The sequence below is a fragment of the Pantoea sp. GABEPS69 genome (assembly GCF_045780835.1).
Classification (GTDB): Bacteria; Pseudomonadota; Gammaproteobacteria; order Enterobacterales; family Enterobacteriaceae; genus Pantoea; species Pantoea septica.
The window spans coordinates 339564-395328 of sequence record NZ_CP118618.1 but is presented as its reverse complement, the minus strand read 5'-3'; the positions used below and the strand labels follow the sequence as shown (position 1 = coordinate 395328).

At 57.2% G+C, this 55765-nt stretch carries 59 protein-coding genes, 2 tRNA genes and 4 rRNA genes (2 of these 65 only partly in view); 24 read left to right on the top strand and 41 right to left on the bottom strand.

Annotated elements, in window-relative coordinates; genetic code table 11:
* The 3 genes from yhcN (PVE98_RS01925) to yhcN (PVE98_RS01915) form a co-directional block, all read left to right on the top strand.
* Positions 1-180, top strand: the 3' portion of a protein-coding gene (yhcN, locus tag PVE98_RS01925; protein ID WP_096072126.1) for a peroxide/acid stress response protein YhcN. It extends 84 nt beyond the left edge of the window; the window shows 180 of its 264 coding nt (coding positions 85-264); its start codon lies beyond the left edge, outside the window; its stop codon occupies positions 178-180.
* A 92-nt stretch (positions 181-272) separates the two neighbouring features.
* Positions 273-539: a YdgH/BhsA/McbA-like domain containing protein gene (locus PVE98_RS01920; protein WP_033754810.1), complete on the top strand. Its 267-nt coding sequence runs from the start codon at positions 273-275 to the stop codon at positions 537-539.
* Positions 540-633: 94 nt separating this feature from the next.
* Complete coding sequence (gene yhcN, locus PVE98_RS01915) at positions 634-897, top strand: peroxide/acid stress response protein YhcN (protein ID WP_033754807.1); 264 nt, start codon at positions 634-636, stop codon at positions 895-897.
* Between the two features lie 61 nt (positions 898-958).
* On the opposite strand, the gene PVE98_RS01910 is transcribed toward yhcN (PVE98_RS01915), so the two are convergent.
* The 5 genes from PVE98_RS01910 to aaeX all read right to left on the bottom strand — a co-directional run bounded on the left by PVE98_RS01910 (position 959) and on the right by aaeX (position 5962).
* Positions 959-1228, bottom strand: a complete 270-nt coding sequence (locus PVE98_RS01910) for a barstar family protein (protein WP_033754805.1) — start codon at positions 1226-1228, stop codon at positions 959-961.
* A gap of 50 nt (positions 1229-1278) precedes the next feature.
* Entirely contained in the window at positions 1279-2739 is a 1461-nt protein-coding gene (locus tag PVE98_RS01905) for an NAD-dependent succinate-semialdehyde dehydrogenase (RefSeq protein WP_096072128.1), read from the bottom strand.
* A 112-nt stretch (positions 2740-2851) separates the two neighbouring features.
* A complete protein-coding gene (aaeB, locus tag PVE98_RS01900; RefSeq protein ID WP_096072129.1) occupies positions 2852-4807 on the bottom strand; it encodes a p-hydroxybenzoic acid efflux pump subunit AaeB in 1956 nt (651 codons plus the stop codon).
* An 11-nt stretch (positions 4808-4818) separates the two neighbouring features.
* Entirely contained in the window at positions 4819-5751 is a 933-nt protein-coding gene (gene aaeA, locus PVE98_RS01895) for a p-hydroxybenzoic acid efflux pump subunit AaeA (RefSeq protein ID WP_096072130.1), read from the bottom strand.
* Between the two features lie 7 nt (positions 5752-5758).
* Positions 5759-5962, bottom strand: a complete 204-nt coding sequence (gene aaeX / locus PVE98_RS01890; protein ID WP_033754795.1) for a p-hydroxybenzoic acid efflux pump operon protein AaeX — start codon at positions 5960-5962, stop codon at positions 5759-5761.
* 272 nt (positions 5963-6234) lie between these two features.
* On the opposite strand from aaeX, the gene aaeR reads away from it, so the two are divergent.
* Positions 6235-7152 carry an HTH-type transcriptional activator AaeR gene (aaeR, locus tag PVE98_RS01885; protein WP_033754793.1) on the top strand — a complete coding sequence of 306 codons (918 nt, stop codon included), beginning with the start codon at positions 6235-6237 and terminating at the stop codon, positions 7150-7152.
* A gap of 82 nt (positions 7153-7234) precedes the next feature.
* On the opposite strand, the gene tldD is transcribed toward aaeR, so the two are convergent.
* From tldD to csrD, 8 genes are all read right to left on the bottom strand, one after another.
* Positions 7235-8680 carry a metalloprotease TldD gene (gene tldD, locus PVE98_RS01880; RefSeq protein WP_033754790.1) on the bottom strand — a complete coding sequence of 482 codons (1446 nt, stop codon included), beginning with the start codon at positions 8678-8680 and terminating at the stop codon, positions 7235-7237.
* A 126-nt stretch (positions 8681-8806) separates the two neighbouring features.
* Entirely contained in the window at positions 8807-12631 is a 3825-nt protein-coding gene (yhdP, locus tag PVE98_RS01875) for an AsmA2 domain-containing protein YhdP (protein WP_096072131.1), read from the bottom strand.
* A gap of 146 nt (positions 12632-12777) precedes the next feature.
* The gene (rng, locus tag PVE98_RS01870) at positions 12778-14247 is read right to left on the bottom strand and encodes a ribonuclease G (protein ID WP_033754786.1); all 1470 of its coding nucleotides are present in this window, start codon (positions 14245-14247) and stop codon (positions 12778-12780) included.
* Position 14248: 1 nt separating this feature from the next.
* Entirely contained in the window at positions 14249-14830 is a 582-nt protein-coding gene (locus tag PVE98_RS01865; RefSeq protein ID WP_096072132.1) for a nucleoside triphosphate pyrophosphatase, read from the bottom strand.
* Positions 14831-14838: 8 nt separating this feature from the next.
* Positions 14839-15327, bottom strand: coding sequence for a rod shape-determining protein MreD (gene mreD / locus PVE98_RS01860; RefSeq protein ID WP_033754780.1), 489 nt, complete (start codon positions 15325-15327; stop codon positions 14839-14841).
* Entirely contained in the window at positions 15324-16343 is a 1020-nt protein-coding gene (gene mreC / locus PVE98_RS01855; protein WP_033754778.1) for a rod shape-determining protein MreC, read from the bottom strand. The genes mreD and mreC overlap by 4 nt, the downstream gene beginning before the upstream one ends.
* 147 nt (positions 16344-16490) lie before the next feature.
* Positions 16491-17534 (bottom strand): rod shape-determining protein MreB, encoded by a 1044-nt coding sequence (mreB, locus tag PVE98_RS01850; RefSeq protein WP_003855260.1) that lies wholly within the window; start codon positions 17532-17534, stop codon positions 16491-16493.
* A 311-nt stretch (positions 17535-17845) separates the two neighbouring features.
* On the bottom strand, positions 17846-19795 hold the full coding sequence (gene csrD / locus PVE98_RS01845; protein WP_096072133.1) for an RNase E specificity factor CsrD: 1950 nt from the start codon (positions 19793-19795) through the stop codon (positions 17846-17848).
* 282 nt (positions 19796-20077) lie between these two features.
* On the opposite strand from csrD, the gene msrP reads away from it, so the two are divergent.
* From msrP to fis, 10 genes are all read left to right on the top strand, one after another.
* Entirely contained in the window at positions 20078-21082 is a 1005-nt protein-coding gene (msrP, locus tag PVE98_RS01840) for a protein-methionine-sulfoxide reductase catalytic subunit MsrP (RefSeq protein WP_096072134.1), read from the top strand.
* A complete protein-coding gene (msrQ, locus tag PVE98_RS01835) occupies positions 21083-21685 on the top strand; it encodes a protein-methionine-sulfoxide reductase heme-binding subunit MsrQ (RefSeq protein ID WP_033754766.1) in 603 nt (200 codons plus the stop codon). It abuts the gene before it with no gap.
* A gap of 222 nt (positions 21686-21907) precedes the next feature.
* On the top strand, positions 21908-22360 hold the full coding sequence (gene aroQ / locus PVE98_RS01830) for a type II 3-dehydroquinate dehydratase (protein ID WP_033755287.1): 453 nt from the start codon (positions 21908-21910) through the stop codon (positions 22358-22360).
* Positions 22361-22381: 21 nt separating this feature from the next.
* Entirely contained in the window at positions 22382-22849 is a 468-nt protein-coding gene (accB, locus tag PVE98_RS01825) for an acetyl-CoA carboxylase biotin carboxyl carrier protein (RefSeq protein WP_033754763.1), read from the top strand.
* 11 nt (positions 22850-22860) lie between these two features.
* Positions 22861-24210, top strand: coding sequence for an acetyl-CoA carboxylase biotin carboxylase subunit (gene accC, locus PVE98_RS01820; RefSeq protein WP_033754760.1), 1350 nt, complete (start codon positions 22861-22863; stop codon positions 24208-24210).
* A 126-nt stretch (positions 24211-24336) separates the two neighbouring features.
* The gene (locus PVE98_RS01815) at positions 24337-24579 is read left to right on the top strand and encodes a YhdT family protein (RefSeq protein ID WP_033754757.1); all 243 of its coding nucleotides are present in this window, start codon (positions 24337-24339) and stop codon (positions 24577-24579) included.
* Entirely contained in the window at positions 24569-26005 is a 1437-nt protein-coding gene (gene panF / locus PVE98_RS01810) for a sodium/pantothenate symporter (protein WP_096072135.1), read from the top strand. Before PVE98_RS01815 ends, panF begins: the two co-directional genes overlap by 11 nt.
* Positions 26006-26016: 11 nt before the next feature.
* Positions 26017-26898, top strand: coding sequence for a 50S ribosomal protein L11 methyltransferase (gene prmA, locus PVE98_RS01805; RefSeq protein ID WP_048785022.1), 882 nt, complete (start codon positions 26017-26019; stop codon positions 26896-26898).
* A gap of 375 nt (positions 26899-27273) precedes the next feature.
* Positions 27274-28239: a tRNA dihydrouridine synthase DusB gene (gene dusB, locus PVE98_RS01800; protein ID WP_096072136.1), complete on the top strand. Its 966-nt coding sequence runs from the start codon at positions 27274-27276 to the stop codon at positions 28237-28239.
* Between the two features lie 24 nt (positions 28240-28263).
* Positions 28264-28560, top strand: coding sequence for a DNA-binding transcriptional regulator Fis (gene fis / locus PVE98_RS01795; protein WP_000462905.1), 297 nt, complete (start codon positions 28264-28266; stop codon positions 28558-28560).
* Positions 28561-28622: 62 nt separating this feature from the next.
* On the opposite strand, the gene PVE98_RS01790 is transcribed toward fis, so the two are convergent.
* Positions 28623-28829 (bottom strand): hypothetical protein, encoded by a 207-nt coding sequence (locus PVE98_RS01790; RefSeq protein ID WP_096072137.1) that lies wholly within the window; start codon positions 28827-28829, stop codon positions 28623-28625.
* A 278-nt stretch (positions 28830-29107) separates the two neighbouring features.
* On the opposite strand from PVE98_RS01790, the gene PVE98_RS01785 reads away from it, so the two are divergent.
* The 4 genes from PVE98_RS01785 (at position 29108) to PVE98_RS01770 (ending at position 33262) form a co-directional block, all read left to right on the top strand.
* A complete protein-coding gene (locus tag PVE98_RS01785) occupies positions 29108-30133 on the top strand; it encodes an amino acid ABC transporter substrate-binding protein (protein WP_096072138.1) in 1026 nt (341 codons plus the stop codon).
* Between the two features lie 67 nt (positions 30134-30200).
* Entirely contained in the window at positions 30201-31379 is a 1179-nt protein-coding gene (locus tag PVE98_RS01780; RefSeq protein WP_033754735.1) for an amino acid ABC transporter permease, read from the top strand.
* 15 nt (positions 31380-31394) lie between these two features.
* Positions 31395-32495, top strand: a complete 1101-nt coding sequence (locus tag PVE98_RS01775; protein ID WP_033754732.1) for an amino acid ABC transporter permease — start codon at positions 31395-31397, stop codon at positions 32493-32495.
* An 8-nt stretch (positions 32496-32503) separates the two neighbouring features.
* Positions 32504-33262, top strand: a complete 759-nt coding sequence (locus PVE98_RS01770; protein WP_048785028.1) for an amino acid ABC transporter ATP-binding protein — start codon at positions 32504-32506, stop codon at positions 33260-33262.
* Positions 33263-33379: 117 nt separating this feature from the next.
* Here PVE98_RS01770 and rrf (PVE98_RS01765) read toward each other — a convergent pair.
* From rrf (PVE98_RS01765) to PVE98_RS01740, 6 genes are all read right to left on the bottom strand, one after another.
* Positions 33380-33495: ribosomal RNA gene (gene rrf / locus PVE98_RS01765) — 5S ribosomal RNA — on the bottom strand.
* 32 nt (positions 33496-33527) lie between these two features.
* Positions 33528-33603 (bottom strand) — tRNA-Thr (locus PVE98_RS01760).
* A 15-nt stretch (positions 33604-33618) separates the two neighbouring features.
* Positions 33619-33734: ribosomal RNA gene (gene rrf, locus PVE98_RS01755) — 5S ribosomal RNA — on the bottom strand.
* Positions 33735-33827: 93 nt separating this feature from the next.
* Positions 33828-36734, bottom strand: a 23S ribosomal RNA gene (locus PVE98_RS01750).
* Positions 36735-36946: 212 nt separating this feature from the next.
* Positions 36947-37021, bottom strand: a tRNA-Glu gene (locus tag PVE98_RS01745).
* Positions 37022-37114: 93 nt separating this feature from the next.
* Positions 37115-38656, bottom strand: a 16S ribosomal RNA gene (locus tag PVE98_RS01740).
* The 16S, 23S and 5S rRNA genes sit together here with 2 tRNA genes alongside, the layout of an rRNA operon.
* Before the next feature lie 490 nt (positions 38657-39146).
* Between PVE98_RS01740 and PVE98_RS01735 the strand changes: the two genes are divergently transcribed.
* On the top strand, positions 39147-39698 hold the full coding sequence (locus PVE98_RS01735) for a gamma carbonic anhydrase family protein (RefSeq protein ID WP_033752909.1): 552 nt from the start codon (positions 39147-39149) through the stop codon (positions 39696-39698).
* Here PVE98_RS01735 and PVE98_RS01730 read toward each other — a convergent pair.
* The 6 genes from PVE98_RS01730 to dprA are packed head-to-tail and all read right to left on the bottom strand — an operon-like array spanning position 39665 to position 43461.
* On the bottom strand, positions 39665-39922 hold the full coding sequence (locus PVE98_RS01730; protein ID WP_096072139.1) for a DUF1488 domain-containing protein: 258 nt from the start codon (positions 39920-39922) through the stop codon (positions 39665-39667). The two genes, PVE98_RS01735 and PVE98_RS01730, sit on opposite strands and share 34 nt — an antisense overlap.
* The gene (gene aroE / locus PVE98_RS01725) at positions 39919-40737 is read right to left on the bottom strand and encodes a shikimate dehydrogenase (protein ID WP_096072140.1); all 819 of its coding nucleotides are present in this window, start codon (positions 40735-40737) and stop codon (positions 39919-39921) included. The genes PVE98_RS01730 and aroE overlap by 4 nt, the downstream gene beginning before the upstream one ends.
* A gap of 3 nt (positions 40738-40740) precedes the next feature.
* Positions 40741-41313, bottom strand: coding sequence for an L-threonylcarbamoyladenylate synthase type 1 TsaC (gene tsaC / locus PVE98_RS01720; RefSeq protein ID WP_096072141.1), 573 nt, complete (start codon positions 41311-41313; stop codon positions 40741-40743).
* A gap of 9 nt (positions 41314-41322) precedes the next feature.
* Positions 41323-41868 (bottom strand): type I DNA topoisomerase, encoded by a 546-nt coding sequence (locus tag PVE98_RS01715; RefSeq protein WP_033752917.1) that lies wholly within the window; start codon positions 41866-41868, stop codon positions 41323-41325.
* Between the two features lie 23 nt (positions 41869-41891).
* Positions 41892-42365, bottom strand: coding sequence for a DUF494 family protein Smg (gene smg / locus PVE98_RS01710; RefSeq protein WP_033752918.1), 474 nt, complete (start codon positions 42363-42365; stop codon positions 41892-41894).
* Positions 42337-43461 (bottom strand): DNA-protecting protein DprA, encoded by a 1125-nt coding sequence (dprA, locus tag PVE98_RS01705; protein ID WP_333620646.1) that lies wholly within the window; start codon positions 43459-43461, stop codon positions 42337-42339. Before dprA ends, smg begins: the two co-directional genes overlap by 29 nt.
* A gap of 116 nt (positions 43462-43577) precedes the next feature.
* Here dprA and def point away from each other — a divergent pair, with 116 nt between their 5' ends.
* The 5 genes from def (at position 43578) to mscL (ending at position 48301) form a co-directional block, all read left to right on the top strand.
* Positions 43578-44090, top strand: coding sequence for a peptide deformylase (def, locus tag PVE98_RS01700; RefSeq protein ID WP_033752920.1), 513 nt, complete (start codon positions 43578-43580; stop codon positions 44088-44090).
* Between the two features lie 20 nt (positions 44091-44110).
* A complete protein-coding gene (gene fmt, locus PVE98_RS01695) occupies positions 44111-45055 on the top strand; it encodes a methionyl-tRNA formyltransferase (protein WP_096073848.1) in 945 nt (314 codons plus the stop codon).
* Positions 45056-45102: 47 nt separating this feature from the next.
* Positions 45103-46395 carry a 16S rRNA (cytosine(967)-C(5))-methyltransferase RsmB gene (rsmB, locus tag PVE98_RS01690; RefSeq protein WP_313621171.1) on the top strand — a complete coding sequence of 431 codons (1293 nt, stop codon included), beginning with the start codon at positions 45103-45105 and terminating at the stop codon, positions 46393-46395.
* 19 nt (positions 46396-46414) lie between these two features.
* Complete coding sequence (trkA, locus tag PVE98_RS01685) at positions 46415-47791, top strand: Trk system potassium transporter TrkA (RefSeq protein ID WP_033752924.1); 1377 nt, start codon at positions 46415-46417, stop codon at positions 47789-47791.
* Positions 47792-47890: 99 nt separating this feature from the next.
* Positions 47891-48301, top strand: coding sequence for a large-conductance mechanosensitive channel protein MscL (gene mscL / locus PVE98_RS01680; RefSeq protein ID WP_033752926.1), 411 nt, complete (start codon positions 47891-47893; stop codon positions 48299-48301).
* Positions 48302-48334: 33 nt separating this feature from the next.
* Here mscL and PVE98_RS01675 read toward each other — a convergent pair whose 3' ends face one another.
* From PVE98_RS01675 to rplF, 15 genes are all read right to left on the bottom strand, one after another.
* Positions 48335-48535 carry an alternative ribosome-rescue factor A gene (locus PVE98_RS01675; protein ID WP_096072144.1) on the bottom strand — a complete coding sequence of 67 codons (201 nt, stop codon included), beginning with the start codon at positions 48533-48535 and terminating at the stop codon, positions 48335-48337.
* Positions 48536-48585: 50 nt separating this feature from the next.
* Positions 48586-49023, bottom strand: a complete 438-nt coding sequence (zntR, locus tag PVE98_RS01670) for a Zn(2+)-responsive transcriptional regulator (protein ID WP_096072145.1) — start codon at positions 49021-49023, stop codon at positions 48586-48588.
* The gene (locus PVE98_RS01665) at positions 49023-49394 is read right to left on the bottom strand and encodes a DUF1992 domain-containing protein (protein WP_033752930.1); all 372 of its coding nucleotides are present in this window, start codon (positions 49392-49394) and stop codon (positions 49023-49025) included. The genes zntR and PVE98_RS01665 overlap by 1 nt, the downstream gene beginning before the upstream one ends.
* A gap of 99 nt (positions 49395-49493) precedes the next feature.
* Entirely contained in the window at positions 49494-49880 is a 387-nt protein-coding gene (rplQ, locus tag PVE98_RS01660; protein WP_003850180.1) for a 50S ribosomal protein L17, read from the bottom strand.
* 40 nt (positions 49881-49920) lie between these two features.
* On the bottom strand, positions 49921-50910 hold the full coding sequence (locus PVE98_RS01655; protein ID WP_003850179.1) for a DNA-directed RNA polymerase subunit alpha: 990 nt from the start codon (positions 50908-50910) through the stop codon (positions 49921-49923).
* Between the two features lie 25 nt (positions 50911-50935).
* The gene (rpsD, locus tag PVE98_RS01650; protein WP_033752932.1) at positions 50936-51556 is read right to left on the bottom strand and encodes a 30S ribosomal protein S4; all 621 of its coding nucleotides are present in this window, start codon (positions 51554-51556) and stop codon (positions 50936-50938) included.
* 32 nt (positions 51557-51588) lie between these two features.
* On the bottom strand, positions 51589-51978 hold the full coding sequence (gene rpsK, locus PVE98_RS01645; protein WP_004160563.1) for a 30S ribosomal protein S11: 390 nt from the start codon (positions 51976-51978) through the stop codon (positions 51589-51591).
* A gap of 16 nt (positions 51979-51994) precedes the next feature.
* On the bottom strand, positions 51995-52351 hold the full coding sequence (gene rpsM, locus PVE98_RS01640) for a 30S ribosomal protein S13 (RefSeq protein WP_033752934.1): 357 nt from the start codon (positions 52349-52351) through the stop codon (positions 51995-51997).
* A gap of 146 nt (positions 52352-52497) precedes the next feature.
* Positions 52498-52614 (bottom strand): 50S ribosomal protein L36, encoded by a 117-nt coding sequence (rpmJ, locus tag PVE98_RS01635; RefSeq protein WP_004160566.1) that lies wholly within the window; start codon positions 52612-52614, stop codon positions 52498-52500.
* 32 nt (positions 52615-52646) lie between these two features.
* Positions 52647-53978: a preprotein translocase subunit SecY gene (secY, locus tag PVE98_RS01630; RefSeq protein ID WP_033752936.1), complete on the bottom strand. Its 1332-nt coding sequence runs from the start codon at positions 53976-53978 to the stop codon at positions 52647-52649.
* A gap of 7 nt (positions 53979-53985) precedes the next feature.
* Complete coding sequence (rplO, locus tag PVE98_RS01625; RefSeq protein ID WP_033752938.1) at positions 53986-54420, bottom strand: 50S ribosomal protein L15; 435 nt, start codon at positions 54418-54420, stop codon at positions 53986-53988.
* A 3-nt stretch (positions 54421-54423) separates the two neighbouring features.
* Positions 54424-54603, bottom strand: a complete 180-nt coding sequence (gene rpmD, locus PVE98_RS01620) for a 50S ribosomal protein L30 (RefSeq protein ID WP_021186404.1) — start codon at positions 54601-54603, stop codon at positions 54424-54426.
* A 5-nt stretch (positions 54604-54608) separates the two neighbouring features.
* Positions 54609-55109, bottom strand: a complete 501-nt coding sequence (gene rpsE, locus PVE98_RS01615) for a 30S ribosomal protein S5 (protein ID WP_033752940.1) — start codon at positions 55107-55109, stop codon at positions 54609-54611.
* Between the two features lie 14 nt (positions 55110-55123).
* Entirely contained in the window at positions 55124-55477 is a 354-nt protein-coding gene (gene rplR / locus PVE98_RS01610) for a 50S ribosomal protein L18 (protein ID WP_033752941.1), read from the bottom strand.
* A 9-nt stretch (positions 55478-55486) separates the two neighbouring features.
* Positions 55487-55765: the 3' portion of a 50S ribosomal protein L6 gene (rplF, locus tag PVE98_RS01605; protein WP_033752942.1), read on the bottom strand. It continues 255 nt past the right edge of the window; 279 of the gene's 534 nt are visible here — the last part of the coding sequence; the start codon falls outside the window, past its right edge; the stop codon is at positions 55487-55489.

Genomic DNA, 55765 nt, shown 5'->3' with positions numbered 1-55765 from the left:
CAGCAGGCTCAAAATCTGCAGTCTATCGGCTCAGTAAGCGTAAGCGGCGTGGCCGGTTCTCCCATGCAGATTAAAGAAGAGCTGAACGCGAAGGCAGAGCAGAAAGGCGCCAGCGCCTACCGCGTAATCGAGGCTTATAACAACGGCAACTACCACGCTACTGCCGAGCTGTATAAATAAGCGCGGTAGTCAGACGTCGTTGGACGGGCGACCTTATTGAAGCGCGCATTGCGCATCGGGTGGCCTTATCGATGAATTCAGGAGAGTAGACCATGAAAACCAAATCACTTATCGCTTTAGCCGCTCTGACCGCCGCGCTGTCGTTTGGCGCTAGCGCAGCCAGTCTGGTATCGAATCAACAGGCCGAAACGCTGCAGCCGCTGAACCAGACCATTAGCATCAGTGGTCATGACGGCGATCAGACCAATATCCGTCAGGCGCTTTCTCAGAAAGCCGACGCGCAGGGCGCAAGCCATTACCGCATTATCGAGAACAACCAGGACGACACCTACCACGTCACGGCTGAGCTCTACAAATAATTAACCGATCGGGCGCCCACGCGACGCCTGCTCTATCGACGACCCGCATCATGATGTCAACCGCAGGTTGTTGATTGTAATGAGGAGACGAACAATGAAAATCAAAACAACCATCGCAACCGTTAGCCTGCTTTCCGTAATCGCATTCGGCGCTCAGGCAGCGCAGCTGATTACCGGTGACCAGGCGCAGAACATGCAGCCTGCGGGGACAGTGACAATCAGTGGTACAGCGGGCTCGCCGATGGACTACCGCGCGCAGCTTTCGCAGAAAGCCGATGAACAAGGCGCCAGCGCCTATAAAGTGATCGAAGCGCGCACCGGCGACAGCTACCACTTCACTGCTGAACTCTATAAGTAATTCCTCGTCAACAACTGCTGACGAACCCTTTGGCTCCGCTTGTCGGGGCCCTTTTTGTGGGTTACTTAATATTAAAGCGGAGCTGGCCTTCCAGCTCCTCTTCTGCCTCATCAAATAACAGGATCAGCGCGCCATAGCGTCGTTTCTGCCCCTTTCCCAGATTGATAAATTCAATTTCCAGTGGCATCGTCAGCTCTTCGCCGGTGAGTACGTCCCATAATGCATCCAGGTCGCCAATACGATAAATGTTCAGGGCGAAACGCTCGCTGAACTGGCGGAAAAAATGCGACTGGTCGACAATCTCGTTAAAGTCGAAACGCTCGGTTTTCATAGTGAAGGCTCCTGTCCTTCCTCACCGGGCGGCGCGAGGCCGCCCGCGCATTAGCTTTCGCTCAGGCCGCCGATATGCAGCGCCTTGACCTCCAGATACTCTTCCAGGCCAAGCACCGAACCTTCGCGCCCCAGCCCCGACTCTTTTACGCCGCCAAACGGCGCCAGCTCGGTCGACACCGCGCATTCGTTAATGCCGATCATGCCGCTTTCCAGCGCGGCGGAAACGCGAAAGACGCGCTGCAGGTTCTGCGTATAAAAGTAGGCCGCAAGGCCGAACGCGGTGTCGTTAGCGCGACGAATGACCTCCTGCTCGTCGCTAAAGCGGAAGCAGGCTGCGACCGGACCGAAGGTCTCTTCCTTCGCCAGCATCATCGCTTCGTGCGCGTCGGCGATCACCGTCGGTTGCCAGAAGTTGCCGCCCAGCGCATGACGTTCGCCGCCGGTGACGATCCGTCCGCCTTTTGCTTTGGCGTCCTTAACGTGCTCTTCCACTTTATCCACGGCGGACGCTTCGATCAGCGGCCCCACGACCACGCCCTCTTCGATGCCGTTGCCGACCTTGAGCTTTTTCACTTCCTCAGCCAGCTGGTTGACAAAACGGTCGTACACGGCGTCGTGGATATAGAAGCGGTTGACGCTGACGCAGACCTGGCCGGCGTTGCGGAATTTATTGGCGATGGCGCCTTTAACCGCCGCGTCGATATCCGCATCCTCAAAAACGATATAGGGCGCGTTGCCGCCCAGCTCCATCGACACCTTTTTCATGGTGTCGGCGGCGTTGCGCACCAGCGTTTTGCCGACCGCGGTCGAGCCGGTGAAAGAAATTTTACGCACCGCCTTGCTGGCCATAATCGCATCGCTGATGGCGTGGGTATCGCCGGCCACCGCGTTAAGCACGCCGTCCGGCACGCCCGCTTTTTTCGCCAGCGCCAGCAGCGCAAACGCGCTCAGCGGCGTGTTGTTTGCCGGCTTGATAATGCCGGTGCAGCCTGCCGCCAGCGCGGGTCCGAGCTTGCGCGTCAGCATCGCCATGGGAAAGTTCCACGGCGTGATCGCGGCAACGACGCCGATCGGCTCGCGCGTAGCAAGAATGCGCGAGCCGGGTTTGGCCGGCGGAATGATTTCGCCGTTAGCGCGCTTCGCCTGCTCGGCAAACCACTGAATAAAGCTGGCGGCGTATTCCACCTCGCCTTCCGCCTCTTTCAAAGGCTTGCCCTGTTCAGCAGTCATCAGCTGCGCCAGCCAGGCTTTGTTGTCGATCATCAGCTGATACCAGCGATAGAGGATCTCGGAACGCGCTTTGGCGGTCTGCGCGCGCCAGGCGGGGAAAGCGCGCTCGGCGGCGGCGATTGCCTGTTCGGTTTCGGCCTTGCCCGCCTTCGCCACGGCGGCCAGCACTTCGCCGGTAGCAGGGTTCAACACATCAAAGGTGGCGGCGGCGCGATGCCATTCGCCATCGGCCAGATAGCCGGTCTGAAAAAATTCGCTGTCGTGCAGTGGGGTCGTCATAGGGTCGCTCCTGTCAGTTTCTCTTCCTGTCAGAAAAGTATAGATGGCAAAAGCGAGCGTTTTAGGGAAGGCGTGGCACTGGAGCGGCCGCTGCGTCGGACAGCGGCCAGATTCAGATTTGGATGAGGGTGTTCTGGTATTTGCTGAGCATATCGGCAAGGCGCTTCACCGGCTCGGTGACGCTGAGCGGCGCATCGTACTGTACCAGCTTCTGCTGATAGACCTCGAACTCCGCCAGCAGCTGTTCAAAGTAATGGCGCCGTTTCTCATCGCTGCGCGCTGAAATCACGCGATCCGCCGTAGCGCGCAGCTGGCGATGGAAGGCCGACAGGTCGGCGTTGACCGGCACGTCCGCACTGCGCAACCGCTGATGGCCGATAATCAGCGTCAGCGCGATGCGATATTTGTCGATATCGCCGGGAAACAGGTTCAGCAGCATAAACAGCTGTTGATAGAGCGCGGGAAGATGGTTTTCGCGACGGCGCGCCTGGTTGGTGGTCAGCGCCGACACCGCAGCATACATAAAGCGGTTCAGCAGCTTACGTCCGGTGCGCGCTTTCGATTTGTCGCGAATAAGCAGGATGACCATCAGTGCGACGAAAGCACCGATCATCTGCCCCAGCACGTTGTCGATGAACACGCTCAGGTGGAAGGTCATAGGATTATCCAGAACCAGCACGTTGATGGTACCGGCCAGCGCACCGAGCGTGCCCAGCTGACGACGCTGTATCAGGATGCCGCTAATGAAGCCGAGCAGACCGATGGCGATGCAGAGCAGCAGCACGCTCTGCTGGGTGCTGGGCAGCAGGTACATAAAATAGAACGAGCTAAGCGGCACCGCAAAAATCATACCGTAGAAGAAATCCTTCGCCATCATCAGCGGATTCGGCACGCGCATCGCCAGCGCGGTGATCACCGCCAGCATTACCATACAGCCGCTGCCGGAGGTCCAGCCGGTATAGAGCCAGAACAACGAGCCGAGGGCCGTGGCGACAAAGGTGCGGATACCGTTAATCATCGCGTGATGGGTTTCAGCAGAGCGCGCCTGGATAACGATTTCGCGCTCGAGAATGCCCTCTTCCAGCGTCGTGATGCGGCTGTTGCTTTTAATCCCTTTCAGCAGCAGCAAATATTCTGTCGCCGCGCCGACCCAGCTCGCCAGCGTCACGGGCGCCTTGCCCTCTTCACTGGCGCCAATCACCCGCCGCATCACCTTCATGCGCCGATGCACGTCGGCAACGCTTTCTGCCTTCTTCTCTATCAGCAGACGATACTGCGAAGGAATATATTCCGGGCGCGAATTTTGAATGAGGAAGGTTTCCGCCGCCTGGGTAATCATGGTCAGCGACAGCGTGTTGAGCATTTGCAGCCGGCGGTTGGCGTTTTGCCAGCGCGACGACTCCATCATCAGTTGGCCGCGCATGGTGCCGAGCGCCGAGGTACGGCGCACCAGCGCGCTCCACGCCTTGTCGACCTCCTCTTTATCTTCATGCGCCACGCAGAGCTGCAGCAGGCGATAATGCGCCACCAGCAGCGCATCGACTTCGCTGTCGATGACCTTTTTAATCGAGCGCGGCGAGAAGATCATATCCGCCAGAATGGCGCAGAGAATGCCGAGCACAATCTCGCTGCAACGTTCAACCGCAAACTGCGGCACCAGCGTCAGGCCATTGTTGGCGTCGGCGGTCACCACGATAATCAGCGCGGTATAGCCCGCCAGCCCCAGCGCATAGGAGTTTTCAACTTTGATTAGCGAGGAGAGCCAGACGCAGACGCCCGCCCAGATGCAGCAGAGCAGCAGCATTACCATCGGCGCGCGCACCGTAGCGATCATAATGGTCAGCGCGGCGATACAGCCGATAAAGGTGCCGATAATACGCAGCACGCCGCGATAGCGCAGCGCGCCGGAGTAGGGATCGCCACCGGCGACGAAAGCGGTGCCGCCCGCGACGATGCCGGCGGTCATCACCGCCCAGCGAGGCGTTTCAAGGTTAAGATGAAAGCCGATCATCAGCGCCGCCACCAGCGCGAAGGTCAGCTTAATCGGGAAACGCAGGAACTCGATCATATCGGCCCCGCTTAACCAAACTCACGCAGGCGATTGAAGAGACGCGACATCGGCGACACCTGCGTATCGGCGCGATCGCTCTGGCCGGTGATCACCACGGTCGCGGTGGTGCCCGCCGGGAAGCGGTTGCCGGGCTGCTGATCGAGACGAATGCGCACCGGGACGCGCTGCGCCAGGCGTACCCACTCAAGGTTGGAGTCCACGGTCGCCATGCCTTTGCTGTCGACCGAGCTGCTGCTGTTGGTTACGCCAGCGGCGACGCTGTCGACGGTGCCGCGCAGCACCACGTTGCTGCCGAGCGGCGTCACTTCGGCGCGATAGCCCGGCTCGACGCCGTGCAGCTTGGTCTCTTCCAGATAGGCCAGCACGTAGAAAGAGTGCTGCTGCACCAGCGCCACCGCGACGGAGCCGCGGGTAATGAACTCGCCTTCATAGACGTTGAGGTTGGTTACCCAGCCGTCGGACGGCGCGGTGATGGCGGTGCGATCCAGATCGATCTTCGCCAGATCGCGCGTGGCGATCGATTTCGCCAGCTGATGTTCCGTGGTCTGCAGATCGTTGTTCGCCTGGTCGATCGCTTCGCGCGACATCGCCGAGGTGCCCAGCTGATTGCGGCGCGCCGCCTCACGACGTTTTTCGCTGACCAGCGTCTGATAGTACTCGACGTCGGCCTGCGCCTGATCCAGCGCTTTTTGATAGCGCGGACGATCCACGACAAAAAGGGTATCGCCCTTTTTCACCAGCTGGTTGTCATGTACAGGCACGTCGGTAATCAAACCCGTCACGTCCGGCGAAATCGCCACGACATCCGCCGCGAATTTAGCGTCGCGCGTCCACGGCGACTCGGTGTAAAACACCCAGGCGCGAAAGATGATAACAATAGCGATGATAACCAGCAGGATAGTAATCGCGTAACGCGCGATTTTTCTTATTAGCGATTTCACTTAAACCTCAGACGAATAGACGGGATACCAGGTAAAACACACAGCAGTAGAGCGCCGTGTTAAAAAGCGCCGGATGCCACACGAGATCGTAGATACCGCTTGGCGTCAGCAGTCGTTTCACCAACCAGAACAGCATTAGCGAGACGATTAATTCAATGAAGATGGGCGGGAAAGAGAGCCCAAATACGACAAAAACCGGAAGCACACTCATCAGGGATCCTTAGTACGACCTTGCCGGGATGATCCTTAGCCTGCCCGGCTGCAAGCCGCAACGGCTGGGTGGCGGATGACAGCATCCGAACCACTGCTGAGTAAATAATAGCGTATCATCGGGCGGCAACAGACGTTTTGCAGCAGGTCGGCTTAACCCTTCCCGGGCAAAAGCGAATCACCGGGGAATACCCGGGCGCGCATATAGTAACGCGCCTGACTATACGTTTTCTACAGAATGTGAGCTAAATCACTTTTTAACCAGAGTAAACAATGGAACGACTGAAAGGCATGTCAATTTTCGCCAAAGTGGTTGAATTAGGTTCTTTTACCGCCGCCGCACGCCAGCTTCACCTCAGCGTTTCGTCTATCAGTCAGATTGTGGCGAAACTGGAAGATGAGCTACAGGTTAAGCTGCTGAACCGCAGCACGCGCAGCATCGGTCTGACCGAGGCGGGAAAAATTTATTATCAGGGCTGTCGCCGCATGCTGGCTGAGGCCACGCAGGTGCACGAGCAGCTCTACGCCTTCAACAATACGCCGGTCGGCACGCTGCGCATCGGCAGCTCCTCTACCATGGCGCAAAACGTCCTCGCCGAAATGACCAGCAATATGCTGCGCGAGTACCCTGGCCTGAGCGTGAATCTGGTGGCGGGCATTCCGGCGCCGGATCTGATCGCCGACGGGCTCGATTTAGTGATTCGCGTAGGCGCGCTAAAGGACTCCAGCCTTTTTTCTCGCCGCCTCGGCGCGATGCCGATGGTGGTGTGCGCGGCGAAAAGCTATCTGCAGCAGCACGGCGCGCCAGAGAAGCCGGCCGACGTCGATAACTTCGCCTGGCTTGAGTACAGCGTGCGTCCCGATAACAATTTCGAGCTGATCGCGCCCGAAGGACTGGTTTCGCGCCTCTCGCCGCAGGGCCGTTTCGTCACCAACGATTCGCTAACGCTAATCCGCTGGCTCAAGGCTGGCAACGGCATCGCCTATGTGCCGATGATGTGGGTGATTGAGGAGATTAACGCAGGGGAGATCGATATTCTTTTCCCGCAGTATCAGTCCGATCCGCGTCCGGTTTATGCGCTTTATACCGAAAAGGATAAGCTGCCGCTGAAGGTGCAGGTGTGCATCGACTATCTCACGGAGTATTTCCAGCAGGTAGCGGAGCAGTATCAGCAGCATCGCGCCAGCTGACGGCCTGCGCCGTGCCCAGCGATAGAAAGCGCCCGGTCCGGCATCCTTGCCAGACGCGCGCGCTGTCAGCGAGGGCGGAGGATCAGGCGGTGCCGCCGACGGTGAGTTTATCCAGCTTCAGCGTCGGCTGGCCAACGCCGACCGGCACGCTCTGCCCCTCTTTGCCGCACACGCCGACGCCTTTATCCAGCGCCAGATCGTTGCCGACCATCGAGATTTGCTGCATCGCCTCAATGCCGGAACCGATCAGCGTGGCGCCTTTCACCGGCTTCGTCACCTTGCCGTTCTCAATCAGATAGGCCTCGGAGGTCGAGAAGACAAATTTGCCGGAGGTGATGTCGACCTGGCCGCCGCCGAAGTTAGGCGCGTAGATGCCATACTCAACGCTTTCGATAATTTCCTGCGGCGTCGATTTGCCCGCCAGCATATAGGTGTTGGTCATACGCGGCATCGGCAGATGCGCATAGGACTCGCGGCGGCCGTTGCCGGTCGGCGCGACGCCCATCAGACGCGCGTTGAGCTTGTCCTGCATATAGCCTTTCAGCACACCGTTTTCGATCAGCACGTTGTACTGGCCCGGCACGCCTTCGTCATCTACCGCCAGCGAACCGCGCAGCCCTTCGATGGTGCCGTCGTCCACTACGGTGCAGAGCTCAGACGCCACCAGCTGGCCCATTTTGCCGCTGAATACCGAGGTCTCGCGGCGGTTGAAGTCGCCTTCCAGGCCATGGCCTACCGCTTCGTGCAGCAGCACGCCCGGCCAGCCCGCGCCCAGCACCACCGGCAACGTGCCCGCCGGCGCGGCAACGGCGGAAAGATTGACCAGCGCCATACGTACCGCCTCTTTCGCCCAGGCGTCGGCGCGCACGTCGCCGTTTTCATCAGCGAGGAAGAATTCGTAGCCGACGCGCGCGCCGCCGCCGCTGGAACCGCGTTCGCGTTTGCCGTTATCCTCTACCAGCACGCTGACGGAGAGGCGCACCAGCGGTCGCACGTCCGTTGCCAGCGTGCCGTCGGTCGCTGCCACCAGCACCTGCTCGTAAACGCCGCTCAGGCTGGCGTTGACCTCCTGCACGCGCGCGTCTGCGGCGCGCGCCACTTTGTCCACGCGCTGCAGCAGGGCGATTTTATCTTCGCGCGTCAGGCTGTCGAGCGGATTAAGCGGCTGATAGAGCGCGCGATGCATCACGTTGGAAAGGGTATGCGCCTTGCCGTTGCCCTGCTCGCGCACGATGCTGCGTGCCGCTTCCGCCGACTGGCGCAGGGCGTTCAGGGTAATCTGGTCCGCATAGGCGAAGCCGGTTTTTTCGCCGCTGACGGCGCGCACGCCGACGCCCTGGTCGATATGCCAGGAGCCGTCTTTGATAATCTTGTCTTCCAGCACCCAGGATTCATGGAAGCTGGACTGAAAATAGAGGTCGGCATAATCCAGACGACGTTCTGAAAGCTGCCCTAACAGGGAAAACAGGTCCTGCTGATTAATATTGTTAGCAGTTAGCAACTGCTCACTTACCAGGTTCAGAGTCATCGTATCTCGCTCGTTTTATGCTCAGATAATGAGGGTGTGACACTCATTGTGCGTCAGAGCCCGCTGGCCCTGCGCTAATAACGTCAGATTTTACTAGCCTGCGGCAATTCCCTGACGGCGTCAAATTCACTTCTTTTCGTCTTCGCGCGGTTTGCGCAGAACTTCGTTGATTTGCGGCTTATCCAGCGGGCCGTCGATGTGATAGCGCAGCAGCGAGATTTTATTCCACAGCGGACCCAGCACCTTACTCGCTGCGAAGACCGCCGCGCCCACGACCGGATTAATCACAAAGGCGGTGGCTACACCGACCGAGGCGGAGATCTCGGGCGCGACCACCGCTTCCATATCGATATTGCGCTTCACTAAATCGACCTTGCCCTGCATCGCGATATCCGCTTCAAGGCCATCCACCAGGAGGTTATCGGTGCGCATCACACCGTTTTCAATCCACGCGGTGCCGTTAATCGAGTCGAAGTAGAAGCCGTCGTTATTAAATGTATCGTTAAAATCGAGACGCAGCTTGCGCAGCAGCGCATCGAAGCTCACCAGACGCAGCAGCTGTCCCGCCGCGCCGGTATTGACGTCGGCGATCTGCCCTTTGCCGAAGTGAGTTTTAAGCGTGCCGCTCAGCGTCTCTTCCGAAGGCTGCCACGGCGCCGAGCGCCAGTGTAGATCGTAATCGACCTTGAAGGAGGCGTCGCGCAGCGGCGTATTGACGCCAAACCAGTTGGTGGCGTTGTTGATATTGCTGCCGCTCAGCGAGCCCTTCAGCGAGGTGCGCGGAGCGTCGGGGCTGTTAACCCATTCGCCGGAGACCTTGAGACGCGAGCTGCCGGTATCCACCAGACCGTTAGTAAGTGCTAACGTATCACCTTTTGGCGCGACCTGCGCCTGGATGCGACCGAACTTTTGCCCCCGCAGCCAGCATTCGGCGCAGCTTAGCTGCAGCGCGGGCCAGCGGCTAAAGTCGATTTTACTCGCCTGCTGCTGCTGCTGCTGGCGCGCCGCGCCGCTGTCGCCGCCGCTTTGCCATTCAGGGTTGTAATAAAGGTAGTCGAGGGCGACGCGCCATGCGGCGTTTTGCGCCATCGCCAGCGTGCCGCGAATTTCCCGCCCTGTAATGCTGACGTTGCTGCTGCCCTTAGCGCCTTGCTCCAGCGTCGCGTCGATATCATGCCACTGCTGCCCGGCCAGGGTGACCGCCGGCGTGCGCAAGGTGACGTCGCCCGGCAAGGCCACGCCGCCCATTTCGCTTGCGCCGCCGCCCTGAGCAGCGCCGCCCGCCATCATCAATCCAGCCCAAGCTTCCCCGTCCAGCGCAGGCAGATTTAATACCATGCCCGCGCGATCCGGCAAGGCGGGTTTGCTGCGCGCATCGTTCAGCCAGACGCCGCGCTCGACGCGCAGCTGCGGCTCAAGAAGCCAGCGGCTGTTGAAACGATGACGATTCGCCACGCTGCCGCTGAGTTCGAACTGTTTCAGATCGCCGCTGGCGTTGACCGCGATGGGCATCGCTTCGCCGCCAGCCTTGTTGAGCGGCGCCGGTAAGCGACTGCTTACTTCTTTTGCATCGCCTTTCAACTCGACGTCATAGCGCGCTCCGCCCTGATGCGGCAGCGTAATGTTTACCTTGCCCTGCCACGGCAGATGGCCGCTAAGCTGGCTGGCGATCTGCGCGGGCACCTGCGACAGCTTCGCCGGCTGCCAGTCGCCGTCGAGCTGGATGTTGACGCCGAAGTCCTGCGGATTCTCTTTGGTGCTAAAGCTGACGTTGACCGGCTGACCGAACCAGTTCGCGCGCAGCGTATCGCTGTCCAGATTGCCGTTATTAAAGCGGAAACGGCCGGTGAGGTTTTCCAGGGTAGTGTCGAGCGGCTTAATGTGCAAAGCGTTATTGTTGAGATCGACGTTGCCGCTGGCGTGCACCAGCTCGCCGTCGAGCGGAATATCAAGCTTCAGGTGTCCCTGGGTTTTTCCCTTTATCTCCAGCTGCTCCAGCGCCGCGCCCAGCGACTTTTTCAGCGGCGTATCCTGGAAATAGCGCGCGATCTGATCGCCATTGCCGCTGATATCGCCGTCGATCAGCAGCTTCTCTTTCAGATAGTCCGGGATGACCGCGCTGAAATTGCTGACGTCGACTTCGCCCAGCCTGAAGCGCGGCGCCCGCATCCACAGCCCGTCGTTGATAAAGTCGAGATCGATATCGAGCTGCGTCACGTCAGGCCAGTTGGGCTGAAAGGCGTAGGTTCCGTGACGCAGCGGCACCCATACCTGAAACATGCCGTCGTTATGACTGAACGGGAACAGTTTCGGATTGCCGGCGAAGAGCAGCGTGGCGTTATCGACTTGGCCGCCTTTGATAGCGCCGCTCAGATAGCGCGTGAGCGCCTTGCCCATCAGCGGCTGCGGAAAATAGCGCCAGGCGTCGCCCGCGTCGGTAACGCGGATGCCGGCGAGAATGTCGAGGCGCGGATCGCGCCCAAGATTTTGCTGATAGCGGAAATCGCCGCGCGCCCAGAGCGAGCGCGCCTGCACATTGAGATCGCGGCCGTCGAGCGTTAATCCGTTCGCGTCGCGCAGCCAGCTCAGCGAGCCGTGCAGCTGGTGGATCTCCAGCGGCGCGTTGAACATGGCGCTATAGGCTACATCGGTGCGGCCCATTTCAACGTTGACCTGCCCGTTGCTCAGACTGCCGCGCGCCTCGCCGCTCAGGTTGCTGACGCCCGGCAGCAGCTGCCAGGGCTGCCAGCGGAAGTCGCGCCATTTGACCTGCATCCGCGTCTGATCCGGCTGCTCCAGCGGAATATCCAGCGCCAGCCCTTCGATGGTGCCCTGCGGCTGCAGCGCGCGCCAGTTTTCGAACAGCGACGGCGACAGCGGCGCGAAGAGCGGCACCAGCGGCGCGATGCGGTTCAGCACCAGCTGCGTCGCCCTGATCCGCACTTCGCCCTGATGTTCAGGGCCGAGCAGCTCTTTATCCTGCGGACGCCACAGCAGCGCGACGTGCCCTGCCGGCCATGCCTCGCCGTCGGTGCTGAGGCGCGTCTGCGGCACGCTGACCATCCAGCCGTTTTGATAGCGCGAGAGGTGCGCGGTCAGGCCATCGACCTGCAGGTGATGCGCGCCCTCTTCGCTCTGCCAGTTCGCGCCGCCCTTACGCAGCAGCAGATCGCCTGCGTAAAGCTCGCCTTCGCGCAGGCTGACCCAGGCCGCCAGGCTGAAACGCGCGCTGTCGAGCCGCGTATTGTCGCGCATCCAGCGCCCCAGCCACGGCCGCACGTCGACGTCGTCCGCCTGCATCCAGATGCGGCCGTCGTTGAGTAAGCCCTCGCTATCGTTTAGGTCGAGCCGCACCTGCACCACGCCGTGCTGGCCGGTAAAGCTGGAGAGGCTCACCTCGCCTTCCGCGCGATGGCGGTTTTTCTCGTTCAGCCAGGTGAGTTTCGGGATCGCCAGCTCGGCGCGCTGGCCGGAGGGGGTGCGGAAAAAGATCGAGCTGTCGCGCAGGTCGAAGTGGTCGAACTGGCGCAGGAAAAGTTCGTTGATGCGGCCGGGGCGGAAGCTGTTTTTCTCTTTATCGCTGGAGAAAAGCGGACGGTTGCTGTCGAGGCGCAGCTGCCAGAAGGTGAGATCGCGAAACTGCCAGCGCCAGTGAAGCAGCGACTGCCAGACATCCAGCGCCAGCGTGACGCGCGCGATGTCGAGCTTGCCGTTCGCCTGCATATCGACGCGCAGATCGCGGATCTGCAGAGTCGGCCCGAAGGTTTCCCAACGGCCGCTCAGCGCGTCGGCGGTCACGCTGACCCCGCTGGCGCGCGACACCGTCGACAGAATTTCGCTGCGGTAGGTGTCGAGGTGCGGCATCGCCAGACGCAGCCCGCTGACCAGCAGCGCCACGATCACAATCGCGGTCGCAACCAGCAGTAACAAAATCCTCGGCAGCTGCCTCACACACCTCTCCTTGTCTTCCGCATTGGACGGATGGTTATCTCTCATACTCAACCGTCGCCAGACAATCAGCGGTATGAATGCGCATTTTAACCTAAGCAAGGCCGCTTTTTTAGCCCGTCGACGAGGGATTCGCCGGAAGCGAGGGCTTACATCATGACGACGTCGAACTGCTCCTGGGTATAGAGCGGCTCAATATGCACCTTGACCTGTTTGCCGACGAAAATCTCCACCTCCGCCAGCGCGTGCGATTCATCGCTTTTCAGCGCTTCGCCGACTGCCGGAGAGACATAGACCAGAAAACGATCGGAGTCGTAGGCGTGATGGACGCGGACGATTTCACGCATGATTTCGTAGCAGACCGTTTCCACCGTCTTCAGCGTGCCGCGCCCTTTGCAGACCGGGCAATCCTCGCACAGCACATGCTCGATGCTTTCGCGCGTACGCTTACGCGTCATTTCTACCAGGCCCAGCGCCGAGAAGCCGTGGATGCCGGTTTTTACCCGATCCTTGCTTAGCGCCGCCTCCAGCGAATGCAGCACGCGACGGCGGTGCTCTTCGTTGCTCATATCGATAAAGTCGATGATGATGATGCCGCCGAGGTTGCGCAGCCGCAGCTGGCGCGCAATCGCCTGCGTCGCCTCGACGTTGGTATTAAAAATGGTTTCGTCGAGATTGCGGTGGCCGACAAAGGCGCCGGTATTGATGTCGATAGTGGTCATCGCCTCGGTCTGATCGATGATCAGATAACCGCCTGACTTCAGCTCGACCTTACGGTCCAGCGAGCGCTGAATTTCATTCTCGACGTCAAAAAGATCGAAAATCGGCTGCTTGCCGGCGTAGAGCTCCAGCTTGTCGGCCATTTCCGGTATGTATTCGCGCGTGAATTCCACCAGCAGTTCGCAGGTGAGCCGCGAATCTACGCGGATGCGATCCAGCGCCGCGCCGGCGAAATCACGCAGAATGCGCTGCGCCAGCGCCAGCTCGCCATAGAGCAGGCAGCGGGTCTGATTGCGTTTTTTCCGCTCGGTGACTTTGGTCCAGAGGCGTTTCAGAAAAGCGGCGTCCTGCGCCAGCTCCTCTTCGCCGATGCCTTCGGCTGCGGTACGGATAATAAAGCCGCCGAGATCGTCGCAGTAGTCCGCTACCACCGCCTTCAGGCGTTCGCGCTCGCGTTCGCTTTCGATACGCTGAGAGACGCCGACGTGCGAGGCGCCTGGCATAAAGACCAGATAGCGCGACGGCAGCGTGATGTCGGTGGTGAGGCGCGCGCCTTTGGTGCCGAGCGGATCTTTCACCACCTGCACCATCAGATCCTGTCCCTGCCGCACCAGCTCGGCGATATCGCGCACGATAAAGTTTTTCTTCTCGTCGCCGGCGACGCACTCGGTGTGCGGCATAATATCGGAGGCGTGCAAAAAGGCGGCTTTATCCAGACCGATGTCGACAAAGGCCGCCTGCATGCCGGGCAGAACGCGACTGACGCGTCCTTTGTAAATATTGCCGACGATGCCGCGCCGCGCTTCGCGCTCGATATGTATTTCCTGCAGAATGCCGCCGTCGATATAGGCAACGCGCGTCTCGGAAGGCGTGACGTTGACCAGTAATTCAGCCGTCATGTTATCCCCTTACGGCACGCAGTGACTGAAAATGGCTGAATAACTCGCCTGTCTCAACCAACGGCAATCCGACAACCGCGTGATAGCTTCCATTAATTTTACGGACAAAGTTTCCACCTGTGCCCTGAATTCCGTAGGCGCCGGCTTTGTCCATCGGCTCGCCGGTCGCGATATAGTCGGCGATCTCCGCCGCGCTCAGCAGGCGAAAGGTCACGTCCGTCGTCACTAAGCAGTCGAGCACGCGCTCGCGATCCGCCAGCGCAACGGCGGTCATCACCTGATGCGTCTGGCCGGAGAGCCGCGCCAGCATGCTGGCGGCGTCGGCGGCGTCGCGCGGTTTTTCCAGCACGTCGCCGTTGAGCACCACGATGGTATCCGCGCCCAGCACCGGCAGGTCCTGTTCCGCTACGGCGACGCCGGCGCGCGCTTTATCATGCGCCAGGCGACGCACATAGCTTTCCGCCGCCTCATCAGGGCGGCGTCGCTCTTCAACATCGGTATGGAGACGTTCAAACGACAGGCCAAGCTGCGTCAGCAGCTCACGTCGACGCGGTGAACCGGAAGCCAGATAGAGGGATAGCATAAAATTCCTTACTGAACAGCGAACTGACGACGAATCTTTCTCATTAATAAGAATAGCCAGGGCCAGAGAATCCCGTCGATAACGCTGCTCCAGAAAATTTCTGGCCTGAACGATACGTTGATCACCAAAAATTCCGCCCAGAAGACGATGACATCCACCGCCAGCGACAGCACCATAACCATTAACGCCTGCTGCCACAACGCTAAGTTGCGGAAAAGCTGGAATTTAAAGGCGACCAGATAGGCGATGATGCTGAGCGCCAGCGCGCGTACGCCAAGAGTGGATCCGGCGATCAGATCCATCACCCCGCCCAGCACGAAGCCGGTGCCAACGTTGACGCGGTGCGGCAGCGCCAGCACCCAGTAAACCAGGATAAGCAGGATCCATGAAGGCCGGAACATATAGAGCTGTTCCGGCCATGGCATGATCTGCAGCACGAGGGCGACAAGAAAGGACAGCCAGATAACCCAACGACCCTGGCTGCGGTAACGACTCAAGGCTGGCCTCCGCGCGCGTTAGCAGGCGCGCTTTGCGTCCCGCCGCTGCTGGCTGGCGCTGGCGGCCCCATCTGCGCGGACGGCGCAGGCGGCCCCATCTCGCCCGCTGGCGGCAACACCTGCGGCATCATCTGCATCAGGCGTTCGTTGGCGACGCGGTGTACTTCATCCGGCGCCATCGGCATGTCGCCGTTTTTATCCGCGCCCCACAGCAGCAGCAGATAGCGCAGGCGCTGCAGACCGGCGGTCGGACGTGCCTGAATCACGGTATAGGCGCGCTGCGTATCAACCTTGACGGAAGAGACCACCGCGACCGGATAACCTTCCGGGAAACGGCCGCCCAGGCCCGAGGTCACCAGCATATCGCCGACGCGAATATCGGTGTTGCCCGGCAGGTGCTCCAGCTGCAGATCTTCGGTGCAGCCGTTGCCTGCCGCGATGACGCGAATATCGTTGCGCAGCACCTGAATCGGCAGCGCATGCGACGCGTCGCAAATCAGCAGAACGCGGCTGGTCACCTGGCCGACGGCGATAACCTGACCGACGACGCCTTTGTCGCTGATGACCGGCTGGCCTTCATAGACGCCATTGACGCTGCCTTTGTCGATCACCACCTGATCGGTGTAAGGATCGGTGCCGGTGGAGATCACCTGCGTCACCATCTTGTGCTCGTCCTGACGCAGCGGCGAACCGAGCAGTTCGCGCAGGCGTGCGTTTTCCTGCTTATATTGCCCCAGCATCAGCAGGTCGCTGTTTTTCAGGAAAAGCTCGCGGCGCAGGGCTTTATTCTCCAGCTCAAGCTGCTGGCGCGACGCCAGCGAACCGGAAATGCCGTCAAGAATCTGACGCGGGCCGTTGGCCAGGAAATAAAACGGACTGACCGATGTGTCCAGATAGTTGCGGATTTGGGTAAACGAACCCAGGCGGCTATCGGCGACGATAATCGCGATGGCTACTATCACCGCCAAAAACAGGCGCAACTGCAGGGAAGGCCCCCTGCTAAAAATCGGCTTCATATATTCTGCGTGTTCCTCGACAACAGGTAAGGAAGTACGGCCATCGCCGTACTTCCCTGGGCTGGACAGCTGACGCCGACGCGCGCGGCGTCAGCTTCCACGCGACTCCCTGCGCATTTCGATTCAGGTCTCAGCCGATTGAGGCGATTATTCTTCGCTGAACAAATCGCCGCCATGCATGTCGATCATTTCCAGCGCTTTACCGCCACCGCGCGCCACGCAGGTCAGCGGATCTTCTGCGACGACCACCGGAATGCCGGTCTCTTCCATCAGCAGACGATCCAGGTTGCGCAGCAGCGCGCCGCCGCCGGTCAGCACCATGCCGCGTTCAGAGATGTCCGACGCCAGTTCCGGCGGGCACTGCTCCAGCGCGACCATTACCGCGCTCACGATGCCGGTTAACGGCTCCTGCAGCGCTTCCAGAATTTCATTAGAGTTCAGCGTAAAGCCGCGCGGCACCCCTTCCGCGAGGTTACGGCCGCGTACTTCGATTTCGCGCACTTCGTCGCCCGGATAGGCGGAGCCGATCTCATGCTTGATACGCTCTGCCGTCGCTTCGCCGATCAGCGAGCCGTAGTTACGGCGCACATAATTAATGATCGCTTCGTCGAAGCGATCGCCGCCGATACGGACAGAGGATGAATAAACCACGCCGTTCAGGGAGATGACCGCCACTTCGGTGGTGCCGCCGCCGATATCGACCACCATGGAGCCGGTCGCTTCTGAAACCGGCAGGCCAGCGCCGATCGCGGCCGCCATCGGCTCTTCGATCAGGAAGACTTCACGCGCGCCCGCACCCTGCGCGGATTCACGGATAGCGCGACGCTCTACCTGGGTCGCGCCGACCGGCACGCACACCAGCACGCGCGGGCTAGGACGCATAAAGCTGTTGCTGTGCACCTGTTTAATAAAGTGCTGCAGCATTTTTTCAGTGACGAAAAAGTCCGCGATCACGCCATCTTTCATCGGGCGAATCGCTGCAATATTACCTGGCGTACGGCCGAGCATCTGTTTTGCATCATGGCCAACGGCCGCCACGCTCTTTGGGGAACCGGCACGGTCCTGGCGGATGGCAACCACGGAAGGCTCGTTCAGCACGATGCCTTGTCCTTTTACATAAATCAGGGTATTCGCGGTACCCAGGTCAATGGACAAGTCATTGGAAAACATGCCACGAAATTTTTTAAACATATCTAAAGGATAATCCTGCAAGCTGGGGGCGGAAAATAAAATCCGCTTACTTTACCAACCACGCGAAGCCGCCACAAGGCGCAAAAACGTTCTGCTTCGGTGAAAAAATAGACCAATTTGGCTTTACACGATCGTCAACGAGAACTCACGGGTGCAAAACGGCGGTATTCACCCGTTTTACTGACTTCATGCGCCCGTTCAGGCGCGCTCGTTCGACATAAAATCTAACATTTCCGCCACAGGATATTGGCGATGCCGCCGCCTCTTCCTGCCGCTCAGATCCGGCTTTAGGTGGTTGCCACCGGAAATGGCTAAATATGATAGCGTTGTGAATACTTTTTCACATTACTGTTTACCGGCAGCGAAGGCGCAAAGAGATCGCCCTGCCCGCCCGATACGCCCAGGCCAATCAGCGTCTGCCATTCCGCATGCGTGCGTACGCCCGTCGCGAACACCTGCGTCTGGGCTGATTTGCACACTTCCAGCAGGCTCTGCACGAACAGCTGATTTTCGGTGCGCCGATCGATATTGCGCACCAGGCCAGGATCAAGCTTGATTAAATCGATGGGGAATTGCCTGATATAGGCGCTGCTCACCACGGTTAAGCCCGCCTGATCGACGGCGATACGACAGCCGAACGCCTGTAGCGCATGAAATACCGGCGCTAAACGGTTGATGTGTTGACAGACATCTGCCTCAGCAAGTTCAAATAAAAATCGTTTTCTTTGCGCTTTAGTGCACTGCAGCAGCATGTTCTGCAGCCAGTTAAAGAAAGGACGCTGCAGCAGCGAGTCGATATTGATCGGCAGCGCCAGAGTTTCGTCAGGCCAGACGTCAGACAGAGCGGCGATACGCGTGACCAGCTGACGGTCCCAGCCGTCCGCCATGCCGAACTGCAGCACCAGCGGCATAAACTCCGCCGCCAGCACCTCTTTATCGCCGTCGAAGATACGCATCAGCAGTTCGCGATGATGCACGCTGCCGTCCAGCAGCACCGCCGGTTTCTGATAGAGACGCGGACCGCCGCGGCTCAGCGTGTTTTCCAGCAGGGTTCGCCAGCGCACGCTGCCGCGCCCGGCATCGAGGGGATTCCCCTCGCCGTTGGACCAGTTGTTGCCGCCCAGCAGCGTCGCCCGCCGCGTCGCCATCTCGACGTTATCCATTACCTGCGACACGCTCTGCCCGCTGTGCCAGGCGCTGATGCCGATATGAATCAGATCGTCGCGGTTCACCATGCGCATCGGCGGCAGCGAATCGACGGCGTTAATGAGCTGATCCGCGATGCTGTTAGCCTCTTTCAGGCTGCGGTGCGGCAGCAGCACCGCAAAGTCGCTACGAAAGTAGCGGGCCAGCAGCGCGCCGGGGTAGCGCAGTACGAAGGTCGAGAGCATATTGACCAGATCGTAGAGATACTCATCCACCAGCGTCGTTCCCAGGGTCTCATTGAGCATATCGAGATCGGGCAGGCGCACCATCATCACCACGCCGTGCGTGCCGACATCCTCCTGGTCTTCCAGCAGCGTCGCCAGCTGATTGTCAAAAAAGAGCCGGTTGTTGAGGCCGGTGCGGCTATCCTGCGCGGCAAAGGCGCGAATCAGCGTGTCGATACGCAGGCGCTGCTCGCCCGCCTCCTGCAGATCGTTCAGCAGCACGTCGATGGCGCTGCTGGCGCGCGGCGGCCACTCGTCGACGTCGCCTTTGCGCAGCTGCGTCCGCTCGCCCGCCAGGATCGCCTCGGCACGTTTCTCCAGCCGCTCCATGCCGCGCCACTGGCGGTTGAGCCAGCAGTGCATCATAAACAGCAGCAGGCTCATCACCAGCACCACAAAGAGGATCGCCGCCAGGGTATAGACGCCGGTAAAGGACTGGAACCAGGTTCTGGCTGGGTCGAGCGCCACGACGCGCAGCGTTACGCCCGGCTGATGAACCAGCGGCACGTCGAACTGGATAAAGCGGTTGGTTTCATCTTCCAGCATCGGATTTTCATGCCGGCTGAGTCGGAACAGGACACCGTCGCCGTTGCGCAGCTCGATCCGTTCGGTGTTTATCACCGTCATGGTATGCTGCAGCCAGTCGCGCAGCGCGTCAGGCGGTTGCTTCAGCAGCGCCTGATCCACTTCGGTCGCTAGCGTCTGTACGCGTCCTTCGACGCGCTGATGGGTTAGCCAGTAAACGCTAAAAGCGCAGCCCACCAGCATCAAAAACATCGCCAGTAAGCTTAAAAATGTAATAAACGCAGATAGTTTCGTGGTTAATCGCATCCCTGTGCCTGTTCGCTGCGGTAATGACCCATTTACGCCCGCCCTGCGCCGCGCCTGACGCAGGCGCGAGCAAAATAGCATAAATCCCGCTCTGCGGCAGCGCCGCTGCGTAAGATGAGCAAGTATATCCGTACCAGACAACGGTTAGCCCGGGTCGTTCAGCTTTTCGGCGCATTCTCATCGGCGCGTCGTGCCAGGAAATTTCATATTTTAGCGGCGAAAGTCGCGGCGATCGGCAATAGTCATCATGCTGGAAGGCATATTCGAGCCGGGAGGTGAGCGATGAAACCCACAAAATATCTGACTGAAGCCGACGTTACGCCGGAAAGCATCTTTAATATGCGACGCCGCCAGGTGCTGAAAACTCTCGGCCTGAGCGCCGCGGCGCTCGGCCTGCCTGGCGTCGCGCAGGCGGATGTGCTGAGCTGGTTCAAAGGCAACGATCGCCCCGCCGCGCCTGCCGGACGCCCGCTAACCTTCAGCAAGCCGGAAAAGTATCAGGCCAGCCTGACGCTGACGCCGGAAGATAAGGTCGCCGGCTATAACAACTTCTATGAATTCGGCCTTGATAAGGCGGACCCCGCCGCCAATGCCGGCACGCTGAAAACCGATCCCTGGCAGCTGACCATCGACGGCGAAGTAGCGAAGCCGATCACGCTCAACATGGACGATATTTTCAAAAAGTTCGCCATGGAGCAGCGAATCTATCGCATGCGCTGCGTCGAGGCCTGGTCGATGGTCGTGCCCTGGGTCGGTTTCGAGCTTAATAAGCTGCTGAAGCTGGCGGAGCCCAACAGCAATGCGCGCTTCGTCGCGTTTCAGACGCTCTACGCGCCCGATCAGATGCCGGGGCAGAAAGATCGCTTTATCGGCGGCGGACTGGACTACCCCTACGTGGAAGGACTGCGCCTTGACGAGGCGATGCACCCGTTAACTCTGCTCAGCACCGGCGTGTACGGCAAAGCGCTGCCGCCGCAGAACGGCGCGCCGATTCGCCTGACCGTGCCGTGGAAATATGGTTTTAAAGGCATTAAGTCGATCGTCAAGATTACCCTGACGCGCGATCGGCCGCCGACGACCTGGAATCAGATTGCGGCAAACGAATATGGTTTTTATGCCAATGTTAATCCGCACGTCGACCATCCGCGCTGGTCGCAGGCGACCGAACGCTTTATCGGCCCCGGCGGCACGCTCAGCGTGAAGCGTCAGCCGACGCTGCTGTTTAACGGCTACGCTGACGAGGTAGCCTCGCTCTATCGCGGGCTCGATTTGCGGGAGAACTACTGAGTGCGCCTGACGCTGAAACAGATCGTCTGGCTCAAGGCGGTCCTGCATCTGGCGGCGTTTTTGCCGCTGGTCTACCTCTTTATGGCGGCGAACCAGGGCTGGTTGAGCGCCGACCCGGCGAAGGATATTCAGCACTTCACCGGCAGAATGGCGCTGAAGCTGCTGCTGGGCACGCTGCTGGTGTCGCCGCTGACGCGCTACGCGAAACAGCCATTGCTCATCCGCACTCGCCGCCTGCTCGGCGTCTGGACCTTCGTCTGGGCCTCTCTTCATCTGCTGAGTTACTACCTGCTGGAGCTGGGCGTCGACAACCTGGGGCTGCTGGGCCGCGAGCTGGTCACGCGCCCCTATCTTACGCTGGGCATCCTGACCTGGCTGATTCTGCTGGCGCTCGCGGCGACCTCGTTCCAGCGCGCCCAGCGCAAACTTGGCCGCCGCTGGCAAACGCTGCATAACTTTATCTATCTGGCGGCGATCCTCGCGCCGGTTCACTATCTCTGGTCGGTGAAGGTGCTCTCGCCTCAGCCGCTGCTTTACGCGCTGGGCGCACTGGCGTTGTTAGCGTGGCGTTACAAAAAGTTTCGTCAGTGGTTGCCACGCTAAGTTGTCTTCTCCCCGTTATTTCTGATAAAAGGTGTGGCCTTCGGGCCACGCTGGATCAACTTCGCAGATAAGACCAGTATTTTGCTGCGAATTGCCCCGAAACGGATATAATGCCCGGCTTTGTTGCGCGCGGCGTCGCCTTTTTGGGCGCGGCGGGTGACAAACGGAAGATAGCAAGGTATTTTACGCGATGCCTCAATGATTGCGGGAGATGGCAGCACGATGGCGCATAAATTTCACATTCTGCTTTTGAACGGTCCCAACCTTAATTTGCTGGGCACGCGCGAGCCGGAAAAGTATGGTCGCGCGACGCTGCAGCAAATCGTCAGCGATTTAGCCGCGCAGGCGGACCAGCTCGATGTGGAACTGAGTCATTTGCAGTCAAATGCGGAATATCAGCTGATCGATCGCATTCATGAGGCCAGAGGCAATGTGGATTACATCATCATTAATCCCGCTGCATTTACGCACACCAGCGTAGCATTGCGCGATGCCCTTCTGGCGGTAAGCATTCCTTTTATCGAGGTGCACCTCTCTAACGTGCACGCGCGTGAACCTTTCCGCCATCACTCCTATCTTTCCGACGTATCCGCCGGCGTCATTTGCGGTTTAGGCGCCGACGGCTACTCATGGGCTTTACAAACGGCAGTAAAACGCCTGTCTCACTCCAATTAAACAGAGTACGGAACCACACTCATGGATATTCGTAAAATTAAAAAACTGATCGAACTGGTTGAAGAATCCGGCATCGCTGAGCTGGAAATTTCTGAGGGCGAAGAGTCCGTTCGTATCAGCCGTGCACCTGCCAATGTGGGTTATCCCGTTATGCAGCAGGCTTACGCCGCGCCAGCTCCGCAGCCTGCGTTAGCCACCGCCGTCGCGCCGATCGCAGCGCCGGTCGTAGAGTCCGCCAAGCCTGCTGAAATCAGCGGCCACATCGTGCGTTCGCCGATGGTCGGCACCTTCTATCGCACGCCGAGCCCGGACGCGAAAGCCTTTGTTGAAATCGGACAGAAAGTTAACGCCGGCGACACGCTCTGCATCGTTGAAGCGATGAAGATGATGAACCAGATCGAAGCCGATAAATCTGGCGTCGTGAAAGCCATTCTGGTCGAAAGCGGCCAGCCGGTTGAATTTGACGAGCCGCTGGTCGTCATCGAATAACGAGGCGCACCATGCTGGATAAAATTGTCATTGCTAACCGCGGTGAAATCGCGCTGCGTATTCTCCGCGCCTGTAAAGAGCTGGGCATCAAGACCGTGGCGGTGCACTCCACCGCAGACCGCGATCTGAAACATGTACTGCTGGCGGACGAAACCGTCTGCATCGGCCCGGCACAGTCAGTTAAAAGCTATCTCAACATCCCGGCGCTGATCTCCGCCGCCGAGATTACCGGCGCGGTCGCCATCCACCCCGGCTACGGCTTCCTCTCTGAGAATGCCGATTTCGCCGAGCAGGTTGAGCGTTCCGGCTTTATCTTTATCGGCCCGAAAGCGGACACCATCCGCCTGATGGGCGATAAAGTTTCCGCCATCAACGCGATGAAAAAAGCGGGCGTGCCGACCGTACCCGGTTCCGACGGCTCGCTGGGCGACGACATGGAGAAAAACCGCGCTATCGCTAAGCGTATCGGTTATCCGGTCATCATCAAAGCGTCCGGCGGCGGCGGCGGTCGCGGCATGCGCGTCGTGCGCAGCGATAAAGAGCTCGAGCAGTCCATCAACATGACGAAAGCGGAAGCCAAAGCGGCTTTCAACAACGACATGGTCTACATGGAGAAGTACCTCGAGAATCCGCGTCATATCGAGATTCAGGTACTGGCCGACGGCCAGGGCAACGCGATCTATCTGGCCGAGCGCGACTGCTCTATGCAGCGTCGCCACCAGAAAGTGGTCGAAGAAGCGCCAGCGCCGGGCATTACGCCGGAACTGCGTCGCTATATCGGCGAGCGCTGTTCTAACGCCTGTATCGAAATCGGCTACCGCGGCGCAGGCACCTTCGAGTTCCTGTATGAAAACGGCGAGTTCTACTTTATCGAGATGAACACCCGTATTCAGGTCGAGCATCCGGTTACCGAGATGATCACCGGCGTGGATCTGATCAAAGAGCAGCTGCGCATCGCTGCCGGTCAGCCGCTCTCTATCAAGCAGGAAGACGTGATCATTCGCGGTCATGCGGTCGAGTGCCGTATCAACGCCGAAGATCCCAACACCTTCCTGCCGAGCCCGGGCAAAATCACCCGTTTCCACGCGCCAGGCGGTTTTGGCGTGCGTTGGGAATCGCATATTTACGCCGGCTACAGCGTGCCGCCGTACTATGATTCCATGATCGGCAAGCTGATCTGCTATGGCGAAACCCGCGACGTGGCGATCGCCCGCATGAAAAATGCGCTGGCTGAACTGATCATCGACGGCATCAAGACCAATATCGAGCTGCAAATGCGCATTATGTCCGACGAATACTTCCAGCAGGGTGGCACCAACATCCACTATCTGGAAAAGAAACTCGGACTGTACGATAAGTAAGCGCAACAGTAAGGGCGATGCCGGCGGGGTTACTGACTGCTGACAGCGTCCAGGTTGGCATCTTGTCAACAAGACCAGGCCGGTGATACCGGCCTTTTTCATTTTTGTCGCCGTAGAGGTTGCATAATGGACTGGCGTTTTCTGCAAGCGAATAAAGAGGCGCGCTGGGCGCTCTACCTGACGCTCGCCTATCTGGCCGTCTGGGGCGTCTCCGCGTGGCTGGGCGGCGATGAGGCCGGCGTGACCGGTCTGCCGCGCTGGTTTGAACTCTCCTGCGTGTTTGCCCCGCTGCTGTTTATCGTGCTGTGCTGGCTGATGGTACGTCTGGTGTTCCGCGATATGCCGTTAGAGGATAACGATGGAAACTGAAATCATTCTTCCGCTGCTGGCTTACCTGGTGCTGATCGCCGGGCTGTCGGTGTTTGCCATGCGCAAACAGCGCCAGGGCAGTTTTCTCACTGAATATTTTCTCGGCAGCCGCTCTATGGGCGGTTTTGTGCTGGCGATGACCGTCACCACCACCTATATCAGCGCCAGTTCGTTTATCGGCGGCCCCGGCGCGGCCTATAAATATGGACTCGGCTGGGTGCTGCTGGCGATGATTCAGGTGCCGGCGGTCTGGCTGTCGCTTGGCGTGTTAGGGAAGAAATTCGCTATTCTGGCGCGCCGCTATAACGCGGTGACGCTAAACGATATGCTTTATGCCCGCTATCGCAGCACGCTGCTGATCTGGCTGGCGAGCATCAGCCTGCTGGTGGCCTTTATCGGCGCGATGACGGTGCAGTTTATCGGCGGCGCGCGCCTGCTGGAAACCGCCGCGGGCATTCCTTACGATACCGGCCTGCTGATTTTCGGCGGTACTATCGCGCTCTACACCGCTTTCGGCGGCTTTCGCGCCAGCGTGCTCAATGACGCTATGCAGGGCCTGGTGATGCTGGTGGGCACCTTTCTGCTGCTGTTCGCTGTGATTCATCAGGCGGGCGGGCTCGACACGGCGGTGACCAAACTGCGCACCATCGATCCGCAGCTGGTGTCGCCGGAAGGGGTCGGCAACGTTATCAATCCGACCTTCCTTAGTTCCTTTGCGGTGCTGGTCTGCTTCGGCGTTATCGGCCTGCCGCATACCGCCGTGCGCTGCATCTCTTATAAAGACAGTAAAGCGATGCATCGCGGCATTATTCTCGGCACCATCGTGGTAGTGGTGCTGATGCTCGGCATGCATCTGGCCGGCGCGCTCGGCCGGGCGATTCTGCCGGATCTCACTATTCCCGATCGCGTCATCCCGACGCTGATGATCACCGTGCTGCCGCCGATGGCTGCGGGCGTATTTCTCGCCGCGCCGATGGCGGCGATCATGTCGACCATCAACGCGCAGCTGCTGCAATCTTCCGCTACCCTGATCAAAGATCTCTATCTGCGCATCGCGCCGCAGCAGAGTGAAAACGAAGCGCGCCTGCGCCTGCTATCGGGCACCATTACCTTCTTGCTGGGCGTGCTGCTGCTGCTGGCGGCGTGGAATCCGCCGGATATGATTATCTGGCTCAATTTGCTGGCCTTCGGCGGTCTGGAAGCCGTTTTCCTCTGGCCGCTGGTGCTTGGCCTTTACTGGTCGCGCGCCAACGCTGCCGGCGCCATCTCCGGCATGCTGGCGGGCGCCGGGAGCTACACGCTGCTTGCCAGCCTCAATATTCAATGGGGTGGCTTTCACCCTATCGTTCCGTCATTGACCATAAGCCTGCTGGCTTTTCTGGTCGGTAATCTGTTTGGCCGCGCGCCTGATGCCGCGCTGGAATAAAGAGAAACGCTATGCCATGGATTCAAATCAAGATTAACAGTACCGGCGAGCACGCCGAACCCCTCAGCGATGCGCTGATGGAGAGCGGCGCGGTCTCCGTGACCTTTCAGGATACGCACGATAATCCGGTTTACGAGCCGCTGCCGGGCGAAACGCGCCTGTGGGGCGATACCGACGTGATCGGCCTGTTCGACGCGGAAACGGAGATGGAGGATGTGGTCGCAGAGCTGAGCCAGCATCCTCTGCTGGGATCTGGCTTTCGCCATAAGATCGAACAGATCGAAGATAAAGACTGGGAGCGCGAGTGGATGGATAACTTTCATCCGATGCGCTTCGGCGAGCGCCTCTGGATCTGCCCAAGCTGGCGCGACGTGCCGGATCCTGACGCTGTTAACGTAATGCTCGATCCGGGCCTGGCGTTCGGCACCGGCACGCACCCGACCACGTCTCTCTGCCTCACCTGGCTGGACGGCCTGGATCTGGCGGGCAAAACGGTGATCGATTTCGGCTGCGGTTCCGGCATTCTCGCGATTGCCGCGCTGAAGCTGGGCGCGGCGCAGGCGATCGGCATCGATATCGATCCGCAGGCGATCCAGGCCAGCCGCGATAATGCAGAGCGCAACGGCGTCGCCGATCGCCTGTCGCTCTACCTGCCGCATCAACAGCCTGAGAACCTGCAGGCCGACGTCGTGGTCGCCAATATTCTCGCCGGTCCGCTGCGCGAGCTGGCGCCGCTGATTGGCGTGCTGCCGAAAGCGGGCGGCCATTTGGGTCTTTCCGGCGTGCTGGCCAGCCAGGCGGAGAGCGTTTGTGAAGCCTATGCCGATCGCTTCGCGCTCGATCCGGTGGCGGAAAAAGAGGAGTGGTGCCGCATTACCGGCGTGCGGCGCTAATATAAAAGCAGGTCGGTTACGCCGCCCTGCTTTTATCTTGAGCTAAACCAAAGCGCGACCTGGCCTGTTAATTACGTTCCGGCCGCAATCAAGTTGCGCAATAAAGCACCACCTGGGCGTCATATCTCTGGTTAATTGCCTGATGTGGCGCTTTTTATGTTGTGATTTACGCCATGTTTTGAGAAAAATTTTTGTTCACAATTTCAGCGTATTTTTTTAAGCAATTGAATATTAATAATAATTAAAAAATTGACTGCTGTTTAACCGTCTTTATCCCGTTATTTACGGCGAATTGTTCAAAGTTTGGCCTTTCATCTTCGGTAAAAAATGCGTAATATACGCCGCCTTGCGAACAGTTACGGTCACTTCTTCTTCATGCGCATTGGACACCACCAGCTACGTAATCGACTCATTGCTGCGCCGATGGCCGGAATTACCGACAGGCCGTTCCGCACGCTCTGTTTTGAGAACGGCGCCGGTATGGCGGTCTCCGAGATGCTGTCATCTAACCCTGAAGTCTGGGCCAGTGACAAATCCCGTTTGCGTATGGTGCACAGTGACGAGCCCGGCGTTCGCGCCGTGCAGATAGCAGGTTGCGATCCCGATGATATGGCGGCGGCCGCGCGTATTAACGTGGCGTCTGGCGCGCAGATCATCGATATCAACATGGGTTGCCCGGCCAAAAAAGTGAATCGCAAGATGGCAGGCTCAGCGCTGCTGCAGTATCCCGAGCTGGTGAAATCTATTCTCACCGCCGTGGTTAATGCAGTGGATGTGCCCGTTACGCTGAAGATTCGCACCGGCTGGGATACGGAAAACCGTAACTGTGTAGAGATTGCCCAATTGGCTGAACGCTGTGGCATTCAGGCCCTGACGATACATGGACGCACTCGTGCCTGCCTGTTCAACGGGGAAGCTGAATACGACAGCATTCGGACAGTTAAGCAGAGTGTCACCATTCCCGTTATCGCGAATGGCGACATAACTGACCCGCATAAAGCCAGAGCCGTGCTTGACTATACGGGGGCCGATGCCCTGATGATAGGCCGCGCGGCTCAGGGAAGACCGTGGATCTTCCGGGAAATCCAGCATTATCTGGACACTGGGGAGCTGCTTGCGCCGCTGCCGCTGGCAGCGGTGAAGCGTATGCTCGTTGCGCATATACGTGAGCTGCACGACTTTTATGGTCCAGGCAAGGGATACCGTATATCGCGAAAGCACGTCTCCTGGTATTTGCAGGAGCATGCCCCTAATGACCAGTTTCGGCGCACATTCAACGCCATAGAGGATGCCAGCGAACAGCTGGAGGCGTTGGAGGCATACTTCGAAAATCTTGCGTAAACGAAATAAAGAGCTGAAAGAACTATGTTCGAACAACGCGTAAATTCTGACGTACTGACCGTTTCTACCGTTAACTCACAGGATCAGGTGACGCAAAAGCCTCTGCGTGATTCGGTTAAACAGGCACTGAAGAACTATTTTGCTCAACTGAACGGTCAGGATGTTAATGACCTCTATGAGCTGGTACTGGCTGAAGTCGAGCAGCCCCTGTTGGACATGGTGATGCAGTATACCCGTGGCAACCAGACCCGTGCTGCGCTGATGATGGGTATCAACCGTGGTACTCTGCGTAAGAAACTGAAAAAATACGGCATGAACTGATTTTTAGTTGATGCGGTAAATGACGCCAGCCTGAGTGCTGGCGTTTTTATTAGCGCAGCCTTTCACAATAAAGCTGAAAGCGATGAAACAACTCGCTCGCAAATGGTAACCTTAGTTGCAATCGCGCCAGTGAAAATTACCTGCGCATTGATCCCCTTTCTTCCCTGCCGCGCCTCCCCTTTTCTTCGCTTGTTTCCCCGCAGCGCCAGCGCTGACGGCCGCTCAGTGATCTTCATTGCCGAAAAGCGTAACTCATCTTCTCCATACATCCTTTCCTGAGCTTTAGCTCACATTGCTTCCATATAGTGAAACTATTTGCACTAATTGTGATCGGGGCGACTCGCTTTGCTTCCTTTTGGTGCGCGATAGTAACGCTGCTTTCCTGATTCTTCAGATTAATAAGAGATCTTTCCAGCCCACTCACGTTTCTGCAAACCTGGCACTGGCTTTGCAGTGCTATGCGTGGCTGACCGCCACAGACAGGTAATAGCGCGCTGCAGAGCGCGCATCAAACATAACAAAATAATTACGCCACACAGGATGCTTTATGAAAAAGATGATGCTCTCTACGTTGGTCGCCGCCGCTGCGCTCCTTGCAGTTACTCAGCAGGCACACGCTGGCACCACGCTGGATGCGATTAAGAAGAAAGGTTTTGTGCAGTGCGGTATCAGCGATGGTCTGCCGGGCTTCTCCTATGCTGACGCCAGCGGCAAATTCTCCGGCATCGACGTTGACGTCTGCCGCGCGGCAGCCGCCGCCGTTTTCGGCGACGCCAGCAAAGTGAAATATACGCCGCTGACCGCAAAAGAGCGTTTCACCGCCCTGCAGTCAGGCGAAGTGGATATTCTGTCGCGCAACACGACCTGGACTTCTTCGCGCGACGGCGGCATGGGCTTCCTGTTCGCTGGCGTGAACTACTATGACGGCATCGGCTTTTTGACTCACCAGAAAGCGGGCCTGAAAAGCGCGAAAGAGCTGGACGGCGCAACGGTCTGTATTCAGGCGGGCACCGATACCGAGCTTAACGTGGCGGACTTCTTCAAAGCCAACAAAATGCAGTACACCCCAGTGACCTTCGATCGCTCTGACGAATCCGCTAAAGCGCTCGACAGCGGTCGCTGCGATACGCTGGCGTCCGATCAGTCGCAGCTCTACGCGCTGCGTATCAAACTCGGCAAGCCGGACGAGTTTATCGTACTGCCGGAAGTGATCTCGAAAGAGCCGCTGGGCCCGGTCGTGCGTCGCGGCGACGATGACTGGTTCACCATCGTGAAGTGGTCGCTCTACGCCATGCTGAATGCGGAAGAGATGGGCATCAACTCGAAGAACGTCGATCAGATGACCGCCAAGCCGACCACGCCGGATATGGCGCATCTACTGGGTGCGGAAGGCGACTTCGGCAAAGATCTGAAGCTCGACAACAAGTGGGCCTATAACATCATCAAGCAAGTCGGCAACTACGAGGAAGTGTTTGACCGCAACGTGGGCAAAGACAGCGCGCTGAAGATTGCGCGCGGCCAGAACGCGCTGTGGAATCAGGGCGGCATTCAGTACGCCCCGCCGGTCCGCTAATCACACATGTTAACGGGACGCCGCGTTGCGCGGCGTCCTGCCTGCGCTTTGTCTCTGAGGTTTCAACATGTCACAACGCCCAAGCGTGAAAAGGGACATTTCATTCGGTAATCCCGCGGTTCGCGCCTGGCTTTACCAGATTATCGCCATTGTTGCGGTGGTTATCGTAGTGGGTTATCTGATCCACAATACGATTATCAACCTTGCCAGCCGCGGCATTACGTCCGGATTCGGCTTTCTTGAGCGCAGTGCCGGTTTCGGTATCGTCCAGCATCTCATCGAGTACACCGAAGGCGACACCTACGCGCGCGTGTTTCTGGTGGGCCTGACCAATACTCTGCTGGTTTCTGCGCTCTGCATCGTTTTCGCGTCGCTGCTGGGATTTTTCATCGGCCTGGCGCGCCTGTCGGACAACTGGCTGCTGCGCAAGCTCTCGACTATCTATATCGAGACTTTCCGCAATATTCCGCCGCTGCTGCAGATCTTCTTCTGGTACTTCGCGGTGCTGCGTAATCTTCCCGGCCCGCGACAGGCGTTAAGCGCGTTCGATCTCGCCTTCGTCAGCAACCGCGGGCTCTATGTGCCCTGGCCGCAGTATGCGCCAGGCTCCGGGCCCTTTATCGTTGCGCTGGCACTGGCCGCCGCAGGCAGCTATGCGCTGTTCCGCTATCATCGCAAATATCAGCTCAAGACCGGCCAGCTGCGCCGCACCTGGCCCGCCGCTCTCGCCATGTTCGTGCTGTTTCCTGTGGTGGCGCATCTGGGCTTCGGCGCCGCCACGCACTGGGACGTGCCGACGCTGCGCGGCTTTAACTTCCGCGGCGGCTTCGTGATGATCCCGGAGCTGGCGGCGCTGACTCTGGCGCTCTCTGTCTACACCTCGTCGTTTATCGCCGAGGTGATCCGCGCCGGCATTCAGTCCGTGCCGCACGGCCAGCATGAAGCCGCGCGTTCGCTGGGCTTGCCCAATCCGGTGACGCTGCGTCAGGTCATTATCCCGCAGGCGATGCGCGTCATCATTCCGCCGCTGACCAGCCAGTACCTCAACATCGTGAAAAACTCCTCGCTGGCGGCCGCGATCGGCTACCCCGATATGGTGTCGCTGTTTGCCGGTACGGTGCTGAATCAAACCGGCCAGGCAATCGAAACTATCGCTATCACTATGGGCGTCTATCTGGCGATCAGCCTGGTAATTTCGCTGTTGATGAATATCTATAACCGCAAAATTGCGCTGGTCGAGCGCTAAGAGAACGGGATGACGATGTCTGTTACCACACACGAAGCCTCGCCGGCCGCCGCCACGCCGCTGAGCCGCGCCTGGGTCTGGGCGCGAAAAAATCTCTTCTCCAGCTGGTTTAATACGCTGCTGACGCTGTTTTGCCTCTGGCTGATGTGGGAGGTGATCCCGCCCGCGCTGGAGTGGCTGGTATTCCAGGCGAACTGGATTGGCGAGACGCGCGCCGACTGCACCAAAGAGGGCGCATGCTGGGTGTTTATTCATGCACGCTTCGGCCAGTTTATGTATGGACTCTATCCGCACGAGCTGCGCTGGCGGATTAACCTGGCGCTGGTGCTGGGCGTCGCCTCGATTATCCCGATGTTTGTGAAATCTCTGCCGTATCGCGGGCGCTATATCGCCTGCTGGGCGGTGATCTATCCTCTCGTCGTCTGGCTGCTGATGTATGGCGGCCTGTTTGGCCTGGAGCACGTCGAGACGCGCCAGTGGGGCGGATTGACGTTAACGCTGATTATCGCCGCGGTCGGCATCGCCGGCGCGCTGCCGCTGGGTATTCTGCTGGCGCTGGGGCGTCGCTCGCGTATGCCGGTGGTGCGTACGCTGTCGATCATTTTTATCGAGTTCTGGCGCGGCGTGCCGTTGATTACCGTGCTGTTTATGTCGTCGGTGATGCTGCCGCTGTTTATGTCGGAAGGCACCAGCATCGATAAGCTGGTGCGCGCGCTGGTTGGGGTGATTTTGTTCCAGTCGGCTTACGTCGCCGAAGTGGTGCGCGGCGGTTTGCAGGCGCTGCCGAAAGGTCAGTATGAAGCGGCGGAGTCGCTGGCGCTCGGCTACTGGAAAACCCAGCTGCTGGTGATTTTACCGCAGGCGCTGAAGCTTACGATTCCCGGCCTGGTGAACACCATTATCGCGCTGTTCAAAGATACCAGTCTGGTGATCATTATCGGCCTTTTCGATCTGTTTAGCAGCGTGCAGCAGGCTACCGTCGATCCCGCCTGGCTGGGGATGTCGACCGAAGGCTATGTCTTTGCCGCGCTGGTTTACTGGATTTTCTGTTTTAGCATGTCGCGCTATAGCCAGCATCTGGAGAAGCGCTTTCACACCGGGCGTAAATCGCACTGAGGTTTTCCATGACACAACATTTGCATCACGATTCAGCTTTGATGATTTCGCTCGAGAACGTGAATAAATGGTATGGGCAGTTTCATGTCCTGAAAGATATTAACCTGCAGGTGAAGCCGCGCGAGCGCATCGTGCTGTGCGGCCCTTCCGGTTCCGGTAAGTCTACGACGATCCGCTGCATCAACCATCTGGAAGAGCATCAGCAAGGACGCATCGTGGTCGACGGTATCCATCTGAATGATGATGTACGCAACATCGAACGCGTGCGTACCGAAGTAGGTATGGTGTTTCAGCACTTCAATCTTTTTCCGCACCTGACGGTGCTGCAGAACTGCACGCTGGCGCCCATCTGGGTGCGTAAGACCGCGAAAAAAGAGGCAGAAGCGCTGGCGATGCACTACCTGGAGCGCGTACGCATCGCCGAGCATGCGCATAAGTTTCCGGGCCAGCTCTCTGGCGGACAGCAGCAGCGCGTGGCGATTGCGCGTTCGCTCTGCATGAAACCGAAGATTATGTTGTTCGATGAGCCGACCTCAGCGCTGGATCCCGAGATGGTTAAAGAGGTGCTAGATACCATGATTGGGCTGGCGGAAGACGGCATGACAATGCTGTGCGTTACCCATGAGATGGGTTTTGCCCGTACCGTGGCCGATCGCGTGATCTTTATGGATCGCGGCGAGATCGTGGAGATGGCGCCGCCGGAAACTTTCTTTTCGAATCCGACGTCTGAACGTACGCGCGCGTTTTTATCGCAGGTTATTCATTAACGCTGAGCATAGCGTCAACGCCCCGGACCGGTTCCGGGATTTTTTATGGGTGGAAAAGGCAAAGCGCAGAAAAGAAAAAAGCCCTTTGCTTATGCAAAGGGCTTTTTCTGGTTTGATGCCTGGCAGTTCCCTACTCTCGCATGGGGAGACCCCACACTACCATCGGCGCTACGGCGTTTCACTTCTGAGTTCGGCATGGGGTCAGGTGGGACCGCCGCGCTAAAGCCGCCAGGCAAATTCTTTATTCGCCGAACTCTTACGTAACTGGTGCTGATACCCAGAGTCGAACTGGGGACCTCACCCTTACCAAGGGTGCGCTCTACCAACTGAGCCATATCAGCACACTGTATTTGGATGCCTGGCAGTTCCCTACTCTCGCATGGGGAGACCCCACACTACCATCGGCGCTACGGCGTTTCACTTCTGAGTTCGGCATGGGGTCAGGTGGGACCGCCGCGCTAAGGCCGCCAGGCAAATTCTGTCTCCGCGCCGCCCGACGGGCCGCGCAGAATATATCCGTCACAAGCTGAAAATCTCGCGTCTCACAAAACGCCTCTGGCGTTGTAAGGTTAAGCCTCACGGGTCATTAGTACCGGTTAGCTCAACGCATCGCTGCGCTTACACACCCGGCCTATCAACGTCGTCGTCTTCAACGTCCCTTCAGGAGCATCAAGTGCTCAGGGAAAACTCATCTCGGGGCAAGTTTCGTGCTTAGATGCTTTCAGCACTTATCTCTTCCGCACTTAGCTACCGGGCAGTGCCATTGGCATGACAACCCGAACACCAGCGGTGCGTTCACTCCGGTCCTCTCGTACTAGGAGCAACCCCCCTCAGTTTTCCAGCGCCCACGGCAGATAGGGACCGAACTGTCTCACGACGTTCTAAACCCAGCTCGCGTACCACTTTAAACGGCGAACAGCCGTACCCTTGGGACCTACTTCAGCCCCAGGATGTGATGAGCCGACATCGAGGTGCCAAACACCGCCGTCGATATGAACTCTTGGGCGGTATCAGCCTGTTATCCCCGGAGTACCTTTTATCCGTTGAGCGATGGCCCTTCCATTCAGAACCACCGGATCACTATGACCTGCTTTCGCACCTGCTCGAGCCGTCACTCTCGCAGTCAAGCTGGCTTATGCCATTGCACTAACCTCCTGATGTCCGACCAGGATTAGCCAACCTTCGTGCTCCTCCGTTACGCTTTGGGAGGAGACCGCCCCAGTCAAACTACCCACCAGACACTGTCCGCAGCCCGGGTAACGGGCCTACGTTAGAACACCAGCCATTAAAGGGTGGTATTTCAAGGATGGCTCCACGCAGACTGGCGTCCACGCTTCAAAGCCTCCCACCTATCCTACACATCAAGGACCAGTGTTCAGTGTCAAGCTGTAGTAAAGGTTCACGGGGTCTTTCCGTCTTGCCGCGGGTACACTGCATCTTCACAGCGATTTCAATTTCACTGAGTCTCGGGTGGAGACAGCCTGGCCATCATTACGCCATTCGTGCAGGTCGGAACTTACCCGACAAGGAATTTCGCTACCTTAGGACCGTTATAGTTACGGCCGCCGTTTACCGGGGCTTCGATCAAGAGCTTCTCCTTGCGGATAACCCCATCAATTAACCTTCCGGCACCGGGCAGGCGTCACACCGTATACGTCCACTTTCGTGTTTGCACAGTGCTGTGTTTTTAATAAACAGTTGCAGCCAGCTGGTATCTTCGACTGGCCTCGGCTCCGGGAGCAAGTCCCTTCACCTACGCGCCAGCGTGCCTTCTCCCGAAGTTACGGCACCATTTTGCCTAGTTCCTTCACCCGAGTTCTCTCAAGCGCCTTGGTATTCTCTACCTGACCACCTGTGTCGGTTTGGGGTACGATTTCGTGTTGCCTGGAGCTTAGAGGCTTTTCCTGGAAGCAGGGCATTTGTTGCTTCAGCACCGTAGTGCCTCGTCGTCACGCCTCAGTGTAAAGTGCACCGGATTTGCCTGGAGCACACACCTACACGCTTAAACCGGGACAACCGTCGCCCGGCCAACATAGCCTTCTCCGTCCCCCCTTCGCAGCAACACCAAGTACAGGAATATTAACCTGTTTCCCATCGACTACGCCTTTCGGCCTCGCCTTAGGGGTCGACTCACCCTGCCCCGATTAACGTTGGACAGGAACCCTTGGTCTTCCGGCGAGCGGGCTTTTCACCCGCTTTATCGTTACTTATGTCAGCATTCGCACTTCTGATACCTCCAGCATGCCTCACAGCACACCTTCGACGGCTTACAGAACGCTCCCCTACCCAACAACGCTTGCGCGTCGCTGCCGCAGCTTCGGTGCATGGTTTAGCCCCGTTACATCTTCCGCGCAGGCCGACTCGACCAGTGAGCTATTACGCTTTCTTTAAATGATGGCTGCTTCTAAGCCAACATCCTGGCTGTCTGGGCCTTCCCACATCGTTTCCCACTTAACCATGACTTTGGGACCTTAGCTGGCGGTCTGGGTTGTTTCCCTCTTCACGACGGACGTTAGCACCCGCCGTGTGTCTCCCGTGATAACATTCCTCGGTATTCGCAGTTTGCATCGGGTTGGTAAGCCGGGATGGCCCCCTAGCCGAAACAGTGCTCTACCCCCGAGGATGAGTTCACGAGGCGCTACCTAAATAGCTTTCGGGGAGAACCAGCTATCTCCCGGTTTGATTGGCCTTTCACCCCCAGCCACAGGTCATCCGCTAATTTTTCAACATTAGTCGGTTCGGTCCTCCAGTTAGTGTTACCCAACCTTCAACCTGCCCATGGCTAGATCACCGGGTTTCGGGTCTATACCCTGCAACTTAACGCCCAGTTAAGACTCGGTTTCCCTGCGGCTCCCCTATACGGTTAACCTTGCTACAGAATATAAGTCGCTGACCCATTATACAAAAGGTACGCAGTCACCCCATAAAAGAGGCTCCCACTGCTTGTACGTACACGGTTTCAGGTTCTGTTTCACTCCCCTCGCCGGGGTTCTTTTCGCCTTTCCCTCACGGTACTGGTTCACTATCGGTCAGTCAGGAGTATTTAGCCTTGGAGGATGGTCCCCCCATATTCAGACAGGATACCACGTGTCCCGCCCTACTCATCGAGCTCACAGAATGTGTGTTTTCGTGTACGGGAGTGTCACCCTGTACCCTGCGACTTTCCAGACGCTTCCACTAACACACAAGCTGATTCAGGCTCTGGGCTGCTCCCCGTTCGCTCGCCGCTACTGGGGGAATCTCGGTTGATTTCTTTTCCTCGGGGTACTTAGATGTTTCAGTTCCCCCGGTTCGCCTCGCAACACTATGTATTCATGTTGCGATAGTGTGTCGAAACACACTGGGTTTCCCCATTCGGACATCGCCGGCTGTAGCGGTTCATATCACCTTGCCGGCGCTTTTCGCAGATTAGCACGTCCTTCATCGCCTCTGACTGCCAGGGCATCCACCGTGTACGCTTAGTCGCTTAACCTCACAACCCACAGGCGTCTTGCGACGTCGCGGATGTGATTAATTGAGAGACTCGAACGCGCTGCCTTTATTCCTTATTACGGAGGAATAACGCGACGCGTCGTTTCAATTTTCAGCTTGTTCCGGATTGTTAAAGAGCAATATCTCAAACGTGACCCTGAGGCCAGTTTTGAGATACTTCGTGGAGACACCTTTCACCTGTCACCAAGCAAGTGGCGTCCCCTAGGGGATTCGAACCCCTGTTGCCGCCGTGAAAGGGCGGAGTCCTAACCGCTAGACGAAGGGGACACAAAAAATGCGTCACGACTTCGCAGCCGTCTTGCTTCTTTACTTTTCTATCAGACAATCTGTGTGAGCACTTCGAAAGGCAGTATCTTCAGGTAAGGAGGTGATCCAACCGCAGGTTCCCCTACGGTTACCTTGTTACGACTTCACCCCAGTCATGAATCACAAAGTGGTAAGCGCCCTCCCGAAGGTTAAGCTACCTACTTCTTTTGCAACCCACTCCCATGGTGTGACGGGCGGTGTGTACAAGGCCCGGGAACGTATTCACCGTGGCATTCTGATCCACGATTACTAGCGATTCCGACTTCACGGAGTCGAGTTGCAGACTCCGATCCGGACTACGACGCACTTTATGAGGTCCGCTTGCTCTCGCGAGGTCGCTTCTCTTTGTATGCGCCATTGTAGCACGTGTGTAGCCCTACTCGTAAGGGCCATGATGACTTGACGTCATCCCCACCTTCCTCCGGTTTATCACCGGCAGTCTCCTTTGAGTTCCCGACCGAATCGCTGGCAACAAAGGATAAGGGTTGCGCTCGTTGCGGGACTTAACCCAACATTTCACAACACGAGCTGACGACAGCCATGCAGCACCTGTCTCAGAGTTCCCGAAGGCACCAAGGCATCTCTGCCAAGTTCTCTGGATGTCAAGAGTAGGTAAGGTTCTTCGCGTTGCATCGAATTAAACCACATGCTCCACCGCTTGTGCGGGCCCCCGTCAATTCATTTGAGTTTTAACCTTGCGGCCGTACTCCCCAGGCGGTCGACTTAACGCGTTAGCTCCGGAAGCCACTTCTCAAGGAAACAGCCTCCAAGTCGACATCGTTTACGGCGTGGACTACCAGGGTATCTAATCCTGTTTGCTCCCCACGCTTTCGCACCTGAGCGTCAGTCTTTGTCCAGGGGGCCGCCTTCGCCACCGGTATTCCTCCAGATCTCTACGCATTTCACCGCTACACCTGGAATTCTACCCCCCTCTACAAGACTCTAGCCTGCCAGTTTCGAATGCAGTTCCCAGGTTAAGCCCGGGGATTTCACATCCGACTTGACAGACCGCCTGCGTGCGCTTTACGCCCAGTAATTCCGATTAACGCTTGCACCCTCCGTATTACCGCGGCTGCTGGCACGGAGTTAGCCGGTGCTTCTTCTGCGGGTAACGTCAATCGACGCGGTTATTAACCGCATCGCCTTCCTCCCCGCTGAAAGTACTTTACAACCCGAAGGCCTTCTTCATACACGCGGCATGGCTGCATCAGGCTTGCGCCCATTGTGCAATATTCCCCACTGCTGCCTCCCGTAGGAGTCTGGACCGTGTCTCAGTTCCAGTGTGGCTGGTCATCCTCTCAGACCAGCTAGGGATCGTCGCCTAGGTGAGCCGTTACCCCACCTACTAGCTAATCCCATCTGGGCACATCCGATGGTGTGAGGCCCGAAGGTCCCCCACTTTGGTCTTGCGACGTTATGCGGTATTAGCTACCGTTTCCAGTAGTTATCCCCCTCCATCGGGCAGTTTCCCAGACATTACTCACCCGTCCGCCACTCGCCACCCAAAGAGCAAGCTCTTCTGTGCTGCCGTTCGACTTGCATGTGTTAGGCCTGCCGCCAGCGTTCAATCTGAGCCATGATCAAACTCTTCAATTTAAGTTTGATTTGCTTAAACCAGTTAAGCGGTGCTCATCTGTAAAACGTCATAATGAATGTCATTATGTGTCCACTCGTGAGGCTTGATATTTTTTAAGCCCGAAGGCTTTTGATATCTGCTCCCGAGTGCCCACACAGATTGTCTGATAAATTGTTAAAGAGCGGTGCAGTCAGCGGCCGAGCCTGCTGCTGCGAGGTGGCGTATATTACGCTACTCTCCTTCGGAGTCAACCCCTTTTTTCAGGAATTTCATCCGGCGACTCAGCGAACCGAATCTCCTGAACACCGCATTCCGTAAGCCGTTGTGCCGTGTCAGTGGAGGCGCATTATAGGGATCCGATTTAATTGCACAACCCTTTTTTCGATCTTTTTTCCCGTATGGCGATAAAACAATCTTATTGCAGAGATCTTCAACGATCGCAGGCCTTTTACGCTTGTCTGGCCCCGCGATCCGCCCCAGTCTGTAGCCGAATCTATAAGGAGAAAGCAGATGTCAGCTCTACGACGTTATAAAGAGAGTTATCCGCAGTGTGGGCAGCGCGTCATGATTGATGCCTCTGCCGTCGTGATTGGCGATGTCGCGCTGGGCGACGATGTCAGCATCTGGCCGCTGGTCGCGATACGCGGCGACGTGAATCAGGTACGCATCGGCGCGCGCACTAATATACAGGACGGCAGCGTGCTACACGTGACCCATAAATCCGCCAGCAACCCAGAAGGGTTCCCTCTAACCATCGGCGCTGACGTCACCGTCGGGCATAAAGCGATGCTGCACGCCTGCACTATCGGCGATCGCGTACTGGTAGGAATGGGATCAATCGTGCTGGACGGCGCCATTATTGAAGATGACGTAATGATAGGCGCGGGCAGCTTGGTTCCGCCGGGCAAGCGCCTGGAGAGCGGCTACCTCTATCTCGGCAGCCCGGTCCGACAGGTGCGTCCGCTGAGCGAACAGGAGATTGCGGGCTTGCTTTACTCCGCCAACAATTATGTTCGCTGGAAGGATGACTATCTCGCCGAGGCGAGCCAGACCCACTCCTGATCGTCGAACGCGTCATTAGCGATGGCCGCTTCCGCTTCGTCTTCTATATCCCAGCGATACGCGGTAAACAGGGCCATCGCCTCTCCCTGGCCGAAACGTTGTTCAAGTGCTTCGGCAGAGATGGCGCAGGTTAGCATCATGCCGTTGACCAGCGCCGGAAAGCAGACGGCTTCTTTATCCGCGTCCCACTCTTCGCGCTCGGGAAACTGAATCGCCTGATTCATGGCTGCATCGCCTGTTTAAGCTGTGCGATAACGGGCGCTATCTCCGGCATGACGCCATGCCATAGCTGAAACGCGTGCGCCGCCTGCCCCACCAGCATCCCCAGACCATCCGCGCGCTGCTGTGCGCCCTGCTGTTCACACCAGTGCAAAAAGGGCGTCGCGCCAGCCTGATAAAACATGTCGTAGCAGCGTACCTGCTCATCGATCAGGGAAACAGGCAGCGGCGGAACCTCGCCGCTGACGCCGCTGGAGGTGGCGTTGATAACAAGATCGAAAGCACGCCCGGTCAGCTGATCAAAATGGCAGGCATCGATCTCGCCGCTCTGACGGAAAAGCTGTGCCAGCTCCTCCGCGCGCGCCTGGGTTCGGTTGACGATCGTCACCGCGCAGCCGGCGGAAAGCAGCGGCAGAATGACGCCGCGCGCCGCGCCGCCGGCACCCACCAGCAAAATGCGATCGCCCGGGCGGATCAGCGCCAGACGTTCAAGATCGCTCAGCAGACCGATACCGTCGGTATTGTCGCCCAGGATGCGGCCGTCGCTGCACTTTTTCAGGGTATTGACGGCGCCGGAGAGCGCCGCTCGTTCGCTCAGCTCGTCGGCAAACTCGCACGCCTGCTGTTTAAAAGGCAGCGTAACGTTCGCGCCGCGTCCGCCCTGCGCGAAAAACGCAGCGATCGCGTCAGGGAACGCCTCGATTGGCGCGCAAACCCGGCCATAACGATGCGCAATGCCCGTCTGCTCGGCAAACGCCTGGTGAATCAAAGGCGATTTACTGTGGCTGATGGGATTGCCGAATACCGCAAACTGATCCATGAATTAGCCCTGACGAATAAGGTTGCCGCTTAACACATCGCGAATCTCCGACGGATTCTGCCGACCGCCGGTTTCGCCCGCCAGCACAGGAAAGGCCGCGCCGAACTGCGCCCTGACCGCCTCGATCGTGCGGCAAGGCGCTTCGCCCGACAGATTGGCGCTGGTCGATACCAGCGGCTTGCCGAAGGCGCGGCACAACGCCTGGACATCGGGATGATCGCTGACGCGGATGGCCAGCGAATCAAAACGTCCTGTGAGCCAGCGCGGCGTTTGCGGCGTAGCAGGTACGACAAAGGTCACCGGGCCCGGCCAGTGAGCGAACATGCGTTCGCGCTGCTCGACGGTGAGTTCGCGGTCGGAGATATAGGGTTCCAGCTGAGCATAATCGGCGGCGATGAGGATCAATCCTTTCTCAACGGGACGCTGTTTTAATGCCAGCAACGCTGTTACGGCGCTTTCGCTGTCCGGGTCGCAGCCCAGACCAAATACGGCTTCGGTTGGATAAGCAATAACGGCCTGCTGGCGCAGTTGCTCGAGGCAATCTTCCAGCGAACCGGAAAAAGTTTGGTTTTGCATGATGTTATCTTAATTCTCTGATGCGGCGGCCTTGCCGCAACTTTTACTGGCGCAAAAGCGTTTAACGCCCTGCGCGGTTTTCTTCTCTACCAGCAGCGGAAAAGCGCAGTGCGGACATACGCCTGCGACTGGCGTTGCATTGACGACGAACTGGCAGGCCGGATAGCGGTTACAAGAGTGGAAGGTCTTGCCGTAACGCGAACGACGCTGCACCAGTTTGCCCTCCAGGCACTGCGGGCAGGCGATAAGGGTTTCATCGGGTTTATCTATCGCTTCGCTATAGTCGCATTCAGGATAGTGGCTACAGCCGATGAACATGCCGTAGCGTCCCTGACGCAACGCTTTATCCGCGCCGCACTGCGGACAGGCGTGCCCTTCGAGCACCTTGACGATGTGGCCGTCAGCCTGACTTTTTAGCGGCCGAATATAGTCGCAAGCTGGATAGTTTGTGCAGCCTAAAAAGGCGCCGTGTTTACCGCTGCGAATAACGAGATCTGCCCCGCATGCGGGGCAGGGATCCTGTTTACGCACGGTGAAGAGTGCTGATTTGCTCATAACGATGGCTGCATAACCAATAATTAATGCAGCATGCCTTCATTGACGTCGAATAACAGTTCTTCCATTTGCTGATAGGCGTTTTCGCATCCCGGAAGATTGAATAACACCATCAACACCACCCATTTGAGATCTTCCAGATCGAACTCGAGCGTATCGAGCGCCATGACTCGTTCGATGACCATTTCACGCGTTTCCATATTGAGCACCTGAATTTGCTCAAGGAACAGCAGGAAACCACGACATTCGGCATCTAAACGCTGGCCTTCTTCTTCCGTGTAGATGCGCATTGAAAGCGGATCGTTGGCTAACAGAATCGGGTCGACCAGGCCTTCCTGATAATCTGCGAGCTTTTCTAACCAGTTCAACGCATTGTAGATATCTTCACGATGAAAACCGGCATCGGTTAAGTCATCAGTCAATGTATCCTGATCAACCTGCATTTCTGCTTCGTTGTGGATATATGTCTCAAACAAGTACATTAGTACGTCGAACATGGCATGCCCTCCTCAATCGGACATAGCCGCCGGGTACAGCTGCGATCCATCCTGCTAACTCCAGCTCCAGCAGTTGGGCTGCAATCACTGGCACAGGTTGGCCGGCACGTTCAGCGACGACGTCAACAGGTGTAACCTCATCACCTACGTTAGCCAACACCTCAGCAAATGGCAATGCTGCATCACCGCTGTCCTCAGAATATATTCCTTCCGGCTGTGTAAAAGGCAGCCAGTTAAGCGCAGCGCGAAGATCTTCGACGATGTTGGTGGGATGAGCGACCAGCAACGCGCCTTGCTGAATCAGCCAGTGCGTCCCTTCGCTGCCGGGATTGCCCAGCGCGCCGGGCAAGGCGTAGACATTGCGATTTTGCTCCAGCGCATAGCGCGCGGTCACCAGCGAACCGCTTTTAAGGGTCGCCTCCACCACCAGCACGCCGCGGCTTAGTCCGCTAATAACACGGTTGCGTCGCGGAAAGTTAAGCGCATGCGGCGGCGTAGAGAGAGAGAACTCGGAAACCAGCGCGCCGCCTCGCTCCACAATCCCTTCCGCCAGCGCGACGTGATTTTTAGGATAGAGATGCTGCAATCCGCTGCCCAGCACCGCCACGGTTTTTCCCTGCGCCTCCAGCGCCGCGCGATGCGCGATGCCGTCTATGCCGCGCGCCAGCCCGCTGGTAATAGTCAGGTCGCTCAGCGCCAGCTGCCGGGTAAACCATTCGCCCCACTGTCGGCCGTAATGCGAACAGTTACGGCTGCCCACCACCGCCAGCTGCATAGAAGAGAGCAAGGCGGGCTCGCCTTTTATATAGAGCAGCGGCGGAAAACGATGGATCTCGCGTAAAGCGGCAGGATAGCGGTCATCTAAGGCCGTTATCAGATGGTGGTCGTCGCTTGCCGCGAGCCACGCCTCGGTCGCTGCAATCTGACGCGATGAAAGATGCGTAAACTGATGAAGTTGCTGCTGATTCAGACCGGCCGAGATTAGCACCTGCAGCGTATCGTCTGTTTCGTTAAGCGCGCTGGCAATGTCCAGCCAGCGTTTTCCAGTCAGTCCGGCTACGGCTGAAAGCCGCAAATAGCGCTCGATATTTTCCATATTCGCTCCCTGCTTTACGCGCCGCTTCCTGCGGGTGAATGCTGTCAATCAGGTCTCGAAAAGTCTACAATATGAAGCAATAATCTTTTTTTAATCGCATACAGATCTGGATATTTATGTCAGTTTTGCAGGTATTACATTTCCCTGACGATCGTCTCCGCAAAATCGCGGCGCCAGTGAAAGAAGTTAACGCTGAAGTTCAGCGCATCGTCGACGATATGTTTGAAACCATGTACGCCGAAGAGGGTATTGGCCTGGCGGCAACGCAGGTGGATATCCACCAGCGCATCATCGTTATCGACGTGTCGGAAAATCGCGACGAACGTCTGGTTCTGATCAACCCGGAGCTGCTGGATAAAAGCGGAGAAACCGGTATTGAAGAAGGCTGCCTCTCTATTCCCGAGCAGCGCGCTTTCGTTCCGCGCGCCGAACGCGTAAAAGTGCGCGCGCTGGATCGCGAGGGCAAGAGTTTCGAACTGGAAACCGACGGCCTGCTCGCTATCTGCATTCAGCATGAGATCGATCACCTCGACGGCAAACTGTTTATTGATTATCTGTCGCCGCTCAAGCGTCAGCGCATTAAGCAAAAGCTGGAAAAACTGGCGCGCCAGAACGCGCGTCCTTCCTGACGTTGAAAGAAGAGATAACCGTGTCTGCTCCGCTGAAAATTATCTTCGCCGGCACACCTGATTTTGCAGCGCGTCATCTCGACGCGCTGCTCGCTTCTGAGCATCAGGTCGTCGGCGTCTTTACCCAACCCGATCGCCCCGCCGGCCGCGGCAATAAGCTGACGCCCAGCCCGGTAAAAACGCTGGCGCAATCTCGCGACATCCCGGTGTTTCAGCCGAAGTCTTTGCGTCCCGTCGAGAACCAGCAGCTGGTCGCCGATTTAGCGGCGGATGTGATGGTGGTGGTCGCCTACGGACTTATTCTGCCGCAGGCGGTGCTGACGATGCCGCGTCTCGGCTGCATCAACGTGCACGGCTCGCTGCTGCCGCGCTGGCGCGGCGCGGCGCCTATTCAGCGCGCGCTCTGGGCTGGCGACAGCGAAACCGGCGTAACGATCATGCAGATGGATGTCGGCCTGGATACGGGCGATATGCTGCATAAGCTGAACTGCCCGATTACCGCGCAGGACACCAGCGCCACGCTGTACGACAAGCTGGCGCAGCTCGGCCCGCAGGGCCTGCTGGAAACGCTGTCGCAGCTGGCGGATGGTCGCGCGCAGCCTGAGAAGCAGGATGACGCGCAGGCGAACTACGCCGAGAAGCTCAGTAAAGAGGAAGCCCGCCTCAACTGGCAGCTCCCCGCCGCTCAGCTTGAGCGCTGTATTCGCGCCTTTAATCCCTGGCCAGTCAGCTATTTCCTGATTGAGGATCAGCCGGTGAAGGTGTGGCAGGCCAGCGTGCTGCCGCACGTCGCGAAACAGCCGGGCGAAATCCTCGCAGCCGACAAGCACGGCATTCAGGTCGCTACCGCTGAAGGCGTATTGAATCTTCAGCTGCTGCAGCCAGCGGGTAAAAAAGCGATGTCGGCGCAGGATCTGCTGAACTCGCGTCGCGAGTGGTTCACGTCAGGCCGCGTTTTAGCCTGACTCCAGCCCGGCACTGTCCGGGCTTTTTGTTTAATGACGTAACGCGAATGACTAAATCAACCAATCTGCGAAGCCTTGCCGCTCAACTTATTGAGCGTGTAATTGATAAGGGCGAATCGCTCAGCGCGGTGCTGCCTGCCGCGCAGAAAAAAGTAGGCGATAAAGATGGCGCGCTGTTGCAGGAGCTCTGCTTCGGCGTGCTGCGCACGCTGCCGCAGCTCGAAGCCCTCATCGGTAAACTGATGGCGCGCCCGCTCAGCGGCAAACAGCGCGTTCTGCACTATCTCATCATGGTCGGCATCTATCAGCTGCTCTATACGCGCGTGCCTGCTCACGCTGCGCTGGCGGAAACCGTCGCCGGCGCTGAGGTACTTAAGCGCGCCAATCTTAAAGGCCTGATTAATGGCGTGCTGCGTCAGTTCCAGCGTCAGCAGGCGGAGCTGATCGCCGAAGTTGACCATGCGCCGCAGCGCTATCTGCATCCCGGCTGGCTGCTGCAGCGGCTGCAAAAGGCCTGGCCGGACAACTGGCAGCGGATAGTGGACGCCAATAACCAGCGTCCGCCGATGTGGCTGCGCGTTAATCGCCAGCACCACAGCCGCGATAGCTGGCTGGCGCTGCTGACCGAGAGCGGAAAAGCGGCCGTGGCCGACGAGACGGCGTCTGACGCGCTGCGGCTTGAAGCTCCCGCGCCGGTGGGCCAGCTGCCGGGCTTCGCAGACGGCTGGGTCACGGTTCAGGATCTTTCCGCCCAGCGCTGCGCCCTGCTGCTGGCGCCTGAAGATGACGAGCAGATCCTCGATCTTTGCGCCGCGCCGGGCGGCAAAACCACGCATATCCTGGAAATAGCCCCTAAGGCGCAGGTCATGGCGGTCGATGTCGACGCTCAGCGGCTGACGCGCGTTAAAGAGAACCTGCAGCGTCTTAATATGCAGGCAGAGGTGAAACAGGGCGACGGACGTACCCCGGCGGCATGGTGCGGCGAGCGTCAGTTCGATCGTATTTTGCTGGATGCGCCCTGCTCCGCCACCGGCGTTATTCGCCGTCATCCCGACATCAAGTGGCTGCGCCGCGATCGGGATATCGCCGAGCTGGCTTCGCTGCAGCGCGAAATTCTTGACGCCATCTGGCCGCATCTGAAACCAGGCGGCACCCTGCTCTATGCGACCTGCTCTGTGCTGCCGGACGAGAACGAAGCGCAGATCGACGCCTTTCTGTCGCGCCACGCCGACGCGCGCGCCGAAGCCTTGCCGTACGGCAAAATCAGCGGGCTGCAGGTCTTTCCGACCATCGACGGCGGAGACGGATTTTTCTACGCTAAGCTGATAAAAGCGCACTAACTAAAGAGCACGAGACGCAATGAAAATTATTATTCTGGGCGCCGGCCAGGTTGGCGGCACGCTGGCGGAAAACCTGGTCGGCGAGAACAACGACATAACGGTGGTTGATACCGATCCTGACCGCTTACGTCAGCTGCAGGATAAATTCGATTTGCGCGTCGTTCAGGGCCACGGGTCGCATCCGCGTATTTTGCGCGAAGCGGGCGCGGAAGATGCCGATATGTTAGTCGCGGTCACCAGCTCCGATGAAACCAATATGGTGGCGTGTCAGATAGCCTATTCGCTGTTTAATACGCCTAACCGTATCGCCCGTATTCGCGCGGCGGATTATCTGCGCGACGCTGAGAAGCTGTTTATTCCCGAAGCGGTGCCGATTGATCATCTTATTTCGCCCGAACAGCTGGTGATCGAAAATATCTATCGGCTGATCCAGTACCCCGGCGCGCTGCAGGTGGTGAATTTCGCAGAGGGCCTCGTCAGCCTTGCGGTAGTAAAAGCCTATTACGGCGGGCCGCTGGTGGGCAATCCGCTCTCTATTCTGCGCGAGCATATGCCGCATATCGATACCCGCGTCGCCGCCATTTTCCGCCAGGATCGCCCTATCCGCCCGCAGGGCTCAACGATTGTGGAAGCGGGCGACGAGGTCTTCTTTATCGCCGCCAGCCAGAATATCCGCGCGGTGATGAGCGAGATGCAACGTCTGGAAAGGCCCTATAAGCGCATCATGCTGGTGGGCGGCGGCAATATCGGTTTCGGCCTCGCGCAGCGGCTGGAAAAAAATTACAGCGTGAAGCTGATCGAGCGTAATCCGCGCCGCGCCGCCGAACTGGCCGAGCAGCTGCAGGACACCATCGTCTTTTACGGCGATGCGTCGGATCAAGAGCTGCTGGCGGAAGAGCATGTCGATCAGGTCGATCTTTTTATTGCGGTCACCAACGACGATGAAGCGAATATCATGTCGGCGATGCTGGCGAAAAAGATGGGTGCCAAAAAAGTGATGGTGCTGATCCAGCGTCGCGCCTATGTCGATCTGGTTCAGGGCAGCGTGATCGATATCGCCATCTCGCCGCAGCAGGCGACGATCTCCGCGCTGCTGGGTCACGTGCGCAAAGCGGATATCGTGGGCGTCTCCTCTTTACGACGCGGCATCGCTGAAGCGATCGAAGCGATCGCCCACGGCGACGAAACCACCTCGCGCGTGGTCGGCCGCATGATCAACGACATTAAACTGCCGCCAGGTACGCTTATCGGCGCGGTAGTGCGCGGCGAGGATGTGCTTATCGCAAAAGATAATCTGCGTATCGAGCAGGGCGACCACGTCATTATGTTCCTGACCGATAAAAAGTTCGTGCCGGACGTTGAGCGTTTGTTCCAGCCGAGTCCATTCTTCCTTTAAGCGCGGCGGCGGAGCAAGGCCAACAAATGCCGCCGCTTAGATGGCAATTGCCGTAAGGTTTGTTAGACTTTAGCCACTGGCAAGGGAAAGGAGATAAGTATGAGTTTTTTCAAAGAGTTTCGTGATTTTGCAATGCGCGGCAACGTGGTCGATCTCGCCGTCGGTGTGATTATCGGCGCTGCCTTTGGCAAAATCGTCTCTTCACTGGTGGCAAACATCATTATGCCGCCACTGGGACTGCTGATCGGCGGAGTCGACTTTAAACAGTTCAAGTGGGTGCTGAAACCTGCAGAAGGCGCTACGCCACCCGTCATCATGGAATATGGCGTATTTATTCAGTCTGTATTCGACTTTATTATTGTGGCGTTCGCTATCTTCATCGCCATCAAGCTGATGAATAAACTGCACAAGAAAAAAGAAGTCGAGAAACCAGTGGCAAAACCGTCTAACGAAGAGGTGCTGCTGAGCGAGATTCGAGATTTGCTGAAGCAGCAGAACGGCAAAATCTAAAGCAGAGCCGCCCGCGAGGCGGCTTTTTTATGCTCATAAAGCAGAAGGCCAGTGATAAGCGCTTTGCTTATCACTGGCCTCCCAACCGCCACGTTTGCCATGTTTGTCTTTACGCCGATAGCTGCCTTTGCCTTTGTGCTTCTGTTCGATGCGCTGGCGGAACAGCGGGTCGTGTAATAAGGCCTGGATTGCATTGTCGCGAATCTCGCCTTTGGTATGCTGATACTTACTCATCATGGTCTCCTCATTTCGACCGCCTAAATATAGGCTCTTTTGCACTAAATTCAATCCCGCCGGTGCGCATGTTCTGGTTTGGGATCCGTTCCTTTCTCAAGCGCTTCCAGTATCGAACAGCAGTCGCTGCTGTGGGCAGCGCCGCAGCATGCGTCCGATAAGCGCTGCAGCGAACGCTGCACATTTTGCAACTCGCCGATCAGGGTATTTACCTCTTTCAAACGCGCCTGAACAATCGCCTTCGACTCTTCGCAGGTATGGTGCGAGGGATCGACGCGGATCGAGAGCAGATCGCGAATCGCATCCAGCCCAAAACCCATCTGCCGGCCGACGCGAATAAACTTCAGCCGTTGCAGGTCGCTGTCGCTGTAGAGGCGAAAGCCGCCTTCTGTGCGGATCTCATGCCCCATCATCTGCTGTTTCTCATAGAAACGGATGGTGTCGACGCTGACGTTAGCCAGCTTTGCCAGTTGCCCGATACGGTACACTACTCCTCCTTTAACAAACGTCCACGGATCGCTTCGCCGTAGGCACCCTGCAAAAACTCAGTGCTCATACCTGCCTGACGCAGCTGAAGCTCCAGCACAAGCAGGCGTTTGCTCTGCTCGCGATAACGATGATCTTCCGGATCGAGATTGCGCAGCAGATCGCTTATCTCCAGCGCTTCGCGCCGCATCTCCAGCTCCGGCGGCAGAAAGCCGGCATTTTTTAGCAGTCGGTAGCCGCTGCGTAATTCGGCCGGGACATTGCTATCGTCATCCAGCTCAAGCGGCGCGCCTTCGCCCGGGAGATTGCTGAGTTCGCCCTTTTCCTGCGCCGCTCGAATATGCTGTTCAGCCAGCTGGTCGATTAACCACATGAACGCCTCCTGAGTTAGTCAGAATAGTGAGCTTAACGGACGGGGTAAATTTCAGGCAATAAAAAACCCGCCGAAGCGGGTTTTTTACGATGCTACAGATTACTCTGCGGCAGCTTCTGCTTGAGCTTCTGGACGATCAACCAGCTCGATGTATGCCATCGGAGCGTTGTCACCAGCACGGAAGCCACACTTCAGAATGCGAGTGTAACCACCGGCACGGCTCGCGAAACGCGGGCCCAGCTCGTTAAACAGTTTTGCCACGATCTCGTTATCACGAGTACGGGCGAATGCCAGACGACGATTAGCTACGCTGTCGGTCTTGGCAAGAGTAATCAGCGGCTCAACTACGCGGCGCAGCTCTTTGGCTTTCGGCAGAGTCGTTTTGATGATCTCATGACGAACCAGAGAACCGGCCATGTTGCGGAACATAGCCTGACGATGGCTGCTGTTGCGGTTCAGTTGACGACCACTCTTACGATGGCGCATGACCTTATCCTTCTCAGTGAAACCTTAACCTGTGATCCGGTTATTCATCAGCAATGCTTGCCGGCGGCCAGTTCTCGAGGCGCATGCCCAGAGAAAGACCACGTGAGGCGAGCACATCTTTAATCTCGGTAAGAGATTTTTTACCCAGGTTAGGCGTTTTGAGCAGCTCAACCTCGGTACGCTGTACCAGATCACCGATGTAGTGGATAGCTTCTGCCTTAAGGCAGTTAGCAGAGCGGACAGTCAATTCCAGATCGTCAACAGGGCGCAGCAGGATCGGATCGAATTCTGGTTTCTCTTCTTTCACTTCCGGCTGACGTACATCACGTAAGTCAACGAAAGCTTCCAGTTGTTCTGCCAGGATGGTCGCCGCACGACGAATCGCCTCTTCAGGATCGATTGTGCCGTTGGTTTCCATTTCGATGACCAGCTTGTCCAGGTCGGTGCGCTGTTCTACACGCGCTGCTTCAACATTGTAGGCGATACGGTCTACAGGGCTGTAGCAAGCGTCGACCAACAGGCGGCCGATTGGGCGCTCATCTTCTTCCGAATGAATTCGGGCAGAAGCCGGCACATAACCACGACCACGCTGAACTTTGATACGCATGCTGATAGCGGCGTTCTCATCGGTCAGGTGACAGATCACGTGCTGCGGCTTGACGATTTCGACATCACCGTCATGGGTAATGTCGGCTGCAGTCACAGGGCCAATGCCAGATTTATTCAGGGTCAGAATGACTTCATCTTTACCCTGAACTCTTACCGCCAGCCCTTTCAGGTTGAGCAGGATTTCCAGGATATCTTCCTGTACGCCCTCTTTGGTGCTGTACTCATGCAGTACACCATCAATTTCAACCTCGGTCACCGCGCAACCCGGCATGGAAGAAAGCAGAATACGGCGCAGTGCGTTACCAAGAGTATGGCCAAAGCCACGCTCTAAAGGCTCAAGGGTCACCTTGGCGTGCGTCGAACTCACTTGCTCGATATCTACCAGGCGCGGTTTTAGAAACTCTGTCACAGAACCCTGCATTGTGTCCTCTCTTTGGTACTAAGCTTTACTTGGAGTAAAGCTCGACGATCAGGTGTTCGTTAATGTCCGCAGACAGATCGGTACGCTCAGGAATACGCTTGAACACACCTTCCATCTTAGTCGCATCAACTTCCAGCCAGGTTGGCTTTTCACGCTGCTCAGCCAGCTCCAGAGCGGCCTTCACGCGAGATTGCTTTTTGGCTTTCTCACGGATGCTTACGACATCATTCGGAGATACCTGATAAGAAGCGATGTTAACAACGCGGCCGTTAACCATTACAGACTTGTGGCTGACCAGCTGGCGTGCTTCTGCACGAGTGGCGCCGAAGCCCATACGGTAAACTACGTTATCCAGACGACCTTCCAGCAGAGCTAACAGGTTTGCACCGGTGTTGCCTTTCAGACGTGCTGCTTCTTTATAGTAGTTGCGGAACTGACGTTCCAGCACGCCGTAGATACGACGAACTTTTTGTTTTTCACGCAACTGGCCGCCGTAATCAGACAGACGCGGTTTACGCGCACCATGCTGACCAGGGGCTTGTTCAATTTTACACTTGGAATCAATCGCGCGAACGCCAGACTTCAGGAAAAGGTCTGTGCCCTCACGACGGCTCAGCTTGAGCTTAGGACCCAAATATCTTGCCATTTTCTTTCTCCAACTATCCTAAAAACGCGGCGTTATACGCGACGTTTTTTCGGCGGACGACAACCGTTGTGAGGGATCGGAGTCACATCAGTAATATTAGTGATGCGGAAACCTGCGGCGTTCAGAGCACGAATCGTTGATTCGCGACCCGGACCCGGACCCTTAACCATAACTTCCAGGTTCTTAATACCGTAATCTTTCACGGCTTCTGCACAGCGCTCTGCAGCGACCTGAGCAGCAAACGGAGTAGATTTACGTGAACCGCGGAAACCGGAACCACCGGCGGTTGCCCAACCCAGCGCGTTACCCTGACGATCAGTAATGGTAACGATGGTGTTGTTAAAAGAAGCATGGACATGAGCCACGCCATCTGAGACTTGCTTTCTTACACGCTTACGTGCACGAACTGGTGCCTTTGCCATTATTTACTCACCCCGATTATTTCTTGATCGGTTTGCGCGGACCCTTACGGGTACGTGCATTGGTCTTAGTACGCTGACCGCGTACTGGCAGACCACGACGATGGCGCAAACCACGGTAGCAACCAAGGTCCATCAGACGCTTGATGCTCAGGGTGATTTCACGGCGCAGATCACCTTCAACAACGAATTTACCAACCGCATCACGCAGCTGATCAATTTGTTCTTCAGACAGCTCACTGATCTTAACATCTTCAGCGATACCCGTTGCAGCGCAAATGGCTTTAGAACGGGTCTTGCCGATACCGAAAATCGAAGTTAATGCGATAACGGTGTGTTTATGATCAGGAATGTTAATGCCTGCTATACGGGCCACTATGCACTCCTATAATTAAATAAATGCGCCCCATGCTGAAAAGCCCGTTTTCAGGATACTCAAATGGAAACGCATTGACATACAAAAGATTGGCTGGCTAATCTAGCCAGCTCAACCCGACTTTGCAAGAAAAATATGTGAAAAAATCAGCCCTGGCGCTGTTTATGCTTAGGCTCGGCGCTGCAAATCACACGTACGACACCGTCGCGACGGATGATTTTGCAGTTACGACATAATTTCTTGACGGAAGCACGAACTTTCATTTTTACTCTCCGTAACTTCTCAAGCGCCTGAATTAACGGCCGTAGCCCTTCAGGTTTGCTTTCTTCAATGCAGACTCGTACTGACTAGACATCATCAGAGTTTGCACTTGAGCCATAAAGTCCATGATGACGACCACTACGATGAGCAGTGATGTACCGCCAAAGTAGAAGGGAACTTTCATCGCATCACGCATGAACTCCGGGATCAGGCAAATAAAAGTAATGTACAGTGCGCCGATTAAGGTCAGACGCGTCATTACTTTATCGATATACTTCGCCGTTTGCTCTCCCGGACGAATTCCCGGTACGAATGCACCAGACTTCTTCAGGTTATCTGCCGTTTCGCGCGGGTTGAAAACCAACGCCGTGTAGAAAAAGCAGAAGAAGATGATTGCAGTCGCATAGAGTAGCACATATAGCGGCTGTCCTGGCTGCAAATACAGCGAAATTGTTGTCAGCCAGTTCCAACCGGTACCGCCCCCGAACCAGGATGCTATCGTCGCGGGGAACAGAATAATGCTGGAAGCAAAAATAGCCGGAATAACGCCCGCCATGTTCACTTTCAACGGTAAATGTGTGCTCTGTGCAGCGTATACACGACGACCTTGCTGACGTTTCGCATAGTTCACCACAATGCGGCGCTGGCCACGCTCAACGAAAACAACGAAGAAGGTCACTGCAAATACGAGAACTGCAACCAACAGCAACAGGAGGAAGTGCAGGTCGCCTTGCCGCGCTTGCTCGATGGTATGGCCAATGGCCGGCGGAAGACCCGCAACAATACCCGCGAAGATAATGATCGAAATACCGTTGCCGATACCTCGTTCAGTAATCTGTTCGCCCAGCCACATCAGGAACATTGTCCCGGTAACCAGACTAACAACAGCGGTAAAGTAGAAGGCAAAGCCTGGATTCAACACCAGGCCCTGCATTCCAGGCATATTCGGTAAACCGGTAGCAATACCGATTGACTGAAATATCGCCAATACCAACGTACCGTAGCGGGTGTACTGGCTAATCTTACGACGGCCAGCCTCCCCTTCTTTCTTAATCTCCGCTAACGCTGGGTGAACCACCGTCAGCAGCTGGATAATAATAGAGGCCGAAATATACGGCATAATACCCAGCGCGAAGATTGAAGCACGGCTGAGAGCACCACCAGAGAACATGTTGAACATTTCAATGATGGTGCCACGCTGTTGCTCAAGCAGTTTGGCAAGTACAGCGGCATCAATACCAGGGATCGGAATAAAAGAGCCAATTCGGAAGACAATCAGTGCACCGATTACAAACAGCAGTCTGCGTTTCAGTTCACCAAATCCGCCTTTGGCACTTTGAAAATCTAATCCCGGTTGTTTAGCCATCTGCTACTTATTCCTCGATTTTACCGCCAGCAGCTTCGATTGCAGCACGAGCACCTTTGGTGACACGCAGACCGCGAACCGTTACCGGTGCAGAAACTTCACCAGACAGAATCACTTTCGCGAATTCAATCTGAACACCGATAATGTTGGCTGCTTTCAGCGTGCTCAGGTCAACGATACCGCCTTCCACTTTCGCCAGATCAGACAGACGCACTTCTGCAGTCACGAATGATTTACGCGAGGTGAAGCCGAATTTCGGCAGACGACGGTACAGAGGCATCTGACCACCCTCGAAACCGCGACGTACGCCACCGCCAGAACGAGAGTTCTGACCTTTGTGACCACGACCACCGGTTTTGCCGAGGCCAGAACCGATACCACGACCCAGACGCTTAGAAGCGTGCTTGGAGCCTTCGGCCGGAGACAGAGTATTTAAACGCATCTGTTACTCCTCTACTTTCAGCATGTAAGAGATCGCGTTGACCATACCGCGTACTGCCGGCGTGTCTTCACGCTCAACGGTGTGGCCAATACGACGCAGACCCAGACCAACCAGAGTGGCTTTGTGCTTAGGCAGGCGGCCGATTGAGCTACGGGTTTGAGTGATTTTAATAGTCTTAGCCATCGTGATTACCCCAGAATTTCTTCAACGGATTTACCACGCTTGGCAGCGACCATTTCTGGAGAATTCATATTTTCCAGGCCGTCGATAGTTGCACGAACCACGTTGATCGGGTTGGTGGAACCATAGGCTTTAGCCAGAACGTTATGAACTCCAGCGACTTCCAGAACGGCGCGCATTGCACCACCGGCGATGATACCGGTACCTTCTGAAGCCGGCTGCATGAACACGCGAGAACCCGTGTGCGCACCTTTAACCGGGTGCTGCAGGGTGCCGTTGTTCAGCGCGACATTAATCATGTTGCGACGGGCTTTTTCCATCGCTTTCTGGATCGCTGCCGGAACTTCACGCGCTTTACCGTAACCAAAACCAACGCGGCCGTTACCATCACCCACTACAGTCAGTGCGGTGAAGGAAAAGATACGACCACCTTTCACAGTTTTAGAAACACGGTTTACCGCGATCAGTTTTTCCTGCAGTTCGCCAGCTTGTTTCTCGATGTGTGACATCCTAGACCTCTACCTTAGAACTGAAGGCCAGCTTCACGAGCAGCATCTGCCAGTGCCTGGACACGACCATGATATTGGAAACCGGAACGGTCGAAAGAAACATCTTTGATGCCTTTTTCGATAGCGCGCTCTGCAATAGCTTTACCTACTGCGGCAGCTGCATCTTTGTTGCCGGTGTACTTCAGTTGTTCAGAGATAGCTTTTTCTACAGTAGAAGCAGCAACCAGAACTTCGGAACCGTTCGGGGCGATCACCTGTGCGTAAATGTGACGCGGGGTACGATGTACCACCAGGCGAGTAGCACCCAGCTCTTTGAGCTTGCGACGTGCACGGGTCGCACGACGGATACGAGCAGATTTCTTATCCATAGTGTTACCTTACTTCTTCTTAGCCTCTTTGATACGCACGACTTCGTCGGCGTAACGGACACCCTTGCCTTTGTAAGGCTCAGGACGACGGTAGGCGCGCAAGTCAGCTGCAACCTGGCCGATCAGTTGTTTATCAGCGCCTTTCAGCACGATTTCAGTCTGAGTCGGACATTCTGCAGAGATACCCGCGGGCAGCTGATGATCAACCGGGTGAGAAAAACCCAGTGACAGGTTAACCACGTTGCCTTTGACGGCAGCACGATAACCAACACCAACCAGCTGCAGCTT

Bases quoted from the DNA above. Each gene is read 5' to 3' on its own strand.
- PVE98_RS01920 (WP_033754810.1), top strand. From the start codon at position 273: ATGAAAACCAAATCACTTATCGCTTTAGCCGCTCTGACCGCCGCGCTG.
- yhcN (WP_033754807.1), top strand. From the start codon at position 634: ATGAAAATCAAAACAACCATCGCAACCGTTAGCCTGCTTTCCGTAATC.
- PVE98_RS01910 (WP_033754805.1), bottom strand. From the start codon at position 1,228: ATGAAAACCGAGCGTTTCGACTTTAACGAGATTGTCGACCAGTCGCAT.
- PVE98_RS01905 (WP_096072128.1), bottom strand. From the start codon at position 2,739: ATGACGACCCCACTGCACGACAGCGAATTTTTTCAGACCGGCTATCTG.
- aaeB (WP_096072129.1), bottom strand. From the start codon at position 4,807: ATGATCGAGTTCCTGCGTTTCCCGATTAAGCTGACCTTCGCGCTGGTG.
- aaeX (WP_033754795.1), bottom strand. From the start codon at position 5,962: ATGAGTGTGCTTCCGGTTTTTGTCGTATTTGGGCTCTCTTTCCCGCCC.
- aaeR (WP_033754793.1), top strand. From the start codon at position 6,235: ATGGAACGACTGAAAGGCATGTCAATTTTCGCCAAAGTGGTTGAATTA.
- tldD (WP_033754790.1), bottom strand. From the start codon at position 8,680: ATGACTCTGAACCTGGTAAGTGAGCAGTTGCTAACTGCTAACAATATT.
- rng (WP_033754786.1), bottom strand. From the start codon at position 14,247: ATGACGGCTGAATTACTGGTCAACGTCACGCCTTCCGAGACGCGCGTT.
- PVE98_RS01865 (WP_096072132.1), bottom strand. From the start codon at position 14,830: ATGCTATCCCTCTATCTGGCTTCCGGTTCACCGCGTCGACGTGAGCTG.
- mreC (WP_033754778.1), bottom strand. From the start codon at position 16,343: ATGAAGCCGATTTTTAGCAGGGGGCCTTCCCTGCAGTTGCGCCTGTTT.
- mreB (WP_003855260.1), bottom strand. From the start codon at position 17,534: ATGTTTAAAAAATTTCGTGGCATGTTTTCCAATGACTTGTCCATTGAC.
- csrD (WP_096072133.1), bottom strand. From the start codon at position 19,795: ATGCGATTAACCACGAAACTATCTGCGTTTATTACATTTTTAAGCTTA.
- msrP (WP_096072134.1), top strand. From the start codon at position 20,078: ATGAAACCCACAAAATATCTGACTGAAGCCGACGTTACGCCGGAAAGC.
- aroQ (WP_033755287.1), top strand. From the start codon at position 21,908: ATGGCGCATAAATTTCACATTCTGCTTTTGAACGGTCCCAACCTTAAT.
- accB (WP_033754763.1), top strand. From the start codon at position 22,382: ATGGATATTCGTAAAATTAAAAAACTGATCGAACTGGTTGAAGAATCC.
- accC (WP_033754760.1), top strand. From the start codon at position 22,861: ATGCTGGATAAAATTGTCATTGCTAACCGCGGTGAAATCGCGCTGCGT.
- PVE98_RS01815 (WP_033754757.1), top strand. From the start codon at position 24,337: ATGGACTGGCGTTTTCTGCAAGCGAATAAAGAGGCGCGCTGGGCGCTC.
- panF (WP_096072135.1), top strand. From the start codon at position 24,569: ATGGAAACTGAAATCATTCTTCCGCTGCTGGCTTACCTGGTGCTGATC.
- prmA (WP_048785022.1), top strand. From the start codon at position 26,017: ATGCCATGGATTCAAATCAAGATTAACAGTACCGGCGAGCACGCCGAA.
- dusB (WP_096072136.1), top strand. From the start codon at position 27,274: ATGCGCATTGGACACCACCAGCTACGTAATCGACTCATTGCTGCGCCG.
- fis (WP_000462905.1), top strand. From the start codon at position 28,264: ATGTTCGAACAACGCGTAAATTCTGACGTACTGACCGTTTCTACCGTT.
- PVE98_RS01790 (WP_096072137.1), bottom strand. From the start codon at position 28,829: ATGTATGGAGAAGATGAGTTACGCTTTTCGGCAATGAAGATCACTGAG.
- PVE98_RS01785 (WP_096072138.1), top strand. From the start codon at position 29,108: ATGAAAAAGATGATGCTCTCTACGTTGGTCGCCGCCGCTGCGCTCCTT.
- PVE98_RS01780 (WP_033754735.1), top strand. From the start codon at position 30,201: ATGTCACAACGCCCAAGCGTGAAAAGGGACATTTCATTCGGTAATCCC.
- PVE98_RS01775 (WP_033754732.1), top strand. From the start codon at position 31,395: ATGTCTGTTACCACACACGAAGCCTCGCCGGCCGCCGCCACGCCGCTG.
- PVE98_RS01770 (WP_048785028.1), top strand. From the start codon at position 32,504: ATGACACAACATTTGCATCACGATTCAGCTTTGATGATTTCGCTCGAG.
- PVE98_RS01735 (WP_033752909.1), top strand. From the start codon at position 39,147: ATGTCAGCTCTACGACGTTATAAAGAGAGTTATCCGCAGTGTGGGCAG.
- PVE98_RS01730 (WP_096072139.1), bottom strand. From the start codon at position 39,922: ATGAATCAGGCGATTCAGTTTCCCGAGCGCGAAGAGTGGGACGCGGAT.
- aroE (WP_096072140.1), bottom strand. From the start codon at position 40,737: ATGGATCAGTTTGCGGTATTCGGCAATCCCATCAGCCACAGTAAATCG.
- tsaC (WP_096072141.1), bottom strand. From the start codon at position 41,313: ATGCAAAACCAAACTTTTTCCGGTTCGCTGGAAGATTGCCTCGAGCAA.
- PVE98_RS01715 (WP_033752917.1), bottom strand. From the start codon at position 41,868: ATGAGCAAATCAGCACTCTTCACCGTGCGTAAACAGGATCCCTGCCCC.
- smg (WP_033752918.1), bottom strand. From the start codon at position 42,365: ATGTTCGACGTACTAATGTACTTGTTTGAGACATATATCCACAACGAA.
- dprA (WP_333620646.1), bottom strand. From the start codon at position 43,461: ATGGAAAATATCGAGCGCTATTTGCGGCTTTCAGCCGTAGCCGGACTG.
- def (WP_033752920.1), top strand. From the start codon at position 43,578: ATGTCAGTTTTGCAGGTATTACATTTCCCTGACGATCGTCTCCGCAAA.
- rsmB (WP_313621171.1), top strand. From the start codon at position 45,103: ATGACTAAATCAACCAATCTGCGAAGCCTTGCCGCTCAACTTATTGAG.
- trkA (WP_033752924.1), top strand. From the start codon at position 46,415: ATGAAAATTATTATTCTGGGCGCCGGCCAGGTTGGCGGCACGCTGGCG.
- mscL (WP_033752926.1), top strand. From the start codon at position 47,891: ATGAGTTTTTTCAAAGAGTTTCGTGATTTTGCAATGCGCGGCAACGTG.
- PVE98_RS01675 (WP_096072144.1), bottom strand. From the start codon at position 48,535: ATGAGTAAGTATCAGCATACCAAAGGCGAGATTCGCGACAATGCAATC.
- PVE98_RS01665 (WP_033752930.1), bottom strand. From the start codon at position 49,394: ATGTGGTTAATCGACCAGCTGGCTGAACAGCATATTCGAGCGGCGCAG.
- rplQ (WP_003850180.1), bottom strand. From the start codon at position 49,880: ATGCGCCATCGTAAGAGTGGTCGTCAACTGAACCGCAACAGCAGCCAT.
- PVE98_RS01655 (WP_003850179.1), bottom strand. From the start codon at position 50,910: ATGCAGGGTTCTGTGACAGAGTTTCTAAAACCGCGCCTGGTAGATATC.
- rpsD (WP_033752932.1), bottom strand. From the start codon at position 51,556: ATGGCAAGATATTTGGGTCCTAAGCTCAAGCTGAGCCGTCGTGAGGGC.
- rpsK (WP_004160563.1), bottom strand. From the start codon at position 51,978: ATGGCAAAGGCACCAGTTCGTGCACGTAAGCGTGTAAGAAAGCAAGTC.
- rpmJ (WP_004160566.1), bottom strand. From the start codon at position 52,614: ATGAAAGTTCGTGCTTCCGTCAAGAAATTATGTCGTAACTGCAAAATC.
- secY (WP_033752936.1), bottom strand. From the start codon at position 53,978: ATGGCTAAACAACCGGGATTAGATTTTCAAAGTGCCAAAGGCGGATTT.
- rplO (WP_033752938.1), bottom strand. From the start codon at position 54,420: ATGCGTTTAAATACTCTGTCTCCGGCCGAAGGCTCCAAGCACGCTTCT.
- rpmD (WP_021186404.1), bottom strand. From the start codon at position 54,603: ATGGCTAAGACTATTAAAATCACTCAAACCCGTAGCTCAATCGGCCGC.
- rpsE (WP_033752940.1), bottom strand. From the start codon at position 55,109: ATGTCACACATCGAGAAACAAGCTGGCGAACTGCAGGAAAAACTGATC.
- rplR (WP_033752941.1), bottom strand. From the start codon at position 55,477: ATGGATAAGAAATCTGCTCGTATCCGTCGTGCGACCCGTGCACGTCGC.